This window comes from Rhodococcus sp. AD45-ID, assembly GCF_003023755.1.
GTDB lineage: Bacteria > Actinomycetota > Actinomycetes > Mycobacteriales > Mycobacteriaceae > Rhodococcus_F > Rhodococcus_F globerula.
This window is the reverse complement of sequence record NZ_PYHL01000002.1, coordinates 585,500-643,170: the sequence shown is the minus strand read 5'-3', so window position 1 is coordinate 643,170 and position 57,671 is coordinate 585,500. Positions and strand designations below refer to the sequence as shown.

At 62.1% G+C, this 57,671-nt stretch carries 56 protein-coding genes (2 of these 56 running past the window's edge); 13 read left to right on the top strand and 43 right to left on the bottom strand.

The genetic code is table 11. The features are described from left to right. Positions 1–50: the 5' portion of a translation elongation factor Ts gene (tsf, locus tag C7T36_RS19240; RefSeq protein WP_033236522.1), read on the bottom strand. 778 nt of this gene lie to the left of the window's left edge; 50 of the gene's 828 nt are visible here — the first part of the coding sequence; it begins with the start codon at positions 48–50; the stop codon falls past the left edge of the window. A gap of 115 nt (positions 51–165) precedes the next feature. Next, positions 166–1,050 carry a 30S ribosomal protein S2 gene (gene rpsB, locus C7T36_RS19235; protein ID WP_045067224.1) on the bottom strand — a complete coding sequence of 295 codons (885 nt, stop codon included), beginning with the start codon at positions 1,048–1,050 and terminating at the stop codon, positions 166–168. A 305-nt stretch (positions 1,051–1,355) separates the two neighbouring features. On the opposite strand from rpsB, the gene C7T36_RS19230 reads away from it, so the two are divergent. Then, on the top strand, positions 1,356–1,865 hold the full coding sequence (locus C7T36_RS19230) for a M23 family metallopeptidase (protein WP_033236605.1): 510 nt from the start codon (positions 1,356–1,358) through the stop codon (positions 1,863–1,865). Between the two features lie 28 nt (positions 1,866–1,893). Here C7T36_RS19230 and C7T36_RS19225 read toward each other — a convergent pair whose 3' ends face one another. Beyond that, positions 1,894–3,012: a MinD/ParA family protein gene (locus tag C7T36_RS19225; RefSeq protein ID WP_045067223.1), complete on the bottom strand. Its 1,119-nt coding sequence runs from the start codon at positions 3,010–3,012 to the stop codon at positions 1,894–1,896. Positions 3,013–3,137: 125 nt separating this feature from the next. Next, positions 3,138–4,070: a tyrosine recombinase XerC gene (locus C7T36_RS19220; protein ID WP_106939777.1), complete on the bottom strand. Its 933-nt coding sequence runs from the start codon at positions 4,068–4,070 to the stop codon at positions 3,138–3,140. Positions 4,071–4,148: 78 nt separating this feature from the next. Between C7T36_RS19220 and C7T36_RS19215 the strand changes: the two genes are divergently transcribed. Continuing rightward, on the top strand, positions 4,149–5,321 hold the full coding sequence (locus tag C7T36_RS19215) for a multidrug effflux MFS transporter (RefSeq protein WP_045067222.1): 1,173 nt from the start codon (positions 4,149–4,151) through the stop codon (positions 5,319–5,321). On the opposite strand, the gene C7T36_RS19210 is transcribed toward C7T36_RS19215, so the two are convergent. The 5 genes from C7T36_RS19210 to C7T36_RS19190 all read right to left on the bottom strand — a co-directional run bounded on the left by C7T36_RS19210 (position 5,318) and on the right by C7T36_RS19190 (position 10,220). Further along, positions 5,318–6,088, bottom strand: a complete 771-nt coding sequence (locus C7T36_RS19210; protein ID WP_033236527.1) for a siderophore-interacting protein — start codon at positions 6,086–6,088, stop codon at positions 5,318–5,320. The two genes, C7T36_RS19215 and C7T36_RS19210, sit on opposite strands and share 4 nt — an antisense overlap. 304 nt (positions 6,089–6,392) lie before the next feature. After that, complete coding sequence (locus C7T36_RS19205) at positions 6,393–6,752, bottom strand: Lsr2 family protein (RefSeq protein WP_033236528.1); 360 nt, start codon at positions 6,750–6,752, stop codon at positions 6,393–6,395. A gap of 479 nt (positions 6,753–7,231) precedes the next feature. Continuing rightward, positions 7,232–8,359, bottom strand: a complete 1,128-nt coding sequence (dprA, locus tag C7T36_RS19200; protein WP_045067221.1) for a DNA-processing protein DprA — start codon at positions 8,357–8,359, stop codon at positions 7,232–7,234. Then, positions 8,356–9,864, bottom strand: a complete 1,509-nt coding sequence (locus C7T36_RS19195; RefSeq protein ID WP_045067218.1) for a YifB family Mg chelatase-like AAA ATPase — start codon at positions 9,862–9,864, stop codon at positions 8,356–8,358. Before C7T36_RS19195 ends, dprA begins: the two co-directional genes overlap by 4 nt. Next, positions 9,864–10,220, bottom strand: coding sequence for a YraN family protein (locus C7T36_RS19190; protein WP_033236531.1), 357 nt, complete (start codon positions 10,218–10,220; stop codon positions 9,864–9,866). Before C7T36_RS19190 ends, C7T36_RS19195 begins: the two co-directional genes overlap by 1 nt. Positions 10,221–10,937: 717 nt before the next feature. On the opposite strand from C7T36_RS19190, the gene C7T36_RS30165 reads away from it, so the two are divergent. The 5 genes from C7T36_RS30165 to C7T36_RS19160 all read left to right on the top strand — a co-directional run bounded on the left by C7T36_RS30165 (position 10,938) and on the right by C7T36_RS19160 (position 14,351). After that, positions 10,938–11,075 (top strand): hypothetical protein, encoded by a 138-nt coding sequence (locus C7T36_RS30165; RefSeq protein WP_162487741.1) that lies wholly within the window; start codon positions 10,938–10,940, stop codon positions 11,073–11,075. A gap of 404 nt (positions 11,076–11,479) precedes the next feature. Further along, positions 11,480–12,214 carry a hypothetical protein gene (locus C7T36_RS19175; RefSeq protein WP_045067928.1) on the top strand — a complete coding sequence of 245 codons (735 nt, stop codon included), beginning with the start codon at positions 11,480–11,482 and terminating at the stop codon, positions 12,212–12,214. A 140-nt stretch (positions 12,215–12,354) separates the two neighbouring features. After that, positions 12,355–12,771: a hypothetical protein gene (locus tag C7T36_RS19170; protein WP_033236534.1), complete on the top strand. Its 417-nt coding sequence runs from the start codon at positions 12,355–12,357 to the stop codon at positions 12,769–12,771. A gap of 82 nt (positions 12,772–12,853) precedes the next feature. Further along, positions 12,854–13,072 (top strand): hypothetical protein, encoded by a 219-nt coding sequence (locus tag C7T36_RS19165; protein WP_033236535.1) that lies wholly within the window; start codon positions 12,854–12,856, stop codon positions 13,070–13,072. 97 nt (positions 13,073–13,169) lie between these two features. Continuing rightward, on the top strand, positions 13,170–14,351 hold the full coding sequence (locus C7T36_RS19160; RefSeq protein WP_045067212.1) for an RtcB family protein: 1,182 nt from the start codon (positions 13,170–13,172) through the stop codon (positions 14,349–14,351). 78 nt (positions 14,352–14,429) lie between these two features. On the opposite strand, the gene C7T36_RS19155 is transcribed toward C7T36_RS19160, so the two are convergent. From C7T36_RS19155 to C7T36_RS19130, 6 genes are all read right to left on the bottom strand, one after another. Further along, on the bottom strand, positions 14,430–14,735 hold the full coding sequence (locus C7T36_RS19155; protein WP_003942715.1) for a DUF2469 domain-containing protein: 306 nt from the start codon (positions 14,733–14,735) through the stop codon (positions 14,430–14,432). A gap of 37 nt (positions 14,736–14,772) precedes the next feature. Next, positions 14,773–15,462, bottom strand: a complete 690-nt coding sequence (locus tag C7T36_RS19150; protein ID WP_084702850.1) for a ribonuclease HII — start codon at positions 15,460–15,462, stop codon at positions 14,773–14,775. A gap of 12 nt (positions 15,463–15,474) precedes the next feature. Continuing rightward, the gene (gene lepB / locus C7T36_RS19145) at positions 15,475–16,296 is read right to left on the bottom strand and encodes a signal peptidase I (RefSeq protein ID WP_045067208.1); all 822 of its coding nucleotides are present in this window, start codon (positions 16,294–16,296) and stop codon (positions 15,475–15,477) included. 54 nt (positions 16,297–16,350) lie between these two features. After that, positions 16,351–16,692 carry a 50S ribosomal protein L19 gene (gene rplS, locus C7T36_RS19140; RefSeq protein WP_033236539.1) on the bottom strand — a complete coding sequence of 114 codons (342 nt, stop codon included), beginning with the start codon at positions 16,690–16,692 and terminating at the stop codon, positions 16,351–16,353. Between the two features lie 89 nt (positions 16,693–16,781). Next, on the bottom strand, positions 16,782–17,669 hold the full coding sequence (locus tag C7T36_RS19135; protein ID WP_033236540.1) for a hypothetical protein: 888 nt from the start codon (positions 17,667–17,669) through the stop codon (positions 16,782–16,784). A gap of 81 nt (positions 17,670–17,750) precedes the next feature. Then, positions 17,751–20,096 (bottom strand): Tex family protein, encoded by a 2,346-nt coding sequence (locus tag C7T36_RS19130; RefSeq protein WP_045067205.1) that lies wholly within the window; start codon positions 20,094–20,096, stop codon positions 17,751–17,753. 75 nt (positions 20,097–20,171) lie between these two features. Here C7T36_RS19130 and C7T36_RS19125 point away from each other — a divergent pair, with 75 nt between their 5' ends. After that, positions 20,172–21,164 (top strand): serine hydrolase, encoded by a 993-nt coding sequence (locus tag C7T36_RS19125; RefSeq protein ID WP_045067203.1) that lies wholly within the window; start codon positions 20,172–20,174, stop codon positions 21,162–21,164. 9 nt (positions 21,165–21,173) lie between these two features. Here the strand turns inward: C7T36_RS19125 and rffA are convergent, their stop codons facing one another. Both rffA and C7T36_RS19115 read right to left on the bottom strand, forming a co-directional pair. After that, complete coding sequence (rffA, locus tag C7T36_RS19120; protein ID WP_045067201.1) at positions 21,174–22,313, bottom strand: dTDP-4-amino-4,6-dideoxygalactose transaminase; 1,140 nt, start codon at positions 22,311–22,313, stop codon at positions 21,174–21,176. Further along, on the bottom strand, positions 22,303–23,292 hold the full coding sequence (locus tag C7T36_RS19115; RefSeq protein ID WP_033236544.1) for a glycosyltransferase: 990 nt from the start codon (positions 23,290–23,292) through the stop codon (positions 22,303–22,305). The genes rffA and C7T36_RS19115 overlap by 11 nt, the downstream gene beginning before the upstream one ends. Positions 23,293–23,465: 173 nt before the next feature. Here C7T36_RS19115 and C7T36_RS19110 point away from each other — a divergent pair, with 173 nt between their 5' ends. Beyond that, the gene (locus C7T36_RS19110; RefSeq protein WP_045067197.1) at positions 23,466–25,664 is read left to right on the top strand and encodes a membrane protein; all 2,199 of its coding nucleotides are present in this window, start codon (positions 23,466–23,468) and stop codon (positions 25,662–25,664) included. Beyond that, entirely contained in the window at positions 25,661–26,104 is a 444-nt protein-coding gene (locus C7T36_RS19105) for a GtrA family protein (RefSeq protein WP_033236546.1), read from the top strand. Before C7T36_RS19110 ends, C7T36_RS19105 begins: the two co-directional genes overlap by 4 nt. Positions 26,105–26,126: 22 nt before the next feature. On the opposite strand, the gene C7T36_RS19100 is transcribed toward C7T36_RS19105, so the two are convergent. Next, positions 26,127–26,705, bottom strand: a complete 579-nt coding sequence (locus tag C7T36_RS19100) for a TetR/AcrR family transcriptional regulator (RefSeq protein ID WP_045067195.1) — start codon at positions 26,703–26,705, stop codon at positions 26,127–26,129. Between the two features lie 68 nt (positions 26,706–26,773). Here C7T36_RS19100 and C7T36_RS19095 point away from each other — a divergent pair, with 68 nt between their 5' ends. Continuing rightward, positions 26,774–27,349 (top strand): dihydrofolate reductase family protein, encoded by a 576-nt coding sequence (locus C7T36_RS19095; RefSeq protein ID WP_045067193.1) that lies wholly within the window; start codon positions 26,774–26,776, stop codon positions 27,347–27,349. On the opposite strand, the gene trmD is transcribed toward C7T36_RS19095, so the two are convergent. The 24 genes from trmD to C7T36_RS18975 form a co-directional block, all read right to left on the bottom strand. After that, positions 27,346–28,050: a tRNA (guanosine(37)-N1)-methyltransferase TrmD gene (gene trmD, locus C7T36_RS19090; protein WP_033236549.1), complete on the bottom strand. Its 705-nt coding sequence runs from the start codon at positions 28,048–28,050 to the stop codon at positions 27,346–27,348. The genes C7T36_RS19095 and trmD overlap by 4 nt on opposite strands. Positions 28,051–28,057: 7 nt before the next feature. Further along, positions 28,058–28,636, bottom strand: coding sequence for a ribosome maturation factor RimM (rimM, locus tag C7T36_RS19085; protein WP_045067190.1), 579 nt, complete (start codon positions 28,634–28,636; stop codon positions 28,058–28,060). A 15-nt stretch (positions 28,637–28,651) separates the two neighbouring features. Continuing rightward, positions 28,652–28,894: an RNA-binding protein gene (locus C7T36_RS19080; RefSeq protein WP_033236551.1), complete on the bottom strand. Its 243-nt coding sequence runs from the start codon at positions 28,892–28,894 to the stop codon at positions 28,652–28,654. After that, on the bottom strand, positions 28,891–29,361 hold the full coding sequence (gene rpsP, locus C7T36_RS19075; RefSeq protein WP_033236552.1) for a 30S ribosomal protein S16: 471 nt from the start codon (positions 29,359–29,361) through the stop codon (positions 28,891–28,893). The genes C7T36_RS19080 and rpsP overlap by 4 nt, the downstream gene beginning before the upstream one ends. A gap of 186 nt (positions 29,362–29,547) precedes the next feature. Beyond that, positions 29,548–30,630 carry an amidohydrolase family protein gene (locus tag C7T36_RS19070; RefSeq protein ID WP_045067189.1) on the bottom strand — a complete coding sequence of 361 codons (1,083 nt, stop codon included), beginning with the start codon at positions 30,628–30,630 and terminating at the stop codon, positions 29,548–29,550. A gap of 4 nt (positions 30,631–30,634) precedes the next feature. Further along, positions 30,635–32,212, bottom strand: a complete 1,578-nt coding sequence (gene ffh, locus C7T36_RS19065; protein ID WP_033236554.1) for a signal recognition particle protein — start codon at positions 32,210–32,212, stop codon at positions 30,635–30,637. A 116-nt stretch (positions 32,213–32,328) separates the two neighbouring features. Next, positions 32,329–34,836 (bottom strand): [protein-PII] uridylyltransferase, encoded by a 2,508-nt coding sequence (locus tag C7T36_RS19060; protein ID WP_045067927.1) that lies wholly within the window; start codon positions 34,834–34,836, stop codon positions 32,329–32,331. Next, positions 34,826–35,164, bottom strand: coding sequence for a P-II family nitrogen regulator (locus C7T36_RS19055; protein ID WP_033236555.1), 339 nt, complete (start codon positions 35,162–35,164; stop codon positions 34,826–34,828). The genes C7T36_RS19060 and C7T36_RS19055 overlap by 11 nt, the downstream gene beginning before the upstream one ends. A gap of 57 nt (positions 35,165–35,221) precedes the next feature. Continuing rightward, the gene (locus C7T36_RS19050) at positions 35,222–36,481 is read right to left on the bottom strand and encodes an ammonium transporter (RefSeq protein ID WP_045067926.1); all 1,260 of its coding nucleotides are present in this window, start codon (positions 36,479–36,481) and stop codon (positions 35,222–35,224) included. Between the two features lie 248 nt (positions 36,482–36,729). Beyond that, a complete protein-coding gene (ftsY, locus tag C7T36_RS19045) occupies positions 36,730–38,205 on the bottom strand; it encodes a signal recognition particle-docking protein FtsY (RefSeq protein WP_045067188.1) in 1,476 nt (491 codons plus the stop codon). A 42-nt stretch (positions 38,206–38,247) separates the two neighbouring features. Further along, on the bottom strand, positions 38,248–41,832 hold the full coding sequence (gene smc, locus C7T36_RS19040) for a chromosome segregation protein SMC (protein WP_045067187.1): 3,585 nt from the start codon (positions 41,830–41,832) through the stop codon (positions 38,248–38,250). Between the two features lie 25 nt (positions 41,833–41,857). Next, positions 41,858–42,136 (bottom strand): acylphosphatase, encoded by a 279-nt coding sequence (locus tag C7T36_RS19035; protein ID WP_045067185.1) that lies wholly within the window; start codon positions 42,134–42,136, stop codon positions 41,858–41,860. After that, positions 42,133–43,053: an SMP-30/gluconolactonase/LRE family protein gene (locus tag C7T36_RS19030; protein ID WP_045067183.1), complete on the bottom strand. Its 921-nt coding sequence runs from the start codon at positions 43,051–43,053 to the stop codon at positions 42,133–42,135. The genes C7T36_RS19035 and C7T36_RS19030 overlap by 4 nt, the downstream gene beginning before the upstream one ends. Continuing rightward, complete coding sequence (locus tag C7T36_RS19025) at positions 43,053–43,496, bottom strand: OsmC family protein (protein ID WP_033236561.1); 444 nt, start codon at positions 43,494–43,496, stop codon at positions 43,053–43,055. The genes C7T36_RS19030 and C7T36_RS19025 overlap by 1 nt, the downstream gene beginning before the upstream one ends. Before the next feature lie 42 nt (positions 43,497–43,538). After that, positions 43,539–44,411 carry a bifunctional DNA-formamidopyrimidine glycosylase/DNA-(apurinic or apyrimidinic site) lyase gene (gene mutM / locus C7T36_RS19020; protein ID WP_033236562.1) on the bottom strand — a complete coding sequence of 291 codons (873 nt, stop codon included), beginning with the start codon at positions 44,409–44,411 and terminating at the stop codon, positions 43,539–43,541. Positions 44,412–44,420: 9 nt separating this feature from the next. After that, a complete protein-coding gene (gene rnc, locus C7T36_RS19015) occupies positions 44,421–45,194 on the bottom strand; it encodes a ribonuclease III (RefSeq protein WP_033236563.1) in 774 nt (257 codons plus the stop codon). 19 nt (positions 45,195–45,213) lie between these two features. Then, positions 45,214–45,396, bottom strand: coding sequence for a 50S ribosomal protein L32 (gene rpmF / locus C7T36_RS19010; RefSeq protein ID WP_007729318.1), 183 nt, complete (start codon positions 45,394–45,396; stop codon positions 45,214–45,216). A 2-nt stretch (positions 45,397–45,398) separates the two neighbouring features. Continuing rightward, entirely contained in the window at positions 45,399–45,959 is a 561-nt protein-coding gene (locus C7T36_RS19005; RefSeq protein WP_033236564.1) for a DUF177 domain-containing protein, read from the bottom strand. A gap of 138 nt (positions 45,960–46,097) precedes the next feature. Then, on the bottom strand, positions 46,098–46,859 hold the full coding sequence (locus C7T36_RS19000) for a DivIVA domain-containing protein (RefSeq protein ID WP_033236565.1): 762 nt from the start codon (positions 46,857–46,859) through the stop codon (positions 46,098–46,100). A 135-nt stretch (positions 46,860–46,994) separates the two neighbouring features. Continuing rightward, positions 46,995–47,489: a pantetheine-phosphate adenylyltransferase gene (gene coaD, locus C7T36_RS18995; RefSeq protein ID WP_033236566.1), complete on the bottom strand. Its 495-nt coding sequence runs from the start codon at positions 47,487–47,489 to the stop codon at positions 46,995–46,997. After that, positions 47,486–48,052: a 16S rRNA (guanine(966)-N(2))-methyltransferase RsmD gene (gene rsmD, locus C7T36_RS18990; protein WP_033236567.1), complete on the bottom strand. Its 567-nt coding sequence runs from the start codon at positions 48,050–48,052 to the stop codon at positions 47,486–47,488. The genes coaD and rsmD overlap by 4 nt, the downstream gene beginning before the upstream one ends. Then, positions 48,049–51,453: a pyruvate carboxylase gene (locus C7T36_RS18985; protein WP_045067179.1), complete on the bottom strand. Its 3,405-nt coding sequence runs from the start codon at positions 51,451–51,453 to the stop codon at positions 48,049–48,051. Before C7T36_RS18985 ends, rsmD begins: the two co-directional genes overlap by 4 nt. A 120-nt stretch (positions 51,454–51,573) precedes the next feature. Then, positions 51,574–53,835, bottom strand: a complete 2,262-nt coding sequence (gene recG / locus C7T36_RS18980) for an ATP-dependent DNA helicase RecG (RefSeq protein ID WP_045067176.1) — start codon at positions 53,833–53,835, stop codon at positions 51,574–51,576. 106 nt (positions 53,836–53,941) lie between these two features. Then, complete coding sequence (locus tag C7T36_RS18975) at positions 53,942–55,627, bottom strand: DAK2 domain-containing protein (protein WP_239654712.1); 1,686 nt, start codon at positions 55,625–55,627, stop codon at positions 53,942–53,944. Positions 55,628–55,984: 357 nt separating this feature from the next. On the opposite strand from C7T36_RS18975, the gene rpmB reads away from it, so the two are divergent. Both rpmB and C7T36_RS18965 read left to right on the top strand, forming a co-directional pair. After that, positions 55,985–56,176 carry a 50S ribosomal protein L28 gene (gene rpmB, locus C7T36_RS18970; protein ID WP_003942669.1) on the top strand — a complete coding sequence of 64 codons (192 nt, stop codon included), beginning with the start codon at positions 55,985–55,987 and terminating at the stop codon, positions 56,174–56,176. A gap of 141 nt (positions 56,177–56,317) precedes the next feature. Further along, complete coding sequence (locus tag C7T36_RS18965; protein WP_045067925.1) at positions 56,318–57,112, top strand: enoyl-CoA hydratase-related protein; 795 nt, start codon at positions 56,318–56,320, stop codon at positions 57,110–57,112. Positions 57,113–57,138: 26 nt separating this feature from the next. On the opposite strand, the gene C7T36_RS18960 is transcribed toward C7T36_RS18965, so the two are convergent. Further along, positions 57,139–57,671, bottom strand: partial view of a uracil-DNA glycosylase gene (locus C7T36_RS18960; RefSeq protein ID WP_033236570.1) — the 3' portion only. It continues 160 nt past the right edge of the window; only the last 533 of its 693 coding nucleotides appear in the window; its start codon lies off the right edge, out of view — the gene reads right to left on this strand; its stop codon occupies positions 57,139–57,141.

Genomic DNA, 57,671 nt, shown 5'->3' with positions numbered 1-57,671 from the left:
CCGGTGAGCTCACGGAGCCGCTTGACGTCAGCGGCGGTGTAGTTCGCCATGGTTAGCGAGCCTCCTCATATGTCTGTTTCGGACCAGGGACTAAATATGAAGCACGGGCCTAACGGTGAAACGGCCCTGACCACAGGAACTCTGGTCAGGGCCGGTTTCGACGAATCAGGCCTCGGTGGCCGGTGCCTCTGCGGCGGGGGCCTCAGCCTCTGCGGCGGGGGCCTCAGCCTCTGCAGCGGGGGCTTCAGCAGCCGGAGCTGCTTCTGCGGCCGGAGCTGCCTGTGAAAGCAGTTCCTGCTCCCACTCTGCGAGGGGCTCGCCAGCGCCGGTCTCGGGCTTCGCGTCCTTGTCGGCGCTCAGTCCGGCACGCGCCTGCAGGCCTTCGGCCACAGCGGAAGCGACAACCTTGGTGAGCAGCGCTGCGGAGCGAATCGCGTCGTCGTTGCCCGGGATCGGGTAGTCGACGAGGTCAGGATCGCAGTTGGTGTCCAGGATCGCGATGACCGGGATGTTCAGCTTGCGAGCCTCGGCAACTGCCAGGTGCTCCTTGTTGGTGTCGACAACCCACACAGCGGAAGGAACCTTGGCCATGTCGCGGATACCACCGAGGGTGCGATCCAGCTTGGTCATCTCACGCGTGAGCATGAGGATTTCCTTCTTGGTGCGACCTTCGAATCCACCGGTCTGCTCCATTGCCTCGAGCTCCTTGAGGCGGATGAGACGCTTGTGGACGGTGGTGAAGTTGGTGAGCATGCCGCCGAGCCAGCGCTGGTTGACGTAAGGCATCCCGACGCGGGTTGCCTCAGAAGCGATGGATTCCTGCGCCTGCTTCTTGGTGCCGACGAAGAGGACGGTGCCGCCGTGGGCAACGGTCTCCTTGACGAACTCGTACGCCTTGTCGATGTACGTCAGCGTCTGCTGGAGGTCGATGATGTAGATGCCGTTGCGGTCGGTCAAGATGAAACGCTTCATCTTCGGGTTCCAACGACGGGTCTGGTGCCCGAAGTGGGTACCGCTGTCAAGCATCTGTCGCATAGTTACAACAGGCATTGTTGTTCTCTCTTTCACATTCGGTTGCTGCGCGGTGCCGGTGGCACTGCGCCCTGGCGCCCACACGGCCGTCGGACCCGTATCCGGAAATACAGGACCAGCCGAAGGCCGAAAAAACGTGCGCGGGCGCGCGAAGTCGGACTGTGCGAACACAGACCGCTCGACAAGTGTACGTCCTTGCCTCGCAATGCCATAACCAGCACTACAACACCAGTGCCGAATAAAACCTGTGGATGGGATCCGAACCTGTGGAAAACCATCCTGATCTGCATCTTCGCGGTGGCAACGCGGTGCAGGCTGGACTGATGCCCCTAGTGAATTCCATCCGCCGGACAATCCTGGTGCTGTGCGGAGTTACTGCCGTGACGATCGGCGCCGGGCCGACTCTCGCCGACGCCGCAGACCGATTCGATTGGCCACTCATGCCAAGGCCGCGAGTGGAAAGGACCTTCGACAACCCCGAAAAGAACTGGTTGCCCGGACATCGCGGGGTCGACCTGGCCGGTTCGACCGGACAGGCCGTAGTTGCCGCCGGACCCGGGGTTGTGGTGTTCGCCGGACAGGTTGCCGGCAAACCAGTGGTGTCCATCGACCACATCGGCGGATTGCGCACCACATACGAACCTGTCACCGCAGTGGTATCGGCGGGCGACCGCGTTGGCCTCGGGACGGTGATCGGCACTCTCGAGCCCGGGCACGAAGGCTGCGCTGTTGCCGCCTGTCTCCATTGGGGGCTACGACGCGATCGCACCTACCTGGATCCGCTCGGCCTTATCCATGACCGGCCGCTGCGACTCAAACCGCTGGGACGCTGACTCAAACCGCTGGGACGCTAGGGAACGCTCAGCGCCACTCGGCAACAGCGTGACGGCCCGCCGCATCGGCAAAATCATCCGCCACCATCGCGGCCAGCTCCATGAAGGCCCGCTTGGTTGCCGGACGGAGCAGTTCCAGGTCCATGACCGACCCCTCGGCGAGATGCTCGTCGAATGGCACAACCGTCACCGCTCGGCACCGTCGCATGAAGTAGTCAGTGAGCGCGTCCATGTCGATGACGCTCGAACCCGGCCGAGCGGCGCTGATGACAACTACGGTTCGTTCCACCAAATGCCCGTATCCGTGTAGTTGCAGCCAGTCCAGAGTGGCGGCAGCACTTCGTGCACCGTCAACTGCGGGCGAGCTGACCAGGACCAGCGAGTTGGCCAGATCGAGCACCCCGGACATGGCCGAATGCATGATGCCGGTGCCGCAATCGGTGAGGATGATGTTGTAGTACACCTGCAGGATGTCGATGACCTGGCGATAGTCGTCCTCACTGAACGCCTCGGAGATCGCCGGATCCTGTTCACTCGCGAGAACTTCGAGGCGACTGGGCGCCTGGGAGGTGTGGGCGCGCACGTCCGAGTAGCTCTTGATATCCGGTCTCGATGCAATCAGATCGCGCACAGTTGAACGGGTTTGGAGCGGCACGCGCTGTCCCAGCGTTCCGAAATCCGGGTTGGCGTCGACGGCAACAACACAATCTCCGCGAAGAGAAGCAAAGGTCGATCCAAGACCCACGGTGACTGTCGTCTTTCCCACGCCGCCTTTGAGAGAAAGGAGTGCAATCCGGTAGTCGTTCCGTATCGGTTGTTCAATTCGCTCGACCAACGCGCGTTGACGCTGGTCCGATGTGGACTCCCCCAGGTTGACGTATCCGCCGGTCGCGCGGTGAACACCACGTCGCCACCCGCCGCGAGGCGTTCGCCTGGACCGCTTCAGTAATGCTTCAGCTACCAAATCTTGATTGGTAACTTGCTGTTGGCTCATCTGGTTCGAAACCGGGGGCGGGGCCGACCAGGAATCCTGCGGCCACACTCGCGCTTCGGGCGGCGCGGCGGGCGCAGCTACAACCGGAACAGCTTCGGCAATCCACGCCGGTTCCCCGGCCTGTGGCAGGTGTTCGACATCTGTGCGATTCACAATTCCCCCGGATATTGCGTAGCAACGAGCGGTGCAGCGCGATTGTGCCAACCGTGCCGATGGTCCGCCCTTCCGAGTCTCGACGCTACCAAATGGCTCGGAGGAACTCTCGTTCGACGAGCTTTTCAGGCTCGCGGATGCGCCTGATCGTGGACTGCACGCAGACGCTCCACCGAGACGTGGGTGTACAACTGAGTAGTCGCCAGACTCGCGTGTCCCAGCAACTCTTGTACGACACGTAGGTCAGCTCCACCTTCCAGCAAATGTGTCGCTGCCGAATGCCGCAAACCGTGCGGCGATAGATCAGGCGCCCCCGGAACAGCTGAGACGGTTTCGTGCACCACCGACCGCGCCTGGCGTTGATCGAGCCGCCCGCCGCGCTTTCCCAGCAGCAGCGCACTACCCGATTTTTCCGATGCCAACAGTGGCCTGCCAACCCCGAGCCATTGTTCGATGGCCGATTCGGCCGGCACGCCGTAGGGCACCGAACGCTCTTTGTTTCCCTTGCCGAGCACTCGCAACAATCGACGGTTCGCATCTACCGATTCGATGTCGAGGCCGCACAGTTCTCCGACTCGAATTCCTGTGGAGTACAACAATTCCACGATGAGCCGGTCACGTAGAGCTATCGGATCATGTTGTTGCGCTCCACTTTCCGCTGCTTCCATCGCCTCGATCGCCTGATTCTGACGTAAGACGACTGGCAACGTTCGCCTAGCTGGTGGCGCAGCGAGTCGCACCCCGGGATCAACCTCGATGCGCGCGGTCCGCGCAAGCCACGCGGTGAATCCGCGCGCCGACGACGCGCGGCGTGCCACCGTTGTCCGCGCGGTCCCGGCAGCGGACTGCTGTGCCAACCAGGAACGAAGCACCCGAAGGTCCAGAGCATCCAGATCGGTTCCAGTCGACTGCGCAGCAAGGTGTTCCAACAGCGAGCGTGCATCGCCGACGTACGCACGGATGGTGTGCTCCGACCGTCCACGCCCCAGCCTCAGGTGCTCCGCATACGCGTCGAGGTGGATCGACAGCGCTCGCGGTAATTTGTCACTCATCTTCATAAGGTTGCCTGCCTCGCGTGAAACTTCAAGCACCCTCGCCGATAGGGTTGGCCGGTGAACCGAGCAATTCCCTTGAAAATGCTATGCATCCTTGCCCTGATTTCAGCAATAGCGCCACTGTCGACCGACATGTATCTGCCAGGACTACCCATCATGGCCGAGTCACTCGATACATCCGCCGCCAGTGTCCAATTGACGCTGACAACATTCATGGCCGGACTGGGAATCGGCCAGCTGATCATCGGACCGATCTCCGACGGAATAGGGCGTCGACGCCTTCTGCTCGGCGCCGCGGCGATCACCACGCTGGCAAGCGCGGCATGCGCTCTAGCACCCAACATCGAATTCCTGATCGGTGCACGTCTGATCCAGGGCCTCAGTGGCGGGGCTGCGATCGTGCTCGCACGCGCGTGCATCGCCGATCGCGCCCGTGGCAACGGAGCGGCAAAACTGTTCAGCATCATGATGATCATCGGCGGCGTCGCTCCAGTCGTTGCCCCACTGCTCGGCGGAGTACTGCTCGGTCCGGTTGGTTGGCGAGGCATCTTCTGGGTGCTGACAGCCGCAGGCGCAGTCATGGTTGCCGGCGTGCTCACACTCGTTCCGGAAACATTGCCGCCAGAGCGTCGACACGGCGGCGGTTTGAAAGCACTCGTCGCCAACCTAGGCTATGTCACCGGAAACCGTCGTTATCTCGGCTACGCGCTGGCCTTCATATTCGGGTTCGGCGCCCTGTTCTCCTACATCGCCGCTTCACCGTTTGTCGTGCAGAACGTCCTGGGATTGACCCCTTCACAGTTTTCGATGGTGTTTGCGGTCAACGCAGTGGGAATGGTTGTGGCGGCGACAATCACAGCGAGGTTGCTCGGCCGCCTGAGCGCACGCACCCTCTTGAACTTCGGAGTTTCTCTGCTGACAATCTCAGGAGCTGTATTATTTTGTACTGCAGCGCTTTTCAACTCAACCAGCCCGGCCGCGTTACTCATTCCGCTGTTCGTTTCGGTATCCAGCATCGGATTTATCATGGGCAACGCGACAGCGCTCGCACAAGGCGAGGTCACTGCTGCAGCCGGAACCGGCTCCGCATTGATGGGCGCGGGTCAGTTCGGATTGGCTGCAGCAGTGTCACCACTAGTCGGTATCGCGGGCCCGGATACCGCCGTACCGATGGCCATCGCAATACCGACATTCGGGTTACTCGCGGCCCTCTCGTTGGCGCTGTTCGCCCGCAAGGCCGATGCTGCGAACTAACGTTCAACCGCTGCGAGTTCCGACTTCCACACCCGGAATCCCTCTTCCGTGCGCCCACGCCGCCAGTAGCCCGAGATCGACGCGGAACCTGCCGGCACTCCACGTTCCTTCCGGACGTAGGCGCGCAGATTATGCATGACAGCCTGCGCTTCGCCGTGAATGAATACCTGCGGATTTCCCGGCAACCATTCGAGGTTTCTCACTGCTGTGACAATCGGCGAATTGTCGCCTGCGGATTCATCGGAAACAGCGTCCGAGGACGCACCTCGATGGACCCACTTCACAGAAACACCATTCGGTGCATTGATAGCAATCTCGTCGTCGGCACTACCAACTTCGACGACTACATACCCGATCGCGTCGCCCGAAAGTCTCTCGACGGAAGCTGATATTGCCGGAATGGCGGTTTCATCGCCTGCATAGAGGTGCCAATCGGCTGATTCTGCCGGCGCGAAGGCACCGCCGGGCCCACGGATTGTTATCTTGGCGCCCGCTTCCACTGATGCGGCCCACGGTCCAGCGATCCCGATGTCCCCGTGAACAACAAAATCAATCGCGATCTCGCGAGCACTACTGTCGTAACTTCGGATGGTATAGGTCCGAAGAGCCTGACCTTCCGGTGTCTCGAATTCGATTTTCACATACGAATCACTGAACTCACTAGGTGCGAAGTTGTCGAATCCCGGACCTCCCAGGAACACGCGGACCATGTGTGGAGTCAGTTTCTGAGTTCGCAAAACTGTCAGGGTTGTCGTCGGCTTGGCCACAGCCACATCCTTCCAAAGTTAGTGTTACCTAAGTAGAGTACAGGATGGCGAGCGTAGCGGCCGAAAGCTGATTCCAAGACAACCCACGCCAGTGAGCGTCGCTCAGCGATACATACCGATTCCGATGACCTAATTAATCGACTGAAAACCGACCAACCCGAATGAAGAATCTTTGCCAAAGAAAGGACAATTCCTCACTTCAGCGATCAACTCGCTCATTCGGAGGTACTGCCAGCAAAGAAAGAGTAAAAACAACTCTGGCACTCCACGGAATCCGTGAAGTGCCAGCGAAGGTCAATGTGCTCTAGTGAGCAGCATCGAATGCGTCGATAATCTCTGCCTTGATACGACCGCGCGGTGCGACCTCGTAACCGTTCTTCGCTGCCCAGTCACGAATAGCCTGCAGTGTCTCCTTGGAACGCCCAGAACCCGATGTAGCCTGCGTAGATGGGAGCTGCGCCTTCTTGCCGCGACGTGCAGATACCTTGGCTGCAGCATCAACGAACGGCTTGACTGCTGCGTCGAACTTCTCCGCATTGGTTGCCCGGAGGTCGATCACATAATCGGTTCCCTGGTACGAGAACTCAATTCGATCACCGAAGCCATCGTCGATCGGCTTACCATCAAGGTCGTCAATGAGTTGCCGAATCAGCTTCTCAGCCATTGCACTCCTCTTTCAATGATCGATTTGCTTTCGCTTCACAATACACAGAATTCCATAGCAATAACAAAGATGCCCACAGAACCGAAAAACAAACCGAACAGACTCGGCGGTTTGCATTAACGATAAGTTAGCGACATCGAGTTACCTCGATCCAGCGCTACAGCATTGGCGCGCAATCTATTTCGACCACCGGGCGCGACATGGAAACCCGCACCTTTCTGGACGATACCGACTAATCGGCAAATCAGCACATCAACCTGAGACATTCCTGAGACACGCGAGCGGCATTCGTAACCTACCGCACAGTCCGACCTGAACTGCCGCCCCTCTCATTCGGTGCAGCGCCCCACCGCACCGCTCTGACGTGCCGATAAACAGTCTTTCGAAGAACCAACCGACACGCTACACAACATTGTGCCAACGATCTGGCAAATGACCGATCACACCATCACGCCAAAAATAGACCCACTGCACAACGCCTATTTCGTACGAAACCACCCGCTTCCGTCAGAGTCGATAAAACCCTCCAACTCGAGCAGTGGAAGTGTTGCACGAACCTGGGAAATCAGCAGCCCAGATGCCTCGGACAACTCATTTGTGCTTCGTGAACCGCTTCCTGGTAATGCCTCGTACACGAGTCGAGAATTACCGGTCAACGAGTCGATGTCGCGAACCGCAGCAGCGTCCTGCTCTGAATTCAGAACACCGAACGGTCCGGAAACTTCTACGACGTCGACCGCGTTCGCAACAAGATATGCCTCTCCCTCACGAATCATTCTGTGACAGCCGGCAGACGACGATGATGTCACCGGTCCGGGCACTGCCATTACCGGGCGACCTAATTTCCGCGCCCAATTAGCCGTGTTCCTCGCACCACTTCGCCATCCCGCTTCAACCACGACCACCCCGTCGGACAGCGCAGCGACCAGTCGATTCCGGGCAAGGAATCTGAACTTGGCCGGAGTAGTCCCCGGCGGGTATTCGCTCACCACCGCTCCGGAACTCACGATCTGGCGCAGTAATCGAGCATGACCGGACGGGTAGGCGCGGTCCACTCCGCACGCCAACACAGCAACCGTGGTGCCACCTACTCCCATTGCTGATCGATGCGCTGCGCCGTCAATTCCAAAAGCTGCGCCCGACGTCACTGTCCATCCGTCCACTGCCAAGTCACCGGCTATCTCAGCGGTCACGTGCTCACCGTATGCCGTCGACGCCCTCGTACCGACAATCGCGACAGATCTCTCCGTCAGTTCCGTCAGATCACGAGAACCCAAGACCCACAGAACAAATGGTGGGACTTCACCTGCTGCCACGTCGAGATCGTTGAACGGGAGAAGTCGCCACGACGGCCATTCCGGGGAATCCGGAGTTACCAACCTTCCTCCCATCGCCGCCATCAGGTCCAGATCGCGTTGCGCAGTGTCGATATGCGCCCGAGCCCGGGTCTTCTCCTCCAATGACGGCGGCAGATCCCTGGATTTCACGGCCCGTGCCGTCTCCTCGACGCCGAGGTGCTCGACCAACGCGGCCAAGTGAACGCTCGGCCCCTGTGCAACCGCGGACAAGTACGCCCAGGCGAGCTGTCGCGGATCATGTGTGCTCACTGAAATCCCCTGTCTCGGAAATCGAGTGCCGTTGCAACCTGATCGGGGCCCGGCGTTGATTCACCCGCCAAGTCCGAAACTGTCCAGGCAACTCTCAAAGCCCGATCAGCACCTCGCGCAGTGATCACGCCTTTGCGGAGCGCACGCTCGACGGGCGCCAGAGCGTCGCGTGAGAGTCGGAACTTCTGTCGCAGCGCTGGGCCCGGAACTTCGGCATTGGTCCGCCAGCCGTAGTCACTCCAGCGTTCCGCTGCGGCATCACGCGCCGCGGATACTCGGGTTCGGACACTTTCGGTGCTCTCGCCTACTTCGTCGATCAACGCGCCCGTTGCGACTGCCTGCATCCGCACCCGAATATCGACTCGATCGAGTAGCGGTCCCGACAGTTTGCCCAGATACCGTCGCCTCGCCGCGGGTGCACACACGCAGTCCGCGTCACGCGGCGGCGCACACGGACACGGATTTGCAGCCAAGATCAACTGGAAACGCGCCGGGTACCGAGCGACTCCGTCACGTCGAGCTATCCGAACTTCGCCGTCTTCCAACGGTGTTCGCAAGGCTTCGAGCACTTTGACGCCGATCTCCGCGCACTCGTCGAGGAAGAGCACCCCGCGGTGCGCCCTACTCACCGCGCCTGGCCTTGCCATGCCACTACCACCACCGACCAACGCACTCACCGACGAACTGTGATGCGGCGCAATGAACGGCGGCATGTCGATCAACGGATGCTCCGCCGTCAACACGCCAGCCACCGAATGAATCGCCGTCACCTCCAGAGACTCCGACTCCGTCAGCGGCGGCAATATCCCCGGAAGCCGCGAAGCCAACATCGTCTTCCCGATTCCCGGCGGACCCGTCAACATCAAATGATGTGCACCGGCCGCAGCCACTTCGATAGCCCAGCGTGCATCCGCCTGCCCCACCACCTCACTGAGATCACGCACACCCACCTCCACCGCCCGCTCGAAAGGCTCCGGAACAGGCAGGAAAATCTCACCCCGCAACCACGAGAGCACCGAAGCCAGATCACCGGCACCGAGCACCTCGATCCCCTTGACCAACCCCGCCTCAGCCATCGCCTGACGCGGAACCACCACCGTCCCCCAACCCGCACGCTTCGCCGCCAGAACCGCAGGCAACACACCCCGCACCGACCGCAACCGGCCATCCAACGCCAACTCACCCAAAAAGATCGTCTCGCGTAACTCCTTGCGCGGCAATTTTTTTGCCGCATCCAACACCGCCAAGGAAAGAGCAAGATCGTACACACTTCCCACCTTTGGCAACGTCGCAGGAGACAACGCCAAAATTACTTTGCTGTCCGGCCACTCCTCCCCCGAATTCGTCACCGCCGCCCGAATCCGATCCCGCGACTCGTGCAACGCCGTATCCGGCAACCCCACCAACTGCACACCAGGCAAACCACGCCCGATATCCGCCTCGATCTCCACGATCTGACCGTCGACGCCACTGACCGCCACCGAATGCGCCCGCCCCAACGCCATCAGAACGCATCCACAAAATGCTCGACCACCGGATCTTGATCGCGGCGAATCAACACCGCCACCACATCAAAACGCACCTTCGACCACGACCGACCCGAATCACCGAGCCACTGCAACGCCAACACCCGAATCCGGCGGCGCTTCGCAAACGTCACAGCCTCCGCCGGCGACCCGTACCCCACCCCACTACGCGTCTTCACCTCGACAAAAACAATCCGATCATCAACCGTCGCAATAACATCCAACTCGCCGTACCGACACCGCCAATTCCGTTCGACAATCTCCAAACCCGCACCGACCAGGAACTCCGCAGCCACATCCTCGCCGCGCGCCCCCAACGCCATATTCCCCGCCATCACAGCCCCCACCGTTCTGGTCCCGCGCGCCCGCCCATGCAAAACGCGTCCCACCCGTCACAGTGCCCCACTAACCGCGCACCCCAACAAAAGAAAACCAGCCTGTTGATAACTCGAGGCCTGTGGAATTCGGCAGAACAACGGGACCCGAGTAGTCAGAGAGCCTCAGGGACGGCGTTTGTAGAGAATCGTGGCCTGAGCTACCGCATCGACGTCGTCTGGCAGGTGCAGTGTGACAAAGCAGAACCGACCCTCACACTGAACCGTCAATTCGTCCCGTGATCTCAACAAGGAACTTATAACCAAACTCTGGATGCCACCATCGATGTCGAGCATAAATGAGCTACCGTCCAGGATCGGATCTGCGATGATTCGCCGACAATCGGCAACTGTGATTCCAAGGTTGGATACAAAGGTGGCCACGGGTCGAACTATAGCTTCCGAAATTGGAAAGTCCGTCTCGATCGAGGCTGATGCTTGTTCGACATTTGACAGCGCTGACGATCGTCGAATGGCAATCGGTGGCCAGCTGATCTGGCACAGGTCGCCCCTCACTGCACTAGTTTGATCCCCATGGTTCGTTACCTACTCATTCTCGCGATTGAGGACAAGCCCTATCGGATGCCGTCACCAGAGATCACGAGCCTCATGCTATCGACTGACCACGGCGAACTGAGTGTCAAAATGCAGGCGTGCGAGCTCAATTGGGGACCGAACATGATCCGTGTCGAGGGACTTGTCGACTACGACAACGAAGTCTGTCGAATCGTTGCGGCCTACCAAGTTGACATCGACCCCGCGCACGAAGCAGTTGGAACAGCGCAGCTTTACACCAGCGAAGAAGTCCCAGACTGATTCACGACTCTCAGCTTCACGACTCTCAGCGCGACCAGAAACGCCAAATCGACGAGAACTGCTGCATGGAATCACGCTAACTCCGCCTACTCCCGGAGTTCGAAACCGCGAACAATTCATTCGCTCGGACAACAGTGCCTCATGTGCTAGTCACTCGGACAGCAGACTCCAGAGGATGAGCGACTGTATCGACACCGCCACTTCCCCGAGTAGCGATTCCCGACGATTGCGAATCTTCTGAGGGCCCGGCACTACCCATTTGTAGGTGGGCGATTAGCGACAAGTCCGGTTGCATACCGGCAATATTCCGATTCCCACCAAAACTGGACGTCGGTCCAGTAGAACTGGTTATAGTTTTTGCTCGAACCTACAAGACCGCTGCATATCGCTGAATGGAGTTCTACATGTCACGCCGCTCACTACGCCACGCAGTAGCGACCACTGCCTCCCTCGTCCTCCTCGCCACTGGAGTCACCGTCGGACTCGGAGCATCGGTGGCACAAGCCGCACCCGCATGCGCGCTCAGCCAGTCGGTCACCGACAACTGGCCCGGCTCCTTCTGGACGGACTACACCGTCAGCAAGGAGGTTGTCGGCGACGGCACCGTCGCACCGGGTCAGACAGTCACCTACATCACCAAGGTGTCCGGCTCGGGAGCACTCGTCAACGAGATCCGCGATTTCCACCCGGCAGGATTTCAGTTGGTCAAGGCTCGCCTTAACGTCAAATGGCTTATCGGAAACCAACAGTGGGAAGATGTCACAGGCACAGCCGTCGTCAACGGTACTTCCGTAGTTGCCAAGGGCGGCGGGTGGACGACGGCCGGCGGCGGCGTCATCGCTCTGGAAACCACCTACAAGGTTCCCGATAATGCCACGGTCGGCAGTAAGCTCGACAGCGGCGCAGGCACCAACATCGTGCTCGCGGCCGGCGACTGGAACATCAACCCGATGGGCGTGTGCGTCACAATCCGGCAGCCGAATCCTGTCGAGGCCGGCGCCGGCAGCCTCGAAGACATGGGCTTCGGTTCAGTGAACACCGGATCGGGCCAGGTATTCGGCTCCCTCACCGATCCGCAGGGGTCGATGACCAACGTCATCGGCGGAGTCCTGGGCAATGTGATCGGCAATTTGAGCTAACTCAGTTCGGGGAAGGAAATGGGCAGAGCCGTCAGCGCACGCTGGTAGCTCTGCCCATTTCTACGTTGATGCCCATTTCGACATTGAACTGTGGCCTGGATTCGCCCGGTCATGTGCGGCGTCGCCCCTATTCTCGACAGATGACAAAACCGCGAATGCGCCATTTCGCCCAAGCTGCCGTCGTCGCAGCTTCAGTTGCAGCAGTTACCCTCGGCAGCACGGCGATCGCGCAGGCCCAGGACGAGTGGCCGCCGATTCCTCCGTACCCGAGCCCATCGGTACCGTTCGACAACTCGAATTTCCTCACTCCAGAGAATCCGAATTACTGGAATCCATTTGTTAATCAAGACCGGCTCACGTCACCGTTCGGCACCAGCACACGCATTGTGTGCACGGCATTTCACGGAGTTCTGACCGGATGCTGGCAGGCCGATCAGTACGGTAATCCGCACAAATTGATTCGCCTCCAAGCCAATGTGCCCAACGTGTCCGGATCCGGTCTCCCCGGCGGTGGACCGGGCCACTTCGTATACCCGGGCTTCATCCCCGGCAGCTGACGACAAAACTCACCTTCGAATATCTGTTCGAAGAGTGCTAGCCTGGGACCAGGACGTATCGACGAGCACATCGAGGACCGCCATGGACGAAACAACGGACGCAACCTGCGAGTTGGCGCGGCTGGTCGAGGAGCTGGCGGTGCTCGATCAGCGCCGCGTCGACATCGGCGAAAGCTTGGTCCATCTCGAGTACGTCTACACGCACGCGGGGGCAGAACATCAAGCTGCAGCGGCCCGAAAAGCCTTCCAGGAGAAGTACGTCGGCCGCATCTACGAGCTTGCCGACGGCCTTCGGACCTGAAAATCGGTTGCACACACCACCTCTCGACGCGCATGGTTGATCCCGCACACCACAAGGACCAGCAGGTCCTCGACGTGCACTATGTGGGAGAAAACTGATGGAGAAGATCACCGAAAGGCTGTGGAACTGGGCATCGATACTCGACGAGAAAACTCGCGAGCAAGCGTTGCGCACGTCCCAGATGCCTTTTGTCCGTCCACATCTGGCATTGATGCCTGATGCGCACCTCGGTGCGGGTGCGACGGTGGGTTCGGTCATCCCGACCGAAGGCGCGATCATGCCTGCCGCCGTCGGCGTGGATATCGGCTGCGGAATGATCGCAGTCAAAACCCACTACAACGCTCAGGATCTGACCGGTCGCGATCTGAGCGCGCTTCGCCACAGTATCGAACGCTCGGTCCCCCTGTCTGCCGGTGTCTACAACAAAACACTGACCGCAACGGCGCAAACCCGTATCGCAGAGCTCGAATCGATGGCCGGTGATCGACTGCCCTTCTACGACAAGTTCAAGAACAACTGGCGTTTCCAGTTGGGAACGCTGGGGTCGGGCAATCACTTCATCGAGGTCACCCTCGACGAGAATGACGGCGTGTGGCTGTTCCTGCATTCGGGTAGCCGCGGTGTCGGCAACAAGATCGCACAGCACCACATCAAGGTCGCGCAGAATCTGTGCGCCCGTTGGCACATCGACCTCCCTGACCGGGATCTCGCCTACCTGGTCGAGAAGACACCCGAATTCGACTGTTACATCACCGATCTGAACTGGGCGCAGCATTTTGCTCTGTTGAACCGTGAGGAAATGATGGATCGGGTGGTGAAGGACTTCGCGTACTTCATGGGCGACGGCGGGCCGGCTGTCGTCGAGGAACTCGAGAGGATCAACTGCCACCACAACTTCACCCAGAAGGAATTCCACATGGGTCGCGGTGTGTGGTTGAGCAGGAAGGGGGCGATCAAGGCCGACGTTGGCGTGCCAGGACTCATCCCAGGGTCCATGGGAACGGCCAGCTACGTCGTGGTCGGCAAGGGCAACGTGCCGTCGTTCAAGTCCAGCCCGCACGGCGCCGGTCGCGTCTACGCCAGGAACAAGGCAAGGCGGACGTTCACGATCGACGACCTCGACAAGGCCATGGTCGGCATCGAGTACAAGCGTTCGAAGGCGTTTCTCGACGAAATTCCGGGAGCGTACAAGGACATCGACGTCGTGATGGACGATGCCAAGGACTTGGTGGAAATCCGTCATACGCTGCGTCAGATCGTCAATGTGAAGGGCAATTGACCCGAACAAAGAACAATGACGGCCCCGCCGAAAATCGGCGAGGCCGTCACTGTGCGCAAAAGTCCATGTGAGCCAAGCTCAGTCCGGCAGGCGCAGATCCGGCTTGTCCAGCTCTTCGATGTTGACGTCCTTGAACGTCACGACGCGCACGTATTTCACGAATCGCGCGGGGCGGTACATGTCCCACACCCACGCGTCGGACATCCGCAGTTCGAAGTAGATCTCGCCATCCGAATTATGGGGCAGCAACTCGACCGTGTTGGCGAGATAGAAACGTCGTTCGGTCTCCACGACGTAGGAGAACTGTCCGACGATGTCCCGGTATTCGCGGTAGAGCGACAGCTCCATCTCGGTTTCGTACTTCTCGAGATCCTCGGCACTCATCGGTTTAGCCAGTCCTCCCAGTTCGTCTGAACCTTCATCATCCCGTATGCCCCGCGCGCTGCTCCACCCGGAGTCCCGCAGCAACGACATTGGCGTACGTCATCCGGTGCTCCGGGCACGGGCCCAGCTCGTCGAGCGCGTCCATGTGCACGGGTGTGCTGTATCCCTTGTGGATCGCAAAGCCGTATCCGGGATGGGTGCCGTCCATCTCTTCCATGACGTGATCGCGCGTCACTTTGGCGAGCACGCTGGCGGCGGCAATGCACGCGGCTGCGGCATCACCACCGATAACGGGCAGCGACGGCGCGGGCAGGCCGGGAACTCGAAACCCGTCGGTGAGCACATATCCGGGTGGAGTCTCGAGGCCGGCGACAGCGCGTCGCATTCCTTCTATGTTGGCGACGTGGATGCCGATTCGATCGATTTCCTCGGCTTCGACAGAAATGACACTCCAGGACAATGCCAGCCGTTTGATCTTCGGAAAGAGTTCTTCGCGGGCGCGTTCGGTGAGCTTCTTCGAATCGTCGAGACGAGCAAGGGCCACATGCGGTTTCGGCGCCAGAACACACGCCGCGATGACCAGTGGGCCGGCGCACGCACCGCGTCCGGCTTCGTCGACACCGGCAACCGGACCCATCCCCGTTCGATACAGCGCAGACTCCATCGTTCGCAAACCTGTTGATCTGCGAATGACTACCCGGGGTGGCCAACCACTCGAACTACTCACGGTCTTCTGCACTCAATTGCTTTGGGGATCAGGTGAACTGATGCTACCCATCCGTGAGGGCGGGAGAACGATGAAGCGTGCCTGACCGATGATGTTGTCGAGCGGGATCGTCCCCTGGAGCTCGTCCTGCACATGGGCGCGCGAATCGGCGGAATTGCTCCGGTTGTCGCCCATCACCCACACGTGTCCCTCGGGCACGGTGACGGGAGCAAAGCATCTGCCGGATTGAACAGCGGTTTGGCAATCCTGGACGCCGGGAGTGAACGGGTAGTCCATCTTGACGTAGGGCTCGTCGAGCGGTCTGCCGTCCACGAGGACTCGGCCCTGTTCGTCACAGCACTCGACGGTTTGTCCGCCGGTGGCGATGACGCGCTTGACCAAGTCGTTCTCGTCGGGCGGGACCAGGCCGACCCACGACCCGACCTCCTGGATTCCGCGCATCACGACGTTGTCCGACCGCGTGGAGGTGTAGTGGGTGTTCCATGAATCGGGGCCCTTGAAGACGACTACGTCGCCGGGCTGCGGATCGCCGAAGCGGTATCCGATCTTTTCCACCACGATGCGGTCACCGGTACATCCTGCACAGCCGTGCAGGGTCGGCTCCATCGACTCGGACGGAATGAGGAAAACGCGAAAGACGAATGCTTGTAAAACGATGCTGAGAACCAGCGCCACCCCGATCAGTATCGGGAGTTCCCGGAAGAACGATCGTTGTTTCTTGGGTGAGCGGTGAGATGTCTGTGGTCGAGGAGTGTTCTGTTCCTCGGGATTACCTGTTCCATCCTGATTCTCGGGTCCGGACGACAATGCCTGCTCCTTCGAAGAATCTGCCACAGAAACAGATTAGCCCGACACCGCGCGTACGCGGTGCCGGGCCAATAAGAAAGATCAGCGCTTTTCCTTGATCTTTGCCTTCTTGCCGCGCAGCTCGCGCAGGTAGTACAGCTTCGCGCGACGAACGTCACCGCGGGTCAGAACCTCGATGGAGGCCAGCGTGGGGCTGTGAACCGGGAACGTACGCTCGACACCGACGCCGAAGGAAACCTTGCGGACGGTGAAGGTTTCGCGAACGCCGCCACCCTGACGCCGAATAACGACGCCCTTGAAGACCTGCACGCGCTCCTTCGAGCCTTCGATAACCTTGACGTTCACGTTGAGCGTGTCGCCGGGGCGGAAGTCAGGAATGTCGTCGCGCAGCGACTTCTTATCCAGGAAGTCCAAAGTGTTCATGTGTCATCCTTGCATTTCGCAGGAGCAGAGGAACCGAGCGGCGACGCTTCGGTAAGCCCGATACGACGCTCGACTGGTTCGTGCCCAGATCAAGTACTGCTGCCTGGTCCAGGCAACCCGTCCATTGTGCCAGACGCGGACAGTAAGGGCGAAACCGGAGGTGGCGGAGCCGGTTGAATCGTGTGGTCGAGTTCCTCCTCCGCCGCAGCCATCGCATGTTCGACGCTCGGCGACCCGGCGATCAGATCCTGGACGTAGATCTTGGCCCGGATAACGGGGCGTCGCCATTTTCGTTCACGTTCGAGCGCCCGTTTCATTCTTTTCGGTTTGCGGGTGTACCGCCACCGCGCCCACGGCGCACCAGGCCTACTGAGTCTGATCGCTCCGATGATCAGCAGTGGGAGGACAAACAATCCGACGAGACCCGTCCAGATCTTGCCTTTGAGAATCACGATCGCGGCCAGGCCGAAGTTGATCAGAGCGACAAACACGAAGGCCAATCTGATCCAGGGGTTTCTTTCCTCGCGGAAGCCGGCCAAGTCCAGCAGCTCTAGCGGACGGAAGCCGAGCAGAACGAGGCCTGTCACCGCGATGGCGACAAAAACCGCGTCGACCGACGTCCTGCCCTGCTCCGACCAGTAGACGTCCTTCAAATAGAAGATGAGCGCAAACTCGTCGAGCACCAACGCGGCGCCCATCCCGAAGATCGCGGCGAGGACGGCGCCAGTGGTTTGGGAGCCGTCCACGTAGACCGCGATCAGTGCGCCACCCGAGGCGATCATCGCAACAACGCCGAAGACCACGTGGTGAACGTGCTGACCACCTGGAGTGATGTTGCCCGGCCACCACTTCACCTGCGCGCGGATCATTCGCACGCTGAGCCGAATGAACAGGAACGCAGCGAGAAACCCGAGAAGAAAGAACAACAGCGGCAGTCGGCCGTGGGCGACGATCTCGCGGTCGAGCCACTCGCCCATTACTGCCCTCACTCCACGAAGTCCCCCGACCCGGTCTGCTCAATTGTGACAAACCAGGCGGGGTGGATCATTCGAACCCTCTTATTTGCCGAATCCCGCATTGCGCAAGGCATCGGCCATCGACCCGGACGCCGGCGCCCGGTTGTCCGGGCGCTTGTCCCGACCGCCCTGCTGCTGGCCACCGCCGCGGCGCTGCTGCTGCCCGCCCTGACCCTGACCCTGCCCCTGACCTTGACGCGGGTTCTGCCCACCGCGAGGACCATCGGACTTTCGCGGCGGCGCACCGACCTCGTCGTCGAGTCTCAGTGTCAGCGCGATGCGCTGGCGAGCCTCGTCGACTTCGAGCACCTTGACCTTGACGACGTCACCCGACTTGACCACTTCTCGCGGGTCCTTGACAAAGCTGTGCGACATCGCGGAGACATGGACCAGACCGTCCTGGTGTACTCCCACATCGACGAAGGCACCGAAGGCGGCGACGTTGGTGACTACGCCTTCGAGCACCATTCCGGGCTTGAGGTGTGCGACCTTCTCGATGCCGGCGGCAAAGGTGGCCGTCTTGAACTCCGGACGCGGATCACGGCCCGGCTTCTCGAGTTCGGCGATGATGTCCGTGACAGTGGGAAGGCCGAAGCGGTCGTCGACAAAATCTGCGGCGCGCACCGAGCGCAACGCCGTCGCATTGCCGATGACACTACTGACGTCACCACCTGCGCTCGCTACGATCTTGCGGACGACGGGATACGCCTCGGGGTGCACACTCGACGCATCGAGCGGGTCGTCACCGTCGGCGATGCGGAGGAAGCCCGCGCACTGCTCGAACGCCTTGGGTCCCAACCGCGAGACGTCCTTGAGTGCCTTGCGCGTTCGGAACGGACCATTCTGATCTCGATGCGACACAATGCTTTCCGCCAGCGAACCGGCAATACCCGAGACACGAGCCAGCAGCGGGACCGACGCCGTGTTCACGTCGACGCCCACCGAGTTCACAGCATCCTCGACCACGGCGTTGAGTGAACGCGAGAGGAGCGATTCGGTGATGTCGTGCTGGTACTGGCCGACGCCGATGGACTTCGGGTCGATCTTCACCAGTTCGGCGAGGGGGTCCTGGAGGCGACGCGCGATGGAGACGGCTCCGCGGATGGACACGTCGAGGTCCGGCAGTTCCGCAGATGCGTAGGCCGACGCCGAGTACACGGACGCACCGGCTTCGGAGACAACGATCTTGGTGAGGTTGGTGGCGCCGGACTTGGTGATCAGGTCGCCGGCCAGCGTATCGGTCTCACGTGACGCGGTGCCGTTGCCGATGGCGATCAATTCGACGCCGTGCTTGGCTACCAAGCTCGCCAGTGTGGCCAGAGCAGCGTCTCGCTTGTTGTGGGGCTGATGCGGGTAGATGGTCTCGTACGCAACCACCTTGCCCGTTCCGTCGACGACGGCAACCTTTGTGCCCGTTCGGAATCCGGGGTCGAGACCCATGGTCGGACGAGCGCCGGCCGGCGCTGCCAGCAGAAGGTCCTTGAGGTTGGTCGCGAACACGTCGACGGCGTCCTTCTCCGCGGACTGACGCAGCCGCATCCGGACGTCGACGCCGAGGGTGACTGCAAACTTGGTCCGCCACGCCCATCGAACGGTGTCGAGGAGCCAGCCGTCGGCTGCGCGTCCACGATCCGCAATGTCGAACCGGGTTGCGATGCGGCCTTCGTATACCGTCCGCTCCCCCGGTGCGAGTTCCGCGGTATCGGGTGCCATCGTCACCGACAGCACTTCTTCCTTCTCTCCGCGCAGTACCGCGAGGATTCGGTGGGAGGGAAGTTTTGCGAAGGGTTCGGAGAACTCGAAGTAGTCAGCAAACTTCGAGCCATCGGTTTCCTTGCCCTTACGAACCGCGGAGACAACCTGTCCGCGAGTCCACATCAACTCGCGCAATTCACCGACGAGATCGGCATCTTCGGCAAAGCGCTCGACCAGGATCGATCGCGCACCGTCGAGTTGTTCCTCCGAATACTGCGCAGGATCGGTGGTGGGATCCCCGATGAGCGCATCCGCCACGGGCTCGTGGCCGGCCTCGCGAGCGATCTGCGCCTTGGTGCGGCGCTTCTTCTTGAACGGCAGGTAAATGTCTTCTAGCCGCGCTTTTGTGTCGGCAAGCATGATCTGACCACGCAAGGCGTCGTCGAGTTTTCCTTGGGATTCGATCTCGACGAGAACCGCGTCGCGCCGCTCGTCGAGTTCGCGGAGGTAGCGCAGCCGCTCCTCGAGAAGTCTCAATTGAGCGTCGTCGAGAGTGCCGGTGACTTCTTTTCGATACCGGGCGATAAAGGGCACGGTGGCCCCGCCGTCCAACAGGTCTACGGCCGCAGCCACCTGCCCTTCGCGGACGTCGAGTTCCTCGGCAATGCGCTGGTTCACGGTCTTGAGAATCACGAGAACCGAGCCTACCGCTATCCTGGAACAAGAAGACCGGCAGACAGCGCCGTGTCCGGAGTCCGGGGGAAATTGATGACTGCGCGGTTCGTCCGGGTTATCGCAATGATTGCCGCAGTTACTTGTGCGGCATCATGCAGCGCGGCCGCAAACCAGGCAGCATCCACCGAGACCTCCCCCTTCCCTGATACAAACGTGCCGCTCGCGCAGGCCCTTGACGTGCGACTCGAACAGGCCCGTACTGCCGCACTTGATCGCGGCGCAGAGGCGTCGATTGCCGTCTTCGACCGCACCACGAACAACTATCTCGAGGTGGGCGGCGATCAGCAGATCGAAACAGCCTCGGTAGCAAAGCTTTTCATCGCCGAGGATCTGCTCTATCAAGATTCGCGTGACGAACGCCCACTCGGCGACGACGACCGCGCCCTCATGGTTGCCATGCTCGAATCTTCCGATGACACTGCCGCCAATCTCCTGTGGGACGCTGCCGGCGGCTCCGACCTCGTGAACCGCGTCGCGCAACGCTACTCGTTGACCTCCACCACCGCGCCATACGACGGTTTGTGGTGGAACACCGAAACTACGGCGCGCGATCTGATCACGTTCTACGACGGAGTCCTCGACGACACCGCAGGGCTGGGGGAGGACCGGATCAATCTGATCGTCGACCACCTCCGCGAATCCACGGCGACTGCCGCCGACGGCTACGACCAACGCTTCGGCCTCCCGGACGCTCTCTTCAACGAACCGGTGCTTGCCGTCAAACAGGGATGGATGTGTTGTGTCAGCGACCAGTGGGTCCATCTGACCACCGGCATCGTCGGCGAGGACAACCGATTCATCGTGACTGTCACCACGCGCGAGGATATTCAGTATCAGGACGACGACAACTACGGACTCATCCCGGATACCTCGATGACAGACGCCACCAACGACGAGAGTGCGCTCCACGCCCGCGACACCATCACGGGTGTAGCGCAGATCATTTTCCCCGACGGCACGGTGGACGAATGGTCGCCCTCCACACCCACAACCGAAAAGCCCGTTCAGGAAGCGTCCGGGCCCTAGAAGTCTTAACTACACGCGATACGACGCCGCAGCATCTACGACGCGGCCCTGCTGGTCGGCTGTGAGCATCGGCCACAGCGGAAGTCGCAGAATCGTGGTCGAGAACTGCAGACTACGAACGCACGGCACAGGTGTGCGGCCGTAGCGCAGTCCGGCCGCACTCGTGTCCAGGGGCACGTAATGAAACGGTGCCACGACGCCGAGCTCGGCCATGTGCCGGATCATGGCGTCGCGGCTGCGCTCGTTCGGCAGCCGGACATAGAACAGGTGCGCGGGGTGCTCACGATCGTCCGGAACAGTCATCAGTTGAACGTCGTGATTCTTCGCCCAATCGGACAGGTTCTCGCTGTAGTCGTCCCAGACGCGATGACGGTCCGCATGAATCGCGTCGAATTCGGCTAGTTGAGCGTCGAGCACTGCCGCGTTGAGTTCACTGGGCAGATAGCTGGAGCCGATGTCCTGCCACGAGTATTTATCCACCTGACCACGCAGGAAACGAGCACGGTTCGTGCCCTTCTCGCGGATGATCTCGGCGCGCTCCATCAGTGCATCGTCGGAGAGCAGCAGCGCGCCACCCTCGCCGCAATGAATGTTCTTGGTGTCGTGGAAACTTTGAGTGCCGACGGTGCCGATGGTGCCGAGTGTTCGGCCCCGCCACGTGCCGCCCAGTCCGTGCGCGTTGTCCTCGATCAACGCAAAGCCGTGTTCCTTCGCGAGTGCCAGCAGCGGTTCCATCTCGGCTGCCACACCGCCGTAGTGCATGACCAGCACGGCTTTGGTGCGCGGTGTGATCGCGTCGGCGACGGCTACCGGATCGATGTTGCCGGTTTCCAGATCGATGTCGACGAACACGACGGTTGCTCCGCGCAGCGCGACAGCAGTCGCTGCGGAGCTGAAGGCAAAACTTGGAACGATGACTTCGTCGCCCGGCCCGATCTCCAACAGAAGTGCACCAAGTTCGAGCGCGTGTGTGCACGAGGTTGTCAGCAGGGCGTGCTTGGCGCCGGTGATCGCCTTGATCTTTGCGGTGGACGAGGCGGTGAACGTGCCGTCGCCGTGAATGTGATCCGATTCCAGAACCGTTGCCAGATTGGTCAATTCATTCGCGGCACGGTAGGGCCGACTGAAGATGATGCGGTCAGCGTTCACGTGTGACACCGTCCATTTCAGTTACACCCGGACGTGGTGCATCGACCTTGAGATACAGGGGTTTGCCCACCAGAATATGCAGGGCAACCCCGAGATATTCGGCAATGAGACCAAGCGAGAACAGAATTGCCCCCGAGCAGAGCAGCATCGCCACGATCATCGACGCCCAGCCTTCAGGGTCGTTGTTGTCGCCGGTCACCGCCTGGACGAAGATCACCGCAGCGACGACCACTCCGGCGAGCGCAAGAGTCACGCCGAGCAGGCTGACCAATCGGAGACCCCGGGTTCCGCTGCACAACACCATCTTCCAGAACAGAGAGAACAACCGGCGGTAGTTGTAGCCGGATTCCTCTCGCCCCTCCGCACGTAAGCTAACCGGAACGGTGGCGGTGTTACCCACCACCCAGGTCAGAGCGACGTCGAGGTACGCACCGTTTGCGGCTACCTCCGCCAGTTGTCTCGCGATGTCGCCGCGAACAAGTCTGAAGCTCTCGAATTGCGCCGATGCCGGGAACGCGAACACCGTAGCCAGAACCATCTTTGCGCCCCGCGACGTCACGTTCCGCAAGAATCCGTGGGGGCGGGTATTGACCGGCTTCGAATAGACAAGATCGGCACGTTCTCGCAGTGCGGTGTCGAGAAACGCGCTGATCGACGCCGGGTCATGCTGCCCGTCCTCGTCCATCGTGACAATCCAGTCGCCGCGGGCAGCAGCCATACCGGCAATCGTTGCTGCGTCCTGGCCGTAGTTGCGGCTCAGCCAAATCACCCGTACGTGGTCGAAACGGCGTTCCAACTCGAGAAGGACGACGTCGGAGCGATCTGGCCCGTTGTCATGGACAAGGACGATCTCGTCGACCGAGAATTCGGCACCACCTGCAGTGACACAGGTACCGGTGAGAGTGTTCAGCTCGTCGACCAGCGCGGAAATCGTGCGTTCGCCCTGGTACACAGGCACCACGACGGAGATCGAGTGCACTCGCTTACTGCTCCCTTCGGGAACTCGACGAAGGGTCGAGTGATCAGTGCGACCGGACTCACACCGCCGCGAACTTTAACACGCGCGCGTGTACGACTCTTGTACTTTGCCAACGGTTTACCTGCACGCGTCATGGCACGATTCCCCCATCCTGTTAAGGTCTGGAACTCGTGGTGGAAACTCGCATTCGCGCCAGAGCTGACGTGTACAAATGGGGTGCCGGTACTGCGGTCGGTGTTATCGCGGGATACATCGCTGTCGTCCTGGCAAATGCACGCCATTTCTACACCGATGACACCGAGTCCCAGTACGCCCCGTTGTGGGTGATGTTGGGCCGAAATCTGCGCGAGGGCCACCTACCAGTCCTGGTGCCGGAGAACTGGATGGCCGGGAACTACGCCATCGAGGAAGCCGGCCTTCTCAACCCACCACAACTGCTCATCGACCTGATTGCGCCGTCCTTCGACAACCTCGCGTTGTACGCAACGCTGGTCAAGCTGATCTTCGCGATCATCCTCGGCCTCGGTGTATTTCGGATCTGCCTCGAATACGGCTCCAAGCCCGCGTGGGCGGCCGTAGCCGGCGTCTCGATTCCCTTCACCGGTTTCCTGCTGTTCTTCGACGAGGCCAGTTGGATGACGGCCTTTACCGGCACCGCCTGGATGGTGCAGGCCTGGGCGTCGGCGATCCGGTACTCCCGCGGCAAGAGCGGTCCGATACCGACGTTTGTCTTCCTGTATCTCGCGATGTCGGTCCAATACGTGTTTCCCGCAGTCGAATCCGGTCTGATGATCGTTGCTGTGGCCATCGGCGAAGTGGCCTACCAACGACGCTGGCTGCCATCGCTGCGGCTCCTCGCAGTCTCCGCGTGTGCCGCGCTGGCGGGCCTCGCAACCTACCTGCCGAGTCTGCTCACCGCCGACGTCACCTGGCGCGGCGCATCCGAGGTCAAGAACGACGCCTTCCTCGCCGTACCGTGGTCGGAATCCCTCAACGCCAGCCTGCCGAGCACGATGCCCGCGTTTGTTTCGTGGTGGGGTTACATCCAGACCATGCCGATGGTCTACATCGCCTGGTTCCTGATTCCTGCGCTTGCATTCATCGACTGGGGCAAAGCTCGCGGCGCCGCACGCGAACTGACGGCCGTCGGAATTTTCACGGTGGCAGTACTCATGTGGACTGCCGGACCCAGCACCATCGGCCCCCTCCGCTGGCCCGCTCGGGTGCTCCCGATGGTGGCGATCGGACTGCTACTTCTGGTGTGCATCCTGCTCGGGCGCTACGCCACCACCGACAACTGGCGTCGCCGCGGCGCGGCCGCCGGAATCCTGGTCGGCTTACTCCTGATCCGCTCGGCGTCGGCTGCACCCAGCCTCCTGGAGTGGCATGTGATCTCGGCCGTCGCCGTCGCTGCTCTCGGCGCCGCGATGGTCTGGCTCGGCCGAACGAGGGGAACGGCCGCGGCCTGCATCCTCGCTATTGCCGCAGTCTCCCCCATCGCTTACGCCCAGGTGCGCGCCGCGCAACCGACACCGATGAGCTGGAACCTGCCGGAGTCGCGCTCGGACATGAAAGCAGCTTTCCCCGACTTCGACGGAACCACACTGCAACTCGCCGATCGCGCGCTCATCACCCCCGACCAACGCACCCTCGACGGCGCATACGGCTCACTGGCTTTCGGAAACTATCCGAAAGATCTGGAACTCACCTACACCAGCGGTTACACCCCCAACGGGCACTACTACTTCGGCAATCTCCTGTGCATGCGGTGGGACATGAGCGTGTGCCCCGACGCGTTCGCACGGGTCTTCGCCGTCGAACCCGAAACCGGCCGCACTCTGGTCGATCTCATGAACGTGGACCGCGTGGTTCTGCAGAACGCGTTGTATCCCGATGCTCGTAACCAGCCGGCCCCCGACGGCTGGAAATGGGTCGACTACCCCGGCCACGACAACTACGTCTCGGTACTCGAACGCGTCGACGGTCCGGTCTCCACCCGCAACGGCCGAATCTCGCACACCGAAGGGGTGGAAGCGACGTCGGTCGCCGAGACGAACATGTCGAGCACTCTTCGCGTCAGCTCGAGCGGCGGCGGGAAGGTCGTCTTCGCCCGTCTCGGCTGGCCTGGCTACCGCGCCACCTTGAACGGCGAGTCTGTTCCCATCGACGTTGTTGCGAAGTCCTTTGTCACCGTGGATGTTCCAGCCGGAACAAAGGACGCGGAACTTGTTCTCACCTGGCGTCCGCCGGGATGGAAGATCGGCGGCGCATCGATGGTCGCCGGAATTCTCGGCCTCGGCGTACTCGAATGGATGTATCTGCGCGGCCGTCGACGCGACCGGATCGACGACGCAACGAACAACGCATCGTGAGCGAGGACACCGCCCCGGTTGCCGACCCAGGCCCGCTGCTGCGAATCGTGAAACACCAGCCCATCGCATTTGCCGTTGTGGGAGTGGCGAATACAGCGATCGGATACGGGCTGTTCGTCATCTGGATGCTCGCATTGGGCAACGACAACCTCTACCCGGTCGCGCTGATCGGTTCCTACAGCATCAGCGTCCTGATCGCGTTTGTGCTGCACCGAACTCTGGTCTTCCGCGTCCGGGGTCACCTCGCCCGCGACCTCGGGGCGTTTATCGTCGTCAATTCCGGTGGGCTGGTACTGAATCTGATCCTGGGGACTTTTGCGGTGTCGGTTCTCCATGCACCACCACTACCGGCACAGGCAGTGGTGATGCTAATTGTGGCAGGCGTGAGTTTTCTCGGGCATCGATACTTCTCGTTCCGGCGCAGCACCGACAACCACTGACCTGTTACCGATCACTGACCTGCTACCGCTGTGGCGGCAAGGCCCGATCCACCGCCGCCTCGACAAGGGCTCGAATGTCTTCTTCGCCGAACAGATCCGGCAGGGTGAGCCGATCGAGAACCAGCCAGTTCAACGACATGTAGAGCAGTCGAACGGTCATCGCATCACCTGGCACTCCCGAGGCCAGATGGTTGGCGACGTTGAGTTCGAGGTCTTCTCGGATGCGGACCGTCAGAACCGCTCGAAGATCAGGTCGACGCGTCGCCTCGAGGCGCAGCTCCATCAATGCGAGGAATCCGGTCCCGAATGAGGTGACCCGCTCGACCACGTCGAGCATGAGCGTCACCAGGCGCTCACGATCGGTGCCGTTGACGGGATCGATCATCCCTTCGAGGTCGTCCGGAATCAGTCGCTCGTAGATCCGGCCACCGGCTTGGGTGAGTAGGTCGTCGCGATTCGAGAAGTAGTTCGACGCTGTCCCGTTCGGCACGGCCGCCTGCCCATCGACGGCTCGAAATGTCAAGCCTCTAGCGCCCTCTCGCGCCAGCACCTCGATTGCCGCATCGATCAGCGCCAGCCGGCGTTCCGGGTTTTTTCGCACTTGACACCGCTCCTGTCACGACCCTAAATTAAACCACTACAAACAGAGTACTACGAACGGAGTTGTACATGCGCAAGCTTGTGTACTACGTCGGAACAACGCTGGACGGATACATCGCAGGCCCCGGAGGAGAGTTCGATTTCTTTCCGCTCTCCGATCAGATGACCGCGTCGATGAACGAGCGTTACCCGGAAACCGTACCCACGCACATCCGGCCCCACGTCGGGATGGGCAACCCACCGAACAGAGTTTTCGACACCGTCCTCATGGGCCGCGGTTCCTACGAGCCCGCACGAAGCGTCGGCGTGAGCAGTCCATACGCGCACCTTCGGCAATACGTCGTATCGACCACACTCCCGGATATCGACGACCCGGCAGTCAACCTGGTGCGCACTGACCCGGTAACGAAGATCAAGGAACTCAAAGCCCAAGAAGGACAAGATATCTGGCTGTGCGGCGGCGGAATACTTGCCGGGGAAGTGCTACCGGAGATCGACGAATTGATCATCAAAAGGTACCCGGTCATCGTGGGTGCGGGGATACCGATGATCGCCGGTACATTCGAGCCGATACTTTTCACGCCCACGGCCAGTGAAGTCTTCGACAACGGCGCGAGCGTCACCTGGCTGAAGCGAAACAGCTAGGGCAGCAGATCCGGCCGACGTTCGGCGGTGCGCTGCAGCGACTGCTCATGGCGCCATGCCTTGATCTTTGCGTGATCGCCGGACAGCAGAACAGGCGGAACTTCGAGGTCTCGCCAGACCGCCGGGCGGGTGTAGCTCGGCCCTTCGAGAAGACCGTCGGAGAACGAATCCTCTTGGTGCGACAGCTGATTGCCGAGCACACCGGGCATCAAGCGAACTACTGCTTCCACCATCACCAGTACGGCAGCCTCGCCGCCGATCAGGACGTAATCGCCGATGCTGACTTCTTCGACGCGAACCCGCTTGGCCGCGTCGTCGAAGACTCGTTGATCGATGCCCTCGTACCGGCCGCAGGCAAACACAAGATGCTGCGCCTTCGACCAACGATGCGCTGTTGCCTGGGTGAAGGGAACACCGGCGGGAGTCGGCACCACCAAAATGGTGTCGGCATCATCCGGGCCGGAAGAATCGGAGCGGCCGAGGACGTCGTCGAGGGCGGGACCCCACACGGTGGGTTTCATGACCATGCCAGGTCCCCCGCCGTACGGGGAATCGTCGACGGCCTTGTGTACGTCATGGGTCCACGAACGCAGATCATGGACGTCAACCGAGATCAAGCCGCGTTCGATTGCCTTGCCCAGCAAGGCGGCACGAAGCGGTTCGAGGTACTCGGGAAAAATGGTGACTACGTCGAGACGCATGAATCGATCAGTCGCGATCTGAGTTCGACTTGTCGCTGTCGCTGTTCGACTTGTCACCAAAGTCAGGGTCCAGCAGACCCTCGGGAGGCGTGATCTCAACCAGGCCGTCGGCAATCGACACCTTGGTCACGATGGCGGCGACAAATGGGATCAACAACTCGCCCGATGCCTCACCGGTGCGTCGAATGGAAAGCAATTCGCCTGCGGCGGAGTGCAATACCTCGATCACAGAACCCACCTCGGTACCGTCGGTCAGAACGACCTTCAGTCCTTCGAGTTCGTGATCGTAGAACTCGTCCGGATCGTCGGACGGTTCGAGTTCACTGCTGTCGATGACAAACAACGTGCCACGCAAGGCATCTGCCTCGCCGCGATCGTTGACGCCTTCGAGACGCAGCAGGAGCCGCCCGGAATGATCCCGGGCGGCTTCTACTGTGTAGGACTTGCTAGTGGACTCGCGTGGCTTATGCCCACGCAGCACAGTTCCAACGGCAAAGCGCTCTTCGGGTTCGTCAGTACGAACCTCTACGACCAGTTCACCTTTGATGCCATGCGACTTCGCGACACGACCGACGACGAGTTCCACTTGAATTACTGCCGTCTACTGATCGGTGTCGACGACGTCGACGCGAATGCCACGGCCACCGATACCGGAGACCAGGGTGCGCAGAGCCGTCGCGGTGCGGCCGCCCCTGCCGATGACCTTGCCGAGATCGTCGGGGTGCACGTGCACCTCGACGGTACGTCCACGGCGTCCGGTCATCAGTTCGACGCGTACGTCGTCAGGATTGGCGACAATGCCGCGAACCAAATGCTCTACCGCATCAGCGACGACGGCACTCACTTGTCAGCAGCCTCGGCGTCTGCAGCGGGAGCCTCGGCGTCGGCTGCGGCGTCGTCTGCCTTGGCCTCGTCTGCCTTGGCAGCCTTCTTCTTCTTGGGGGTGATTGCTTCTGCAACCGGCTCGTTCTCGGCCTGCGCGAGTGCAGCCTGGAACAGTTCGAGCTTGGAGGGCTTGGCTTCCTTGACACGCAGGGTGCCTTCGGTGCCCGGGAGGCCCTTGAACTTCTGCCAGTCACCGGTGATCTTGAGGAGAGCCTCGACGGGCTCGGTGGGCTGTGCACCCACGGACAGCCAGTACTGAGCGCGCTCGGAATCGATGTCGATCAGCGACGGCTCTTCCTTGGGGTGGTACTTGCCGATGGTCTCGATCGCACGGCCGTCACGACGGGTGCGGGAGTCGGCGATGACAACGCGGTACTGAGCGTTGCGGATCTTGCCGAGGCGGGTGAGCTTGATCTTGACAGCCATGGCTGCGGTACTCCTTCAGCGCGCACAACAGTGCGGCGCGTGTCACGTGCAATTCAGCAACCCCCACGAATTTGGGGGCCCGGTTTTGCCTCTAACCTGTGACCGTCGCAGCGGTACGTAACCGTTTGCGACGAACAGTCGTCCATTGTGCCAGATGCCTACTTGTGGATGAAATCCAGGCAAGCGTTATCGGGCGATTACATTGCCGCGAAGCACCACGTGGGCGGGCTTCGCCAGCACAGCGGTGTTTCCCCGCGGATCTTCGTCGAATACCACCAGGTCAGCGGGCGCACCCTCGACCAATCCGGATCCACCCAGCCAGGTCCGGGCGTCCCAGCAGGCTGCACCGAGCGCGTCGTGTGACGACATCCCGGCGATCTGGAGTTCAGCCACCTCGTCGGCGATCCGGCCGTGCAGGATCGATCCTCCGGCATCAGTGCCGGCGTAGATCGGGATCCCGGCTTCGTGCGCCGCACCGATCGTCCGATGGCGCCGCGAGTGGAGATCGCGCATGTGGGCCGCGTAGATCGGGTACCGCGTCGCGGAGTCGGCGATTCCGGGGAATGTCGCGATGTTGATCAGTGTCGGCACCAGTGCGGTGCCGTGAGCAACCATCATCTCGATGGTCTCGTCGGTCAATCCGGTGCCGTGCTCGATGCAGTCGATACCGGCGTTGATCAGGCCGGGAAGTGCGTCCTCGGCAAAAACGTGGGCCGTGACCTTGGCGCCTTCAGCGTGAGCCGCCGCAATAGCTTCAACCAGGATCTTGTCGCTCCACAGGGGCGCGAGGTCGCCGACAGAGCGGTCGATCCAGTCGCCGACGAGCTTGACCCACCCGTCACCGGCCCTGGCTTGGCGCACGACCTCGGCAGGCAACTGCGATTCGTCGTCGAGATCGACCGGCAACCCCGGGATGTAGCGCTTGGGCGCAGCGATGTGCTGACCCGCACGGATGATCCGGGGAAGATCGGCCCGCTCATCGACGAATCGGGTATCGACGGGTGATCCCGCGTCACGCAACAGCAGTACACCGGCGTCGCGCTCGGCCTGTGCCTGAGCGATCAAACCGTCGACGGTCTCGCCGCCGCCCCCGCCGAAGCGAATACCGACATGGCAATGCGCGTCGACAAGACCGGGAGTGATCCACCCAGCATCGACAATCGTCTCGGCGCCTGCGACCGGTTCGAAGGTGATCCTGCCGTCGACAATCCACAGTTCGATGGGCGCAGCATCGGGCAGACCGATGCCGCGCAGATGGAGGACGCTCACGGGCTTACTTCTTGGGCAGCTTGAGCTGCGACAGGTCGATGCCTTCGAGTCCGGGTGGCAACTGGTCGAGTCCCTTGGGCATGTTCGACAGGTCGGGCATTCCGGCAGGCATGCCACCGGGCATACCCGGGAATCCGCCCATGCCGGGGAATCCTCCGCGCATCTTGGGCTGCGTCGGACCCTTGCCGCCCTTCTTGCCCTTCTTGCCCTTCTTGCTGCGCACCTGCTTGCGGGCGCCGGGCATACCCATACGGCCGGCCATGGCAGCCATCATCTTGCGGGCTTCGAAGAAACGGTCCACCAACTGGTTAACGTCGGAAACCTTGACACCCGAACCGTTTGCGATGCGCAGACGGCGCGACGCGTTGATGATCTTGGGGTCTTCACGCTCGGCAGGCGTCATACCGCGGATGATGGCCTGAATGCGGTCGAGTTGCTTCTCGTCGACGTTGGCCAGCGCGTCCTTCATTCCGCCTGCGCCTGGCAGCATGCCGAGAAGGTTGCCGATCGGGCCCATCTTGCGGACAGCCATCATCTGATCGAGGAAATCCTCGAGCGTCAGCTGGCCGGAGCCGATCTTGGCGGCGGTTGCTTCAGCCTGCTCGGCGTCGAAGACCTGCTCGGCCTGCTCGATCAGGCTCAGGACATCGCCCATGCCGAGGATGCGGCTGGCCATACGGTCCGGGTGGAAGACGTCGAAGTCTTCGAGCTTCTCGCCCGTCGACGCGAACAGAATCGGCTGGCCCGTGATCTCACGAACGCTGAGCGCGGCGCCACCACGGGCGTCGCCGTCGAGCTTGGTGAGGACAACACCGGTGAAGCCGACACCCTCACGGAACGCCTCGGCCGTGCTGACCGCGTCCTGACCGATCATCGAGTCGAGAACAAAAATTGTCTCGTCCGGGTTGACGGCGTCACGAATACCGGCAGCCTGCTCCATCAGATCTGCGTCGATGCCGAGTCGGCCGGCGGTGTCGACGATGACCACGTCGTACTGCTTGTTGCGCGCCTCTTCGACGCCGGCTCGGGCTACCTCGACGGGGTCGGCAGCGGAGACGCCGAGAGCGTTCTCGCCGCCGCCGATGGACGTACCCGGGTGCGGCGCGAAGACGGCGGCACCGGCGCGTTCGCCGACGATCTGCAGCTGTGTGACGGCGCCGGGACGCTGCAGGTCACACGCAACCAGAAGTGGAGTGTGGCCCTGATCCTTGAGCCACTTGGCCAGCTTGCCGGCGAGGGTGGTCTTACCGGAACCCTGCAGACCGGCCAGCATGATGACTGTCGGGGGGTTCTTGGCGAACTGCAACCGACGAGTTTCGCCGCCGAGGATCTGAACAAGTTCCTCGTTGACGATCTTGACGACCTGCTGCGCCGGGTTGAGAGCACCGGACACCTCGGCGCCCTTGGCGCGTTCCTTGATCTTGGCGATGAAGCTGCGCACGACGGGCAGCGCAACGTCGGCCTCGAGAAGTGCGAGGCGGATCTCACGGGCGGTCGCGTCGATATCGGCGCCGGACAGACGACCCTTACCACGCAGATCCTTGAGAGATCCGGTCAATCTGTCGGAAAGGGATTCGAACACCGAGTGCGCTCCTGAAGGTCGTGCGAGTTTGCCGTGGATATTCTCGGGCACCAGCCTAGCCGCTACGTCCGCACCGATCCCAGCCGATGCGGACGTAACCACTTTCAGGCGTGTCGCTACTGCGGCTTTTTCTCCGGCTGCGGCAGCGGCACAACACTCAGAACGGCGGCCTCGACGCGCTCACGACTGGCCCGCGAATCGGCCCCACCGAAGTCGAGGCAGAACGAGTCGATGACGGACGAGCCCAGGGTCGCGACTTTTGCCCACCTGATGTCGGCGCCGCTGCGTTCGAGAGCTGCGGCCAGACGACACAGCAATCCGACGCGATCCTCGGTACGTACTTCGAGGATCGCCTGACCCTCACCAGGCGAATCGAACCAGATCACCCGCGGCGGCGCCTGCGCATACAGGACCGGGATCGCCGAACTCTTGCTCAGCGCAATCGGATCTTCCCACTGCTGCGCCCGAGTTTCCTCTTCCTTGGCATCGAGTAGCTCTAGCAGGTTCAGCTCGCCCTCGGATGCGCGGATCAACTCCTGTCGCAGCAGCGCGGCTTGCGGCGGCGCCCCGAAACGCGGAGTCACGACAAACGAGTTGACCGCAGATCCCGCGTGGGCGCCGAGCGAAGCCGAATGCACCCGAAGCGACGACAACGCAAGAATCCCCGCGGCCCGTGACAACAGGCCGGGTGCATCCGGAGCAATGACCGTGACGACATACGTATGCGCGTTCTCGGCCGGAGACAACGACACGTGAACACCGCCGTCCTCGGCGATGGACAACTGCTCGGGATCGAGTGGATCCGGAGCCGGCAGATCCTCCCCCGCCATCAGCAAGCGGCATCGACGCACCAGTTCGCCGATCAACGACGATTTCCAATCACCCCACACACCCGGACCCGTTGCCAGAGAATCCGCTTCGGCGAGTGCATGAAGAAGGTCGAGCAGCGTTCCGTCACCGCCCAGTGAATCGACGACCCCCTGCACCGTCGCAGGATCGTCCAGATCACGTCGCGTCGCCGTTTCCGGCAGCAGCAGGTGATACCGCACCATCGCGGACAGCATTGCGACGTCGGAAGGCCAGAGCCCCAACCTGTTTCCGATTGCCGTGGCCAGTTCCGCACCGACCACACTGTGATCGCCGCCGCGCCCCTTACCGATGTCGTGAATCAAGGCTCCGAGCATCAGCAGATCAGGACGCGCGACCCGCGTCGTGAATCCGCTTGCGTATGCGGCTGTTTCGACGAGGTGGCGATCGACGGTCCAGGTATGGACGGCGTCACGCGGTGGCAGATCCCGGATCGTGCCCCACTCCGGCAACAGTCGCCCCCACAATCCGGTGCGATCAAGAGCTTCGATGACCGGCACCGCCCGAGAACCCGACCCCAACAACACCAGAAGATCGTTGACCGCGTTCTTAGGCCACGGCTCGCGCAGTTCAGGAGCGTTGTCCGCCAAGCGATTGAGCGTCGACGCCGAGATCGGCATCCCACCGGTTGCGGCAGCCGCCGCAACGCGCATGATCAACCCTGAGTCCTTCTTGGGCCGAGCATCGCGCGCCAGCACAACTTCTCCGGCATGCTCGACGACACCCTCGTCCAGAGGATGACGCACCGGAGGCCGCCGGAGCCGCGACAACCCACGCTTGGGCAAAGAGTTTCCGGCAGTACGGATTCCGACGTCCACCGAATAGCTGATGATGCGTGCCGATTCGCTGAGCATGCGAGCCAGATCGAATCGATCACCGATCCGCAGGGCGGCGCCGATCTCGTCGGCGTCCTGCGCCCGCAGCTGATCCCGCGGCCGACCGGCCACGCGATGCAACTCGGTGCGTACGTCGAGCAGTCGCCGGTGCGCCAGTGCCAGACCGCCGCCAGGCGAATTGGGACCGAGCCCTGGCATGCCGTCCGTCAACTGAGCGATGGACAGGGCATTGAGCAACTGCACGTCACGCAGTCCCCCGCGCCCGCTCTTGAGATCCGGCTCGGCTCGATGGGCGATCTCGCCGCTGCTCGCCCACCGCGACTGGGTCTGCGCGATCAAATCGTCGAACCTCGCGCGAATGTCCATCCGCCATTGGCGTCGCACACCGCTGATCAGCAAATTGGTGAGTTCCATGTCGCCGGCAATGTGGCGAGCTTCCAGCATGCCAAGCGACGCGGTGATATCGGTTGCCGCGACCTGCAAGGCCTGCGGCAGCGTCCGCACGCTGTGGTCGAGTTTGATGTGCGCGTCCCACAACGGGTACCAGAGGCGTTCCGCCACCTGAGCCACCACGGCGGGGTCCATATCGTCGTGCAACAGAATCAGATCGAGATCGGAATAGGGCAACAATTCGCGTCGGCCCAGCCCGCCGACAGCAACAATCGCAAATCCGCAGTCGGGCTTGATTCCCAATTCGGCGCCCTTGGTGGTCAGCCAGAACTCGTGGAGATCAACCAGTGCGTGTCGCAGCGAAGGTGCGTCGAGCCGACGATTCTTGGGTCCACCGTCGAGTAATGCCTTGCGTGCGCGGGCCAGGTCCGCGGCTTCATCGGATCCCCCTGACGAGACCGGCCCTGGCCCCGTCGCCTTAGCGACGGAACCAGGGCCGAAGTTCCCGGACCCATTCGGGTCAGAGTGCATCGCCACCACGTTCTCCGGTACGAACCCGGATGACCGACTCGACCGGCGAGACCCAGACCTTGCCGTCACCGATCTTGCCGGTGCGCGCAGCCTCGACGATCACCTCGACCACCTTGTCGACAGCCGCGTCGTCGATCACGACCTCCACCCGAACCTTCGGTACGAAGTCCACGGAGTACTCCGCGCCTCGGTACACCTCGGTGTGGCCCTTCTGACGACCGTAACCCTGAACTTCACTGACAGTCATACCCAGCACCCCGGCCTGCTCGAGCGCGGTTTTGACGTCCTCGAGCGTGAACGGCTTGACGATTGCTGTGATCAGCTTCATGTGCTCATCCCTTTCCCAACTCTGAAGTGCTGCGATTTCACTTTAATCACGTGCTGATCACGCGAGGTCGTATGCGGTCTCTGCGTGTTGGGTCTCGTCGATTCCACGAGCCTCGTCCTCGGCCGAGATGCGCCATCCGAGGGGCTTGAGTGCGTAGCCGATGATCGCGGTGAGAACACCGGTGAAGACAAGAGCGACAACTGCAATCACGATCTGAACCACCAACTGCTTGTAGTCACCGCCGTAGAAGAGACCGGTCGACGTACCGAAGAATCCGATACCGATCGTGCCCCACAGGCCGGAGACGAGGTGAACACCGACAACGTCGAGCGAATCGTCGAAGCCGAAGCGGAACTTCAGGCCGACGGCCAGAGCGGAGAGAATACCGGCGATTGCGCCGAGGAAGATCGAGCCGACCGGGTTCAGTGCACCAGCTGCCGGGGTGATGGCAACAAGACCGGCAACAGCACCGGAAGCAGCACCGAGGCTGGTGGCATGTCCGTCACGGATACGCTCCGTGAGCAACCAAGCCAGGATTGCAGCGGCGGTAGCGGTGGTGGTGTTGACCCAGGCGAGACCGGCAAAACCGTCGGCAGCAAAAGCGGAACCGGCGTTGAAGCCGAACCAACCGAACCAGAGCAGAGCCGCACCGAGCATGACGAGCGGCAGGTTGTGCGGACGGAACGCGGTCTTGCCGAAGCCGGCGCGCTTGCCGACGATCAGAGCGAGAACCAGAGCGGCCATACCGGCGTTGATGTGAACGACTGTGCCACCGGCGAAGTCGATCGGCGGGACTGCGGCAACGAGGCCGCCGTCACCGTCATCGGTGGTGCCGAAGATCTTTGCGGCGATGCCGTCCTCGGAACCCGAGAGCAATCCGCCACCCCACACCATGTGAGCGAGCGGGAAGTAGACAACCGTGACCCAGATGCCCGAGAACAGCATCCACGTACCGAACTTCACGCGCTCGGCCAACGCACCGCTGATAAGTGCGGTCGTGATGATGGCGAACGTCACCTGGAAGGCGATGTCGATGACATTGGGGTAGCCCCACGCACCGGCGATGAAGTTACCGTCCGCGTCGGTGATGCTGTCCTTGAGTCCGAAGAACTCGAAGGGATTCGCGAAGATGCCACCGATGTTCTCGGTGCCGTAGGACATGGACCATCCCCACAGCACGTAGATGACACCGATGACGGCCATCGAACCGAAGGACATCATCATCATGTTGAGCACGGACTTGGACCGAGACATGCCGCCGTAGAAGAACGCGACACCCGGTGTCATCAGCAGAACCAGTGATGCGGCCATCAGCATCCATGCGGCGTTACCGGAGTTCGCCAACAAATCGTCGGTACTCACTTACTACCTCCTAGTCGCACGTGCCGGGTGGCACGTCGTTGAGTAGAAGACTGCTGGGCTGGTGTTTCGTCCGTGGCGCGCTTACGTTTCGCGGACGTGAACCAATTACCCAACTTTGTTGCAAGTAAGTTTCATACTGGGATTCTTCGAATCCCTGTGCGCCTTTTCGGTAGTGGGCACTACCGAAAAGGCGCACGGGGGCGCTAGCCCAACAGTGCGTCGACAAACGCTCCCGGTTCGAACGGAGCCAGGTCGTCAGCGCCCTCACCGAGGCCGACAAGCTTCACCGGAACCCCGAGTTCATGCTGAACCTGGAAGACGATTCCGCCCTTCGCCGTACCGTCCAACTTGGTCAGAACAACACCGGTGATATCGACAACTTCGGCAAACACGCGGGCCTGAGCGAGACCGTTCTGCCCCACGGTGGCGTCGAGAACCAGAAGAACGTCGTCGACCGACGCCTTCTTCTCGATCACTCGCTTGACCTTGCCGAGCTCGTCCATCAAACCGGTCTTGGTGTGCAAGCGGCCGGCGGTGTCGATCAGAACGACGTCGACGCCCTCCTCGATGCCACGAGTAACGGCGTCGAAGGAAATAGCAGCGGGATCGCCGCCTTCCTTTCCGCGAACAACCTCAGCGCCGACGCGCTCGGCCCACGTCTGCAGCTGATCGGCCGCAGCAGCACGGAACGTGTCAGCGGCACCAAGAAGTACCCGTCGCCCGTCAGCGACCAATACGCGGGCCAGCTTGCCCGTCGTGGTGGTCTTGCCGGTTCCGTTCACACCGACAACAAGCAGAACCGCCGGATGGTTGTCGTGCGGAAGCGCCCGGATCGAGCGATCCAGTTCCGGACGAAGCTCCGCGACGAGTACCTCACGCAGCAAAGCGCGAGCCTCCGCCTCGGTCCGAACACTGCGGGCTGCCATCTGCGCCCGCAGCGTGGCAACAATCTTTTCCGTCGTCGCAGAACCGAGGTCCGCGATCAACAGGGTGTCTTCGACCTCTTCCCACGAATCCTCGTCCAGGTCGCCACCACCGAGCAGACCGAGCAAGCTCTTGCCGACTGCCGACTGTGAACGAGACAGTCGACCGCGCAGGCGATCAAGTCGGCCTTCGGTCGGTTCGATCTCGTCGAGAACCCGCGGGGCGGGCTCGACCGGAGCAACAGGAGCCGTCTCGACGACAGGGGCCTCGACCACCGGGGTCTCGACGACCGGGGCCTCGACAACCGGCTCTTCGACAACCGGCTCTTCAACGACCGGCTCTTCAACGACCGGTTCCTCGACGACGGGCGCTTCGACAACCGGCTTTTCAACCACCGGCTCTTCGACGACGGGCGCCTCAACGACCGGCTCTTCGACAACTGGTTCTTCAACAGCGGGCGGCGCCGGTTCCGGCTCAACCGGCTTCTCCGGAACTGGCTTCTCCGGAACTGGCGGCTTTGCCGGCGGGGCCGGCGCCGGCGGTGGCGCCGTTGCCGTCGATCCCTCACTGAAGTTGAACCCGCCGCCGGCTTTGTAGCCGCCCGACTTGTCCTTCTCCGGTGCACCGAGCTCCGGCTTCGTCTCGGGCGCCTTCAACGACACCTGGCGGCTGCGGTAGCGCAGGAAACCCGCCACAAGAGCAATAAGTACTACGGCCGCGACAGCCGCGATGATGATCCAAGCCTGGGTAGTCACCGGCTCATTGTTTCAGGCTCGGCAACAGAAAGTGACCAAGGCTTACCGAACGGCGAGGTCTTGCCCTCGCAATCGCTGGGAAATGACAGTCGTGATGCCGTCGCCGCGCATGCTCACTCCGTAGAGAGCATCCGCGATTTCCATGGTGGGTTTCTGGTGCGTGATCACGATCAACTGCGATTTTTCCCGCAGCTGTTCGAAGAGCCCGATGAGGCGGCGCAGGTTGGTGTCGTCGAGAGCGGCTTCCACTTCGTCCATGACGTAGAACGGTGACGGCCGGGCCCGGAAGATCGCGACGAGCATGGCCACCGCTGTCAAGGATTTCTCTCCACCCGAGAGCAAGGAGAGCCGTTTGACCTTCTTTCCCGGTGGTCGCGCTTCGACCTCGATGCCGGTGGTGAGCATGTCCGACGGGTCGGTCAGGACAAGTCGGCCTTCGCCGCCGGGGAACAGTGTCTCGAAGACCCCTACGAACTCACGGGCGACGTCGGTGTAGGCCTCGGTGAACACCTGCAAGATCCGGGCGTCGACGTCGGCGACCACCGCGAGGAGATCCTTGCGTGCTGTTTTGACGTCTTCGAGTTGAGTGGAGAGAAAGGTGTACCGCTCTTCGAGTGCGGCAAATTCTTCGAGCGCCAGCGGATTGACCTTGCCCAGAGTTGCGAGGTCTTTCTCGGCCCGCTTGGCCCGACGCTCCTGCGTGGCGCGGTCGTACGGAGCGGGCGCCGGAGCGGTGACCTGCTCGCCGCGCGCCTTGGCTTCTTCGTACTCCGCCAACTCGAGAGCCGTCGGTGGCAATTCGACGTCGGGGCCGTACTCGGCGATCAGATCGTCGAGTCCGATTCCGTACTGCTCGAGAATGGACTCTTCCAATTGCTCGATGCGCATTGCTGCCTGTGCCTTGGCAACTTCGTCGCGGTGAACGGCATCGGTCAACGATGCGAGCTGCCCGTTCAGCGCCTTGACGATCTCTCGAACCTGGTCGAGCTTGGCGACGCATTCGGTACGGGCGCGCGCCAGGTCGTCGCGATGAGCAACCGCTGCCGCCACGACGGTCTCGAGTTCGCTCACCACTCGCAGACCGGATTCTGCGACTGCCGCAGCCACGGCGGCCGCATGTGCCCGTGCCCGCAACGCGTGTTCTGCCCGCACCCTCGCCTCGCGTTCGGCGGCTGCCGCACGGCGCAGCGAATCAGCTTTTCCGCGAACGGATTCGGCGCGTTCCTCGGCAGTGCGTACGGTCAGTCGCGCATCCATTTCGACGATGCGTACTTCCGCGAGCGCTGCCGCCGCCATTTCCCGGTCGGTGGCGGTTGATTCCGGTTCCCCGGCTTCGAGCCCGCCGTTGTCCTCCGCGTGGCGCAGGCGTTCCTCCAGTTCGGTCAGCGCAGTGAGAGATTCGACTCGACGGGCTTCGGCGCGACTTCGGTGCAACGTCAGTCGCTCCGACTCTTCGTGCGCGACGCGCACCGCCTGACCGAGTCGGCCCAACTGTTCGTAGATCGCGGAGATCGCCGCATCGGATTCGTTGAGTGCGGCAAGAGTCTGTTCTGCGGTTTCCTGCCGGATTGCCTGTTCAGACAGGGCGCCGGCCAAAGCTGCATCCAACTCTTCGGCCCGCAATTGTGTCTGCACCAACTCGGCTGCGGATGCGTCGATGGACGCTTGGGTTTCCAGCGTGCTCGGGCGTCGATCGGAACCGCCGACGAACCACCCCCGGCCGTGCAGGTTCCCGGAGCGGTCGACGGCCCGAATCATGCTGTGTTCAGCCACAACTCGTATCGCCTCGTCGAGGGTGTCGACCAAGACCACGTCGCCCAGGAGAGCGTCGAGTCCCGCTCGCAGTTCGTCCGCGCACTCGATGACGTCGACGGCCCGGCGAATGCCAGGACCGAGGTCGACCGGAGCGGACACGTCGTTCGGCCCGTGGACAATCAACGCCGCCTGCCCACCGTCGTGTTCGGCCAATGCCGATACCGCAGATCGTGCGGCGTCACTCGACTGCGCGACAACAGCATCCGCGGCCGGCCCCATCGCAGCGGCAATTGCACTCTCGTAGCCCGGCGTCACCCGTATCATGTCGGCCAGCGCGCCGGTGACGCCGTCGTGGCGCTCCAGTAGCCACCCCGCACCGTCCTTGCGGGCCAACCCGATCGAGAGCGCTTCGATACGAGCGCTCAGCGACGCGATGCGCTGTCCGCTCGACTTCTCTTCGGCGCGCAACTCGGCAACCCGCGCATCGACGATCGTGAGCGCTTCGACGGCGCGCTCGTGATTGGTGTCGAGACCGACCTCGCCGGCATCGAGGTCACCGATACTTTCCTGCACCGTCTCGAACTCGGCTTCTGCGTCATTCCCGCGGCGTCGGGATTCGTCGATCGATTCGGTGAGCCGCGCAACTTCGGCGTCCGCGGATTCGACGCGCGTTCGTAGGGTGTCTACCTGCCCGGACAGTCGAGCGAGCCCCTCGCGGCGATCGGCCACAGCGCGTACCTCGGCCATGTGTGCCCGTTCCGCTTCTGCCGCAGCGTCTTCCGTTGCCGCCAATTGTTCGCGCGCCGCCTCGGCCGCAGCACGAGCAATCTCGACGCCTTCGATCAACTCGGCTTCCTCAGCCGCCATTCGCTCGGCCCGCGCCTCCATCTCGTCGGGATCCTGGCCACGCACGCCAACCGGTTCGGAGTCGAGGTGACGCGCACGCTCACGTGCGATACGCACCGTGGCGTTGACTCGTTCCGCCAGCGCCGACAACTGGAACCACGTCTGCGCCGCGGCTTCTGCGCCGGGCGTCAGGCGGGCCAGTGCTTGCTCCTGGCGCCCGAGTTCGAGGTTGGCCTCGTCGAGGGCGGCGGCCACCTGATTGTGTTGCTCGCGCGCAGCCTTCTCGTCCTGCGCTTGATCCTGCAGGGCATTGCGCCGGGTCACGAGATCATCTGCGGCCAAACGCATCTTGGCATCACGCAGATCTGCCTGCACAGTCTGGGCGCGCCTGGCAACCTCGGCCTGACGACCGAGTGGCTTGAGTTGGCGTCGCAATTCCGCGGTGAGATCGCTCAACCGGGCGAGATTGGCCTGCATGGAATCGAGCTTGCGTACCGCTTTTTCCTTGCGGCGCCGGTGTTTCAGCACGCCGGCCGCTTCCTCGATGAATGCGCGGCGATCCTCCGGCCGCGATTCCAGGATCGCGGCGAGCCTGCCCTGGCCGACGATGACGTGCATTTCGCGCCCGATACCGGAGTCGCTGAGTAGTTCCTGGACGTCCATCAACCGGCACGACGAGCCGTTGATCTCGTACTCCCCTGCGCCGTCACGGAACATTCGCCGCGTGATCGACACCTCGGTGTAGTCGATCGGAAGAGCGCCGTCGGAATTGTCGATGGTCAAGGTCACTTCGGCGCGGCCGAGCGGAGCCCGCCCGGAGGTTCCGGCAAAGATGACGTCTTCCATTTTTCCGCCGCGCAATGCCTTGGCGCCTTGCTCTCCCATGACCCAGGACAGCGCGTCGACGACATTCGATTTTCCGGAACCGTTAGGGCCGACCACGCAGGTGATGCCGGGTTCGAATCGCAGAGTCGTTGCCGACGCAAAAGACTTGAAGCCTTTGAGCGTCAGACTCTTGAGATGCATGCGGAGAACTTTACCGTCATCGCGGTCAGCGTTCGACGAACCCGGACAGGTCTCCCCGCGCGGCGTCCCAACTGTCGACAACCAGGTCGACAGTTCCCGGCGTGGTGCCCGAGCGCAACAACTCCAGCAACCTTTCGAGCGACTCCCGATCACCCTCCGCGACAACGAGTACTCGGCCGTCGCGCTGATTCGACGCGTACCCCACCAATCCCAATTCCAACGCGCGTGCCCGGGTCCACCACCGGAACCCGACGCCTTGGACAAAGCCGTGTACCCACGCCGTCAACCGCACCGGCTCACTCATGACACACCGCCGACCCGATCGAGCTTGTGCACGTCACCCAGGAAACTGGTGGTGTACAGCGCATTCGGATCCCACCCCGGTCCGGCGCCGAACTTCACCGCCGAGGTCAACGGCAAACCGGAAGCAATCTCACACGAGGTGCCCCACTCCGGATCAACACGGACAACCTTGCCACCGGCGTTGAACGCCACGTACAGCGCTCCGTCCGGTCCGACGGTCAAATCGTCGGCCATGTTCGCGGGACCTAACCCTGGCAACGCAATAGTCCGCACAGTTCCACCCAGATCGTCGGCGTTCAGAATGTGAATTGCGGTGGTGAGGTCGAATGTTGTTGTCACAAAAATATTCTGCCCCGATCGAGCCAACCCGTCGACGGTTCCGAGATCCTCGCGCACGACCGTCGCCGAACCGTCACTGCCGATCACGGTCAGTCCGGGTTGTGTCAATGTACGCGTCGTCAGGAACCGATTGCCGTCCAGCGGCACAAGGCCGTTGGGCATCACCAACCCGTCGGCAATCGTCGTCACCGACCCGTCCCCCACGTTCACTCTGCCCAGAGTGCCGTCCGCGATTCCGAACAGTCCTGAGACTGCAGAGTTTCCGGTGGTGAAGTACACGGCGCCGTCTTGGGCAACCAGCCCGCCCGGCCCGTTCACGTTGCTCACCAGAGTCTTTCGGCTTCCGCCCGGCGCAACAGTCAGCAGCGATCCCGGACCGACGGGAGCCGACTGCGACAACACCAACGATCCGGCCCCGTCGAATTCCAGGTTTTCGAGCATTCCCGCACCGGAGGTCACGAGCGTCGACGTCCACTCGCCACAACCGTCGCCGGCCCCGGCCACCGCTGCCGCCGGAGTGGACACTGCTACAGCACAACCCAGTACCAGCGCAGCGGCAACACTGCCGGCGCGGAGCATCAGGCGTCCGTGTCGATGGTCAACGTGACCTTGGTGCCGGCTTTGAGGGTGCGCCCCACAGTGCAGACCTTGTCGACGGATCGTTCGATCAGCGTGATCAACCGCTGTTGGGCGTCGGCGTCGAGTTCACTGAGGTCGAGTTCGAGAACCTCGTCCAGTTGCGGGTACACCTCGTTCTCACGATCCGCGGTTCCCGACACTCGAATGGTCGCGTCGTAGTTGTCACCGAGACGGCGCGAAATCGGGAAGTCCGAACTCATTCCCGAGCAGGCTGCCAAAGCGATCTTGAGAAGTTCCCCCGGTGTGAAAACACCAGGTACCGATTCCGATCCGATGAGGACTTCGGCGCCCCGCGAACTCTTACCGGTGTAGAGGCGGGTGCCGGTACGTTCGACCCAGAGTTCGGTGTGTGCCGGTGCGTTGTCAGCGATCTGTTCAGCCATGCCGCAATCTTGCCACCCTTCTGCAGTGGCGAGTGCGACGACCTACGCTACGTTTCGCCGCGACCTGGGTGCCGGTTGGCAGCGCGGGCAACTGAACGACGATCGATTCATGAACTTCTCACGCCGAATGGGCGCACCACACCGCGGGCACGGCAGATTTTCCTGCCCGTACGCCGAGAGTGAGCGATCGAAGTAGCCGGATTCGCCGTTCACGTTGACGTACAACGCGTCGAAGGACGTGCCGCCCTGTTCGAGCGCCTCACCCATGACACTGCGGGCCGCCGTCACGAGCTCACGCAGCTTGGGCTTTGTCAGGGTCTCGGCGATTCTGTTGCCGTGAACCTTTGCCCGCCACAATGATTCGTCGGCATAGATGTTGCCGATACCGGAGACGACGGTTTGATCGAGCAGTGCACGTTTGATTTCGGTGTGCTTGCCGCGCAGAACGCTCACCACCGATTCGAGATCGAAAGCCTCGTCCATCGGGTCACGCGCGATGTGCGCAACCGACTCCGGCAGCAGGGTCCCGTCCACCTCGACCAACGGCGAAATCGACCAGCCACCGAAGGTGCGCTGATCGACAAACCGAAGATCGGCTCCGGAATCGAGAGCCAGTCGGATACGAAGGTGCTTTTCCCAGTCCACAGTGGGCGGCTGAACGAGCATCTGACCGCTCATCCCGAGGTGAACCACTACACCGACACCGGCCGGTTCCAGAACCAGCCACAGGTATTTGCCGCGGCGCTCGGCCGAGGCGATGGTCTGTCCCGTCAACTGCCCGATCAGGTCGTCCGACCCGAGAACGTGGCGGCGAATAGCGCGGGGATGGAGAACTTCGACAGCCTCGATCGCCGCACCTACAGCGTGCGACTGTAGGCCGCGGCGAACGACTTCGACTTCGGGAAGTTCAGGCAAGAGAAGAACTCAGCCGGCAAGATCGACAGGAGCATCGGCTACAGCAGCGCCCTCGGAAGCCTTCTCCGACATCGCTTTCCATGCCGTACTTGCTGCCTTCTGCTCGGCTTCCTTCTTGGACCGACCGACACCGACACCCAAGGGATTGCCGCTGATAAGCACAGTGGCGGTGAATTCCTTGTCGTGATCAGGGCCGGTAGCCGTGATCTCGTACACGGGAACACCGGCACTGTGTTCTGCGGTCAACTCCTGCAGACTCGTCTTCCAGTCCAAACCGGCACCCAGAAGCGGAGCACGGGTCAGAAGATCGTCGAACAGGTCGAGGACCACACGGCGCGCGGTATCGATTCCGTGCTGCAAGTGGATGGCGCCAAGAATGGATTCCATACCGTCGGCGAGGATGGACGGCTTGTCACGGCCACCCGTCATTTCCTCGCCCTTGCCCAGAAGCAGATGCGCTCCGAGTCCACCTTCACCCAAAGTCCGCGCAACCTCGGCCAGAGCGTGCATGTTGACTACGCTCGCACGAATCTTGGCAAGGTCACCTTCGGACTTGGCCGGGTGTGACAGGTAGAGATTTTCGGTAACAGTGAGACCGAGAACGGAATCCCCGAGGAACTCGAGGCGCTCGTTTGTCGGCAGTCCACCGTTCTCGTATGCATACGAGCGGTGGGTGAGAGCCAGCGTCAAGAGGCCAGGCTCTATATCGACGCCGATAGCGGCGAGGAGCGTGTCGTGATTGCCCTCGCCGCCAACGGCTGAAACTGTATTGTCGCTCGTCATAGTCTTTCTCCGTGGAGAACTAGACAGCAGCGGTTACCTGGCGGCCCTTGTACGTACCGCAGGACGGGCACGCGATGTGGGGCAAGGTCTGCTCGCCACAGCCACGGTTGGGGCAGGTAACGAGGGTGGGCACAGTGGTCTTCCACTGGCTACGACGCGACCGCGTGTTGGATCGCGACATTTTGCGCTTGGGGACAGCCACTTCTACTTCTCCTCGGCTTCGGTGATCACAAGATTTTCACTGGTGTTTGATTCCACGCCAAATTTGGCCGCGAGACCAGCCCAGCGAGGATCAAGTATGTCATGCCCATGCCCAGATTCCGCAATCGCCAGGCGAATGCCACATTCTGAGCACAATCCCAGGCAATCGTCACTGCACAAAGGCTGGAGCGGAAGCGCCAGTCCGACTGCATCGACGATGACCGGTTCCAGATCGATTTCTTCGTCTTCGACCTGGTAGACCTCGCCCTCTTCGGTTGTCTCCTCGGTGACGCTGTCCGGGTAAGCGAACAACTCCGTGAGATAGACGTCCACAACGCTCGTGAACGGCTCGAGACACCGCGAGCACTCACCCGTAGTGGGTGCGTGCACGGTACCGGTGACGAGAACGCCCTCGGATACCGCTTCCATACGAAGATCGAGATCTATGTCCGAACCTGCTTCGATCGCGATGAGATCGAGACCGATGCGATTCGGCGACTGGATCGTTCTCTCGACAGTGCGCATCGACCCTGGACGCCGACCTAACTTGACGGTGTCCAGCAAGAATCCCGCATCAGTTGACTGATGCGATGAATGACGACGATGCGTTGACAAAGAGAACTCACCTAACTGTTGAAACTGGATGGGCAACCACCCCACAATACCCGACAGTGCACAGCAGGCCCAATCCGGTGAAGGACCCTATCGGCGACGCTCCTGGCGGCGATCGTCGTCGAGATAGTCGGGCACACCCGAACCCGTCCGCAATTGCTGACGACCGCGCCCGACGGATCGAACAGTCCCGTTGAGGAACTCCTCGAACTCGGCAAGTTTGGTGTCGACGTACAGATCACACTCCGAGCGCATCCGATCGGATTCCGCGTGCGCGGCGTCGATCACCCGAGCCGACTCGGCGCGCGCGGTCTGGACGACCTCGGTCTGGGAAACCAGACGTGCCTGCTCCTCGGCTCCGTCGGAAACCGAGCGGTCGTACGACGCCTTGCCTGCTTCGATCATGCGATCGGACTCGTCGCGCGCGCGAGCAGTGACGGCGTCGTACTCGCGTCGACCGTCGGTGACCGTGCGCTCGGCTTCCGCCTCGGCATCGGCGACCAACTGATCGGCGTGAGCGCTGGCCTCGGCGACCATGCGGTCTGCCTGAGCCTTGGCGTCGGACAGGATGCGATCGGCGTCGTCGCGGGCATTCTCGACCGTCGACGTTGCTTCCGCGTTGGCACTGCTGACGGTTTTGTCCGCCGTGGAACGCGCGTCCGAGACCAACTTGTCACGATGGTCGAGGACGTCCTGGGCGTCGTCCAGCTCACTCGGAATAGCGTCACGGACGTCGTCGAGCAGTTCGAGCACGTCGCCGCGTGGGACGACGCACCCGGCAGTCATCGGAACGCCTCGTGCCTCTTCGACAATCGCGACCAGTTCGTCAAGCGCCTCGAATACCCGGTACACAAGCAACCCCAATCTTCACCGGCCAACTATCGGCCCACATCGTCACCGATCCACCTGGATCTGCGCCCGTTCCTTGTCGACAAGTTTGCCGGAAGATCGGCCCACCAGGTGCGTCTGGGGGCGGTGTGTCGGGTATCAGCTGTTTTCGGCTGCCCGTTCAGCGATGCGGTCGAGCAATCGGGCATGCACTTTTGCGGGCAACATGTCAGCGACATCACCACCGAAGGTGGCAACTTCCTTGACCAGTGAGCTGGACAGGTAGCTGTAGGTGGGGTTGGTTGCGACGAACAACGTGTCGACACCGCTGAGCTTCTTGTTCATCTGCGCCATCTGCAGTTCGTAGTCGAAGTCGTTGGCGCCGCGCAGACCCTTGACGATCGCGGTGATCCCCTCTTGCTTCGCGTAGTCGACCAGAAGCCCGTGCCATGACGTCACTCGAACGTTGGGCAGGTGGCTCGTCGCGTCTTCGAGCATCTCGATACGCTCGTCGACGGTGAACATTCCGCGCTTGTTCTTGTTGATCATCACGGTGACCACGACCTCGTCGAATTGCGCAGCAACTCTTCCGATTACGTCGAGGTGACCATTGGTCACAGGGTCGAAGGATCCGGGGCAAACGGCGCCAGTCATGAGTCCAGACCGTAGCAGGTTGCGAGTTCGATCCTGGCCTCGCCGTACTTCTTCGCCTTGACGGGTTCGAACCCGTGCGGCCAGACGGTCTCCGGTGATCGGGACGACCGCTCGAGAACGACGATCGTGCCCTCCCCCACCCACTTGTTTGTCTGAAGGTGTTGGAGGATGGACACCACCGCGTCGTCGGTCACCGCGTACGGCGGGTCTGCGATGACGATGTCGTATTCACGAGCACTCGGACCGGAGACGACCGCAGCGACCGGCGCTGCCCGTAGGACCGCGCCAGGCAGCCCGACAACACCGATGTTGTCCTTGATCACTGCTGCTGCCTTTGCGTCGGACTCGACGAGCATCACGTGCTCCGCACCGCGGGAGAGTGCTTCGAGGCCAAGGGCTCCGGAACCGGCAAACAGGTCGAGGACAGCACAGCCGTCGAGGTCGATACGCGCTTCGAGCGCACTGAAAAGCGCCTCGCGGACCCGGTCCGAGGTGGGCCGGGTTCCGCTCGGCGGGACTCGCAGGCGGCGACCGCCTGCGAGTCCCGAGATAATGCGTGTCACTCTGCGGCGCTCTCCCCGGTGGAGACGACAACGAGGAGGTCGCCGCCTTCGACTTGCTGGACTGCGCTGATCGCGATGCGGGAGACGATGCCGCCGCGCGGTGAGGTGATCGCCGCTTCCATCTTCATTGCTTCGATGGTGGCGACGGTGTCACCGGCCTCGATCTTCTGGCCTTCCTTCACCGCGAGCGTCACGACGCCCGCGAACGGTGCGGCCACGTGACCTGGGTTGTTCTTGTCGGCCTTCTCCGCCACGGGCACATCGCTGGCGATGGACCGGTCCCGGATGGAGACCGGACGCAACTGTCCGTTGAGAATGCACATCACGGTGCGGTAGCCGCGCTCGTCGGGTTCGGAGATCGCTTCGAGTCCGATGATCAACTGCACACCCGGTGTGAGTTCGACGCGATGTTCTTCACCGCGGCGCAGGCCGTAGAAGAACTGGTTCGCCGAGAGCCGCGAGGTGTCTCCGTACTTGTCGCGGTGCTCGAGGAATTCCTTGGTCGGGCCGGGGAACAGCAGACGGTTCAGCGCGCCCTGACGGTCCTTCGACGAGCCTTCGAGCAGCGCCTCGTCTGCAGCGGAGAGCGGCGTCTCCGGCTTCGCGGGGCCGCGGCCCTCGAGTGCCTTGCTGCGGAACGGTTCCGGCCAGCCGCCGGGCGGGGTGCCCAGTTCGCCGCGCAGGAAGCCGACAACCGAGTCGGGGATGTCGAACTTGGCCGGGTCGGCGGCAAATTCCTCCGACGGAACACCGGCACCGACGAGGTGCAGGGCGAGGTCGCCGACTACCTTCGACGACGGCGTCACCTTCACCAGATGCCCGAGCATGCGGTCGGCGTCGGCGTACTTGGCTTCGACTTCTTCGAAGCGGTCACCGAGGCCCAGTGCCACAGCCTGAGTGCGCAGGTTCGAGAGTTGGCCGCCGGGGATCTCGTGCGTGTAGACGCGCCCGGTCGGAGACGGAAGCCCGGACTCGAACGGCGCGTACACCTTTCGCAGTGCCTCCCAGTACGGCTCGAGGTCGCACACGTTCTGCAGATTCAGTCCGGTGTCGAACTCCGAGTGCGCAGCAGCAGCCACGATGGCCGACAGCGCGGGCTGGCTGGTGGTGCCGGCCAGAGCCGCCGAAGCACCGTCGACGGCGTCTGCGCCCGCCTGCCAGGCGGCGAAGTACGTTGCCAACTGTCCACCGGGGGTGTCATGCGTGTGAACGTGCACCGGCAGATCGAAGTTGGAGCGCAACGCGGTCACGAGCTTGGTCGCGGCCGGGGCGCGGAGTAGTCCGGCCATGTCCTTGATCGCCAGGACGTGTGCGCCGGCATTGACGATTTCCTCGGCCAGCTTCAGGTAGTAGTCGAGGGTGTAGAGCGTTTCGTTCGGATCCGACAGGTCGCCGGTGTAGCTCAGCGCAACCTCGGCGAGGGCCGTACCGGTCTCGCGGACCGCGTCGATGGCCGGCCGCATCTGGTCGACGTTGTTGAGCGCGTCGAAGATTCGGAAAATGTCGATACCGGTATCGGTGGCTTCCTGCACGAAGGCGCGGGTGACCTTTTCCGGATACGGCGTGTAGCCCACCGTGTTTCGTCCACGCAGCAGCATCTGCAGGTTGATGTTCGGGATCGCTTCGCGCAGCGCGGCGAGCCGGTACCACGGGTCCTCGTGCAGGAAGCGAAGTCCCACATCGTATGTCGCGCCGCCCCACGCTTCGATGGAGAGCAGTTCCGGCGTCAACCGGGCAACGTGACCGGCGACGTCGAGCAGGCCGCTGGTACGGACGCGGGTCGCCAACAGCGACTGGTGTGCGTCACGGAACGTGGTGTCGGTGACCGCAACAGCCTTCTGCTCACGCAGCGCCTTCGCGAATCCTTCCGGACCGAGTTCGAGCAACCGCTGGCGGCTACCGGCCGGCGGCGGAGTCGAGAGATCGATCTTGGGGAGCTTGTCCTGCGGGTACACCGCGGAAGGACGTTCGCCGTGCGGCTTGTTGACCGTGACGTCGGCGAGGTACGTGAGGATCTTGGTACCGCGGTCCGCCGAGGAGCGCTGCGTCAACAGATGGGGACGTTCCTCGATGAACGACGTCGTGACCCGCCCGGCCTTGAAGTCCGGATCGTCGAGAACTGCTTGCAGGAACGGGATATTCGTCGAGACGCCGCGGATACGGAACTCCGTGACCGCGCGACGCGCACGCGCCACGGCAGCCTCGAGGTCGCGTCCACGGCAGGTGAGCTTGACCAGCATCGAGTCGAAGTACGCGCCGACCTCGGCACCGAGGGTTGCGCCGCCGTCGAGGCGGATACCGGCACCACCCGGCGTGCGGTACGCGGTGATCCGGCCCGTGTCGGGGCGGAACCCGTTGGCGGGGTCCTCGGTGGTGATGCGGCACTGCAGCGCCGCGCCGCGCAGCTTGATCGAGTCCTGCGTCAGACCCAAGTCGTCAAGGGTGGAACCGGACGCGATCAGGAGCTGCGACTGAACGAGGTCGACATCGGTGACCTCTTCGGTGACCGTGTGCTCCACCTGGATTCGCGGATTCATCTCGATGAAGACGTGATTGCCACGGGTGTCGAGAAGGAACTCCACCGTGCCGGCGCACGTGTAACCGATCTGCTTCGCGAAAGCCACGGCATCGGCGCAGATCTTGGCCCGCAACTCCTCCGACAGATTCGGGGCCGGGGCGAGTTCGATCACCTTCTGGTGGCGACGCTGCAACGAGCAGTCGCGCTCGAACAGGTGAATAACATTGCCGTGCTCGTCGGCGAGGATCTGGACTTCGATGTGGCGGGGATCGATGACAGCCTGCTCGAGGAACACCGTCGGATCACCGAAGGCGGATTCCGCTTCACGCGCCGCGGCTTCGATGGATTCCTTGAGCAGTGATCGCTCGGCGACGCGGCGCATACCGCGGCCACCACCACCGGCGACGGCTTTCACGAAGATCGGGAACGTCATGTCCTCGGCTGCCGCGAGCAACTCGTCGATATCCGACGACGGCTCCGACGACGCCAGCACCGGCAGACCCGCAGCCTTCGCTGCGGCAATCGCCCGCGCCTTGTTACCGGTCAGCTCGAGGATCTCCGCGGACGGGCCGACGAACTTGATGCCCGCCTCCGCACACGCAGCCGACAGATCCGGATTCTCGGACAGGAACCCGTAACCGGGGTAGATCGCGTCAGCGCCGGCATTTTGTGCCGCGGCCACGATCTCCTCCACCGACAGGTACGCCCGAACCGGGTGCCCCTTCTCCCCGATCTGATAACTCTCGTCAGACTTCAGGCGGTGGATCGAGTTCCGATCCTCGTACGGGAACACCGCGACAGTTCCAGCACCTAGTTCGTAGGCGGCGCGGAAGGCGCGGATCGCAATTTCGCCGCGGTTGGCGACGAGCACTTTGGAGAACATGGGGAAAAACTACCGCGAATTCCGTGTGTACAAGCACGCGGCGTCCCACATCGTAGACTGAATCGAGAAACAAACCCGATGGTCCTGCCGCTATTCGTATTCAGTTTGCCGTCATACTTCTCACGATTTCTCGAGGTATTCGATCCGATCGGAGTCAAGAGCGGCGCTCACCATCGACGCAAGTGCGGGATGCTGGGCGAGTGTCGGGTCGCGTTCGACAACTCCGGTCGCGAAGTCTCGCGCGGATTCGAGAATGTCGCCGTGCGCGATGAGCGAGAGCAGCCGCAGATTCGAGGTTGTGCCTGACTGCGCCGCACCGAGGATGTCTCCCTCACGTCGTGTCGCGAGATCGAGTTGTGCCAGTTCGAAACCGTCATTGGTGGCGGCAACGGCAGAGAGCCGCTCGTACGCCGGTCCACCTGGGTTGCTTCCCGTCACCAGAATGCACAGCCCTTGGTGCTTTCCTCTGCCGACACGGCCACGCAGCTGATGGAGCTGACTGACGCCGAACCGCTCCGCGTCGACGATCACCATGACCGTCGCGTTCGGCACGTCCACACCGACCTCCACGACGGTGGTGCAGACGAGCACATCGATGTCGCCGACGTTGAACGCGCTCATGACCACGTCTTTCTCATCTGACGGCAGGCGACCGTGCAGGAGGCCGACGCGCAGCTCGGAAAGCGGACCGCTCGACAACTCCTCGAAAACGTCGACTGCCGACTTCGTTTCGGGTTGCTTCTCCTCGGTGAACTGGTCCTCGCCCGCGGCAGGCTCGCCGTCACCGATCCGGGAGCACACGACGTAGGCCTGACGCCCGTCTGCGACGTCCTCGCGAATTCGTGCCCACGCCCGATCCACCCAGGCAGGCTTCTGCTTTGCCGGCACAACGCTGCTCTTGATCGGGCTACGCCCACGAGGCAATTCGCGCAGGGTGGACACTTCCAGATCGCCGAGCACCGTCATGGCAATGGTGCGCGGAATGGGAGTAGCAGTCATGACCAGCAGGTGGGGGCTCAGGCCGTCGCGAGCACGCGAGCGGAGGTGATCTCGTTGCTCCACCCCGAACCTGTGCTGCTCGTCGACCACAACCATGCCGAGGTTGAAGAACTCGACACTGTCCTGGATGAGCGCGTGAGTACCGATGACAATTCCCGCATCTCCGGTCACCGCGTCGAGAAGCGCGGCACGTTTTGCGGCAACCGGAAGTGAACCGGTGAGCAAGGCGATACGAGTGGAGTGCTCGGCCGAGCCCAACTCTCCCCCGGTTGCAAGCGGCCCCATCATCGCGCGCAGGGATCGGGCATGCTGATTGGCCAGCACTTCGGTAGGCGCGAGCAGTGCACATTGATATCCCGCGTCAACCGCTTGCAGCATCGCCCGAAGCGCCACGATGGTCTTACCCGAGCCCACCTCACCTTGAAGGAGCCGGCTCATGGGGTGAGTCTGCGAGAGATCGGCCGCGATTTCCGCGGCGACGGCTTGCTGCCCTTCCGTCAGTGTGAACGGCAACATCTCCTCGAACTGCTCGGCGATACCGCCTGCGACAGGCACGCACGCCGGTGCCACCCGCTCGGAATTGTCGTGACGTCGCATCGCCAGAACCAACTGCAGAGACAGCGCCTCGTCGAACCGCAATCGCTCGCGGGAACGTTCGATGTCGTCCTTGCTATCGGGCAGGTGCACCGTCCTCAGTGCCTCGTCCAGCCCGACAAAATGATGTTCGGCGAGAGTCTCGGCCGGAAGTGGTTCGGGAACCGGATCAAGCTGATCGAGAACCTGTCGGACGCACCGCATGATCGTCCAGCTCTCCACCTCGCGCGTCGCCGGATACAGCGGGATGAACTCACGCTCGAAAATCGAGTAGTCGAGTTCGGCGCCCGGCCCCGAACTGGCACGGGCCAGCCCCGCGAGATCACCGGCACCCTTGACGGCTTTCAAAGGAACCACCGAATCTTCTTCCCCGGCACGGGGTTCCGGAAGGATCAGATAACTGGGGTGCGTCAAACTCCACTTGTTCCGGAAGTATTTGACTGTGCCCGAGAACATCGCCCGCACGCCGGGCTTGATGGCGTGCTTCACCTTGTACGGGTTGAAGAAGGTGACGTCGACGGTCTGTGTGTCCGTCGTGAGCGAGACCTTGAGCATCTGCCCCGTCCGGGACTTCATATTCACCACGCTCGCGGACGCCACCCGCGCAATGATCGTGATGTGCTCGCCCTCCGGAGGCTCTTTGTCGGCAAGTTCCTTACCGGCCGACGCGTACCGGTGAGGATAGTGGCGCAGGAGATCCTCGACCGTGCGTATCTCGAAGGCCTCGGCCAACGCGTCCGCGGTCTTCTTTCCCAGAAGCCGATCCAAGTTGTCGGCGAGCGTTGCCATGTCAGTTTCCTCGCAGATCGAAAAGCAGCAGATCGAAAAGCACAGCTATTCGTATATCAGTAGCCGCCGACACAAAAACTCCCGACACGATCACCCCGGCGACCGCTCACTCAACGCCCAGCTGAAACAGATCCCCCGGCTGACCGCCCTGATAGATCAGCACGTCGACGCCTGGGTAGGTGCTGATGACATGTGCTTCCATCCGCTCGGCCAAGCCGTCGGCGGCGTCGGCGCCCATGAGAAGTGTGACCAATTCGCCACCAGATCCCAGCGCAAGATCGATCAACCGCGCTGCCGACGCCTCGACGTCCGGTCCGATGACCACCACCTCGTGGCCCATCAATCCGATGGCGTCGCCCGGGTCGCAGGTTCCGACAAACGTCAGCGACCGTTCCACCGCGATCCGCAGAGACCCCCACCGAGTTGCCGCAGCCGACTCGGACATGGTGAACCCGTCGTCGGCGACGTTGCGACTTCCGTCGTGGACCGCGAGTGCTGCCAACCCCTGAACCATCGAGGATGTCGAGAGCAGCAGCACCTGATGCAGGGGATCTCGGGCCGCGGCACTGACCGCAACCAATTCCTGAGCGCTCAACGCGCCGTTCGGCAGCACCAGCACCTCGGTGCGATCCATGGTGCGGATATGGCCGAGCAACTGTGCGCGGGTCACCGGCGCGTCGTCGCACCGCAGTACCGAGGCACCTTCACTCTCGAACAGTGCCGCGGCGCCGTCCCCCGCCACAACGGCGAGTACACCACGCGCATCGTGGCCCTGAAACTGCATCTCCTGACGGGCGACCAACTGATCACGTTCGTCGACGAGGAAACTGCTGATCCGAATCCCGTGCACGCGGCCGGCTTCGAGGCCGGCCTCGACTGCGGCGCCCGCATCACAGCAATGCACGTGAACCGACCAGCCACCGAATCCGTCACTGACGATCACTATCGAGTCGCCGAGCACCGCCAACCGGGTGCGGAGCGCCGCCATCAGATCCTCATCCGATTCGTCGACGAGGTACATCACCTCGAAGTCCTGCGCCGAATCGTCGCCACATTCGAGCGGACCCGATTTCCGGTCCCAGTCATGGTCGCGTCTGCTGACCTCTGCAATGAGACCGCGGCTTCGTCCGGCACCCAGTTCCACCCGATCCGGTGAGTGCCCGGACACGGACTCGACCAGAGCGTCCAAAATCACCAGCAAGCCCAGTCCGCCCGCATCCACGACGCCTGCCGAGGCCAGCACGTCGAGTTGCTGCGGTGTCTTGACCAGGGCGCTCGCGGCCGCATCTGCCGCGGCGAGCGCAACAGACTGGAGGTCCACGCCGACGCACTGCGCCGCCGCTTCACCGGACGCTCGGAGAACGGTCACGATGGTGCCCTCGACCAAGTCCGTCACCGCGCGCGACGCAAGCTCGGTACCCGTCTGCAGCGCTTCCGCAAGATCGAGTCCGTTGATCCGCTCACCGCGCACCGTCTCGGCAATCCCACGAATCACCTGGGACAGGATGACGCCGGAATTGCCGCGGGCTCCTGCCACGGCGCCCCGCGCCAGCGCATTGGCGGTGCGGGTAGCGCTGGTGACGTCGCCGCCGAGCGCTTCGGCCGAATCGAGCGCGGCACGCATCGTGAACAGCAGATTTGTGCCGGTGTCGGAATCAGGGATGGGAAAGACGTTGAGGCTGTTGATCTCTCCGCGCCGCTCCTCGAGGCAATCGACCGAGCGTCGCGCCCACCGGCGCAGCAGGAGACCGTCGGCCGTCCCGTCCGTTCTCTGGTGGTGCGCGTCCCCCACTGGCAATTCCCCTCTGCGGAAACGTCCCCTCCTCGGGGACGGAAACGAATGCTGTCGAGGGTAGTCGGGCACACTCCGTAATCACCGGTTTGCAGGCCGGTTTGGTCAATCCACCGGTCAACAGTTACTGTTACACGGTTGCCTCGAACGGGCTACACCAAATATTGCTGCAAACAGTGCACTCCGGTGCATCGTCTACAACAGTGTTCTGTGTTGTCACGCTCGACTGCACCGTAAGCGGTCGGAGACCGATTCGGTATCGCAAGATCCACAGCGTATATTCGAATTGTCATTCTGGCCGTCCTACTGTGTAGGGTGACCACTTCAATATTCATTTCTAACAAGGAGTTCGCGACTATGGCTGCCGTCTGCGACGTATGCGCCAAGGGGCCCGGCTTCGGTAAGTCGGTCTCGCACTCGCACCGGCGTACCAATCGTCGCTGGAACCCGAACATTCAGTCTGTTCGTACCGAGGTTGCCCCGGGTAACACCCGTAAGGTCAACGTGTGCACCTCCTGCCTGAAGGCAGGCAAGGTCGCTCGGGGCTGATTGCCCGAGCACAACGATTGCAAGCTCTGCCCCCGACACTTCGGTGTCGGGGGCAGAGCTGTTTTTGTCGTGCCTTTTGTTGTGCCTGTGCCGGGGTCCCTCCTGTGACGACCCGGACACCTGACCCGTAATGTGCGTGAGGTGACTTCCATCGATGACCTCAGCAAAGTAACGCTCGAAGAAGGCGTACTCCGCATCACCATTTCCACCGCCGCCAACGGCACCTCCCTCGACGACGAAGGGATGATCCAGGGTGCAGTGGCCCTGGAATCGTTCGGCGACGACATCGGCAGCATTCTTCTGGTCGGTGAAGGCCCCAACTTCTGTGCGGGCGGTAACGTCCGGGCCTTCGCGTCAGCGCCGGATCGCGGCGAGTACGTCGAAGGAGTTGCCCAGAATCTCCACACCTTCGTGCGTGCTCTGGATGCGGCATCGGTTCCCGTGGTCGCCGGAATTCACGGTTGGGCAGCGGGGGCCGGCATGAGCCTGGTCTGCCTTGCCGACATCGCCATCGGCGGCACCAGCACCAAACTTCGCCCCGCGTACCCTTCCATCGGATTCACGCCGGACGGTGGGATGTCCTGGTCACTCCCCCGCATCGTCGGCGCCGGACGGGCTCGCGAAATCCTCCTGAGCGATTCCATTATCGGCGGCGACGAAGCTGTTCGCCTCGGCATCCTCACCCGCCTCGTCGGTGACGACGAGGTTCAGGAAGAGGCAGCCCGGCTCGCCCGCACGCTTGCACACGGACCGAGTTCGTCGTACGCCGGCATCAAGGCACTGTTGCGCTCGTCACGAACCAACACGCTCTCCGAGCAACTCGACGCCGAAGCTACGTCCATCAAGACTGCCGCCAACAGTCCCATCGGCCGGGAGGGCGTCGACGCGTTCGTCGAGAAGCGTCGTCCCGATTTTGTAGCTGCCAAGCAGCCTTGATTCAGCTCGCGTGACCGAACTGCTCGTCACCAGAGTGGTTCGGTCACGCTCGCGGTTGATCCCAGATCCCAGTCGACCGGCGTGGCCCCCATGTCCGTCAGAAGTTGGTTTGCCCGACTGAACGGACGTGAACCGAAGAACCCACGCGACGCCGAAAGTGGTGACGGGTGCGCAGATTCGATGATGGGGGTATCCCCTAGTAGCGGGGTCAGCGTCGCGGCGTCGCGACCCCACAGAATGGCAACCATCGGGGCAGATCGAGCCACCAGAGCGCGAATTGCCTGTTCGGTCACAGGTTCCCAACCCTTTTTCCGATGTGACGCCGCTGCCCCTGGCGCTACGGTCAGTACCCGGTTGAGCAGCAACACACCTTGATTCGACCACGGTGTCAGGTCACCGTCATCGGGAATCGGCAAACCGAGATCTTGGTGATATTCCTTGTAGATGTTGACCAGACTGCGGGGAACTGGTCGAACATCAGGGGCAACCGAAAAGCTCAGACCCACCGCATGACCGGGGGTCGGATACGGATCCTGTCCGACGATAAGCACTTTGACGT

Bases quoted from the DNA above. Each gene is read 5' to 3' on its own strand.
- rpsB (WP_045067224.1), bottom strand. From the start codon at position 1,050: ATGCCTGTTGTAACTATGCGACAGATGCTTGACAGCGGTACCCACTTC.
- C7T36_RS19230 (WP_033236605.1), top strand. From the start codon at position 1,356: ATGCCCCTAGTGAATTCCATCCGCCGGACAATCCTGGTGCTGTGCGGA.
- C7T36_RS19220 (WP_106939777.1), bottom strand. From the start codon at position 4,070: ATGAAGATGAGTGACAAATTACCGCGAGCGCTGTCGATCCACCTCGAC.
- C7T36_RS19215 (WP_045067222.1), top strand. From the start codon at position 4,149: ATGCTATGCATCCTTGCCCTGATTTCAGCAATAGCGCCACTGTCGACC.
- C7T36_RS19205 (WP_033236528.1), bottom strand. From the start codon at position 6,752: ATGGCTGAGAAGCTGATTCGGCAACTCATTGACGACCTTGATGGTAAG.
- C7T36_RS19195 (WP_045067218.1), bottom strand. From the start codon at position 9,864: ATGGCGTTGGGGCGGGCGCATTCGGTGGCGGTCAGTGGCGTCGACGGT.
- C7T36_RS19190 (WP_033236531.1), bottom strand. From the start codon at position 10,220: ATGGCGGGGAATATGGCGTTGGGGGCGCGCGGCGAGGATGTGGCTGCG.
- C7T36_RS30165 (WP_162487741.1), top strand. From the start codon at position 10,938: ATGATCCGTGTCGAGGGACTTGTCGACTACGACAACGAAGTCTGTCGA.
- C7T36_RS19175 (WP_045067928.1), top strand. From the start codon at position 11,480: ATGTCACGCCGCTCACTACGCCACGCAGTAGCGACCACTGCCTCCCTC.
- C7T36_RS19170 (WP_033236534.1), top strand. From the start codon at position 12,355: ATGACAAAACCGCGAATGCGCCATTTCGCCCAAGCTGCCGTCGTCGCA.
- C7T36_RS19165 (WP_033236535.1), top strand. From the start codon at position 12,854: ATGGACGAAACAACGGACGCAACCTGCGAGTTGGCGCGGCTGGTCGAG.
- C7T36_RS19160 (WP_045067212.1), top strand. From the start codon at position 13,170: ATGGAGAAGATCACCGAAAGGCTGTGGAACTGGGCATCGATACTCGAC.
- C7T36_RS19155 (WP_003942715.1), bottom strand. From the start codon at position 14,735: ATGAGTGCCGAGGATCTCGAGAAGTACGAAACCGAGATGGAGCTGTCG.
- rplS (WP_033236539.1), bottom strand. From the start codon at position 16,692: ATGAACACTTTGGACTTCCTGGATAAGAAGTCGCTGCGCGACGACATT.
- C7T36_RS19135 (WP_033236540.1), bottom strand. From the start codon at position 17,669: ATGGGCGAGTGGCTCGACCGCGAGATCGTCGCCCACGGCCGACTGCCG.
- C7T36_RS19125 (WP_045067203.1), top strand. From the start codon at position 20,172: ATGACTGCGCGGTTCGTCCGGGTTATCGCAATGATTGCCGCAGTTACT.
- C7T36_RS19095 (WP_045067193.1), top strand. From the start codon at position 26,774: ATGCGCAAGCTTGTGTACTACGTCGGAACAACGCTGGACGGATACATC.
- trmD (WP_033236549.1), bottom strand. From the start codon at position 28,050: ATGCGTCTCGACGTAGTCACCATTTTTCCCGAGTACCTCGAACCGCTT.
- rpsP (WP_033236552.1), bottom strand. From the start codon at position 29,361: ATGGCTGTCAAGATCAAGCTCACCCGCCTCGGCAAGATCCGCAACGCT.
- C7T36_RS19060 (WP_045067927.1), bottom strand. From the start codon at position 34,836: ATGCACTCTGACCCGAATGGGTCCGGGAACTTCGGCCCTGGTTCCGTC.
- C7T36_RS19055 (WP_033236555.1), bottom strand. From the start codon at position 35,164: ATGAAGCTGATCACAGCAATCGTCAAGCCGTTCACGCTCGAGGACGTC.
- C7T36_RS19050 (WP_045067926.1), bottom strand. From the start codon at position 36,481: ATGCTGATGGCCGCATCACTGGTTCTGCTGATGACACCGGGTGTCGCG.
- smc (WP_045067187.1), bottom strand. From the start codon at position 41,832: ATGCATCTCAAGAGTCTGACGCTCAAAGGCTTCAAGTCTTTTGCGTCG.
- C7T36_RS19035 (WP_045067185.1), bottom strand. From the start codon at position 42,136: ATGAGTGAGCCGGTGCGGTTGACGGCGTGGGTACACGGCTTTGTCCAA.
- C7T36_RS19030 (WP_045067183.1), bottom strand. From the start codon at position 43,053: ATGCTCCGCGCCGGCAGTGTTGCCGCTGCGCTGGTACTGGGTTGTGCT.
- C7T36_RS19025 (WP_033236561.1), bottom strand. From the start codon at position 43,496: ATGGCTGAACAGATCGCTGACAACGCACCGGCACACACCGAACTCTGG.
- rnc (WP_033236563.1), bottom strand. From the start codon at position 45,194: ATGACGAGCGACAATACAGTTTCAGCCGTTGGCGGCGAGGGCAATCAC.
- coaD (WP_033236566.1), bottom strand. From the start codon at position 47,489: ATGACTGGCGCCGTTTGCCCCGGATCCTTCGACCCTGTGACCAATGGT.
- C7T36_RS18985 (WP_045067179.1), bottom strand. From the start codon at position 51,453: ATGTTCTCCAAAGTGCTCGTCGCCAACCGCGGCGAAATTGCGATCCGC.
- recG (WP_045067176.1), bottom strand. From the start codon at position 53,835: ATGGCAACGCTCGCCGACAACTTGGATCGGCTTCTGGGAAAGAAGACC.
- rpmB (WP_003942669.1), top strand. From the start codon at position 55,985: ATGGCTGCCGTCTGCGACGTATGCGCCAAGGGGCCCGGCTTCGGTAAG.